We start from the raw sequence: 57671 nt of genomic DNA on the forward strand, positions 1-57671 counted from the left end.
GGAATCGCACTCTTCTTATCAAAAAAATGAGTGTCAATGTTGACTAATACTTCCCAGACAATTCTTTGTTTCTATCTTTTACCTACGTTTTTTCGTTTGTTCTTTATTGTATTTTCTAACTTAACTTCTTTTTCATTTCCCCAAACCTCTGCTATAATAACCAAGATTGTAATTCTTTTGACAATAATGATAAGATGCTTTGTTGACCCTTCACTGGTTGATTCTATTAAACAATCACGGCTTACTTATGGTGAGACGATTTAGTGAAGCATCGTTAATCTATTTACATGACTAAAACCACAAGTATTCACAGCTGTTGATTAAATCTGACACTGCTTGCTCTCCTTTTGACTATGTCGCCTTGCTATCGTATGCCAATGAGAACTCATGAAGGAGCCCGACAAGACTTGTTTTCTCAACTCAAGTATTCGATACTTTGGTGCATTCCAGGAGGAAAAAATGAATTTTCATTATCACCTATTAATCAACCAAGCTGCTGGTAGCGGAAACGGAAAGAAAACAGCGGATAAGATTTTACCAATTTTGGATAAAAAGAAACTTTCCTATACGGTTCACTATAGTGAATACAAAGGGCACGATGCCCTTATAGCGGAACATTTAGCCGAAGATACCCTCATTGAATGGGAAGAGGATATCGATGCTGATACTATCGGATGGTACCCACTTCTCATCGTCATTGGCGGAGATGGTACACTTCATCAGGTTCTGAATACGTTTCATCATTTATGTGTATCTTTTCCTGTCGGCTTCATACCAGCCGGTTCAGGCAATGACTTTGCTCGTGGGATTGGGTTAAGTAGAGATCCAGAAAAAGCTTTAGAAACGATTTTAGCAACCAAAGAACCACAAAAAATAAATGTGTTGCATTATGAAGAAAAAGTAAACGATCGCGAAGGTCTGGCACTCAATAATTTTGGGATTGGTTTAGATGCAGCAATCGTTCATGCTACGAATCATTCCAATGCAAAAAAACGATTGAATAAGTATAATTTAGGCTCGCTTTCTTACATTTTTTCTTTACTGTATGTTCTTTTCTCACAAAAAGGCTTTCCGATTCTTGTAGATATTGGTGGGAAACGTGTGAATTTTAAAAAGGCCTTTCTGTGTACGGCGACTAATCATCCCTATTTCGGTGGAGGAGTATCGATTGTTCCTACTGCAGATGTAACCAAACCAACGATCGACTTCGTGGTTGTCGAACGAGTAAATTTATTTAAAATTGCTTGGTTGCTTCTTTTATTATTACAGAAGAAGCAAATGCACTCGAAGTATTTCCATCACTATACAACAAGCAAACTTCGAATTGTTTCTACTATTCCCCAATATGGTCAAGAAGACGGGGAAGATTTAGAAAAACAATCGTTTGATTTACAACTCACAAATAAAACACAGCTATTGTGGTGTGAAAAAATAGTAATGAGGGATGAAGAGTCAACCTCTTGATCTGTGGAGGTTTTTCAGATGGAGCGTCTACCTTTCCAATGAAAAGACACCCGAAACGTTAGCGTTTCGGGTGTCTTTTCTGGGCTGATACTTCACACTTCCAACTGATGTTGCCTGTTTATGGTCGGATGTTCTCCATACCAATCATTGGATCAATCCATTGCTGTTCCACAGCTTCGGTTGTGAGAATGTAATTATCAGGTGATTTTGGCGTTTCAGCTTCTTTCACTTCATTTTTTTCTTCTTCGATGGCAAAAAGCGAAACTTCCTGCGCTTGGCCGGTTTCCTCTTTCCGGTGCTCTATTTGTTTTGTTGGCGCAGATACTTGTTCAATGGCTGCCGAATACGTTCCTTCTTCAAATGGATCATCACCTGTCAAGGAATCTTCATAGGCGGCTAATTTCGTACGCAGATTAAGAGTCATTTCATTGTCTTCGATCCGCTTCTTCAGTGTCGTCAATCGAACTGCGGATTCGTTTTTTGCACATGTCAAATATGCTTGTTCTTCCCCTAACAAAATCAATAATTCCTTACTACGAGTAACCGCTGTATACAACAGATTCCGTTGGAGCATTCGTTGGTATTGATGGACCATAGGCAAAATCACCATCTTAAACTCGCTACCTTGGGATTTATGGATCGAGCAACAATAAGACAGGGTGATCTTATTCCATTCATTTCGTTTGTAACTCACTTCATTGGCATCAAATTGGATGACGAGTTCGTCCACTTTATCTTCTGAATCTTTTGCTAAAACAATTCCCGTGATTACCCCCATGTCACCATTGAACACATTTAATTCTGGCGTATTGACCAAATGGAGTACTTTATCCCCGATTCGATAAACTGTATCATTCCAGTGAACTTCTTTCCGATTTCCACCGCCTGGATTGAAAATATTTTGCATCATTTTATTCAAGGCATCGATACCAGCGGCACCGCGATACATCGGTGCCAACACCTGAATATCTTGTGCAGTAAATCCTTTGTTTTTCGCCTTTTCCACGATTTTAGAAATCAATGGTTCGATTTGATACGCATCACTTGCAAAGAAAGAGCGATCCTTTTGATTTTTCGTAAAATCTGCTGGCAATCTTCCTTCTTTGATCTCATGAGCCAAAGGAATGATACTTGAGCCATCGCCTTGACGATAGATCTGATTCAATTCGATTTTAGGGATTTGATCGATTTCTAATAGATCATGCAAGACTTGCCCAGGACCTACTGATGGTAGCTGATCCTTGTCCCCTACTAAGATCACTTGCATATTCGTAGGGATCGCCTTAAACAGTGTATTGGCTAACCATGTATCAACCATCGACATTTCATCGACGATCAATAAGCCACCGTCTAATTCCTTCGTACTGATTGAAGGGGTTTTCTCACGACCATTCAAACCTAAAAGTCGGTGGATCGTACTAGCTGGTAAGCCAGTCGTTTCATTCATCCGTTTAGCAGCCCGTCCTGTGGGTGCAGCTAAGAGGATCGGAAAAATCTCTTGTGTATATTTCGTCGGATCAAGATCTAAGCCGTTTAACTCTGCAAACAGATGAACGATGCCATTGATCACTGTAGTTTTTCCAGTTCCTGGACCACCAGTCAAGATAAATAGTGGTGAGCGAATCGCTTCAGAAATCGCTTCTTCTTGTGAATCCCCATACTGGATACCAAACATTTTCTCAATTCGTCGAATATTCTTTTTAATTTCTTTTGGTTCGTACTTGATTTCCTTTTTTCGACTCAACAAGCGTTGGATCGAATTGCCAATCCCCCATTCAGAAAAATACAAACTATTTTCATATAGATTCGTTTCTTCCTGTTGGATCTTTCCCTCTTCCACTAACTGAATAATGACAGTCGCTACTTGATCCGGTTCGATTTCGATTGGACGACTTGATTCCAAGATTTTGATCGTCTGCTGCAATAAAGATTCAGCAGGCACATAGGTATCACCGGTTTGGATCGCCTGTTGGAAAATCTGGTGCAAGATCGCTGCTCTGATGCGTCGTGGCGAGTCAGCAGCAATGCCGATTTGTTCAGCTAAGTTATCTGCACGTTTAAAGCCGATTCCTTCAATCTCTTCGACTAATTGGTAAGGATTTTCTTGAATGATATCCAACGCTTCATTTTTGTAAGCTTGATAGATACTAAAGGCTAATTGACTCCCAAATCCGTAACGGTTCAACCCCATGATCACTTGATCCATTCCATGATTCAAACGGATCGTTTCAGCAATCATTTCTCTTTTTGGCTTCGTTAAACCTGAAATCTGTTGCAATTGCGCAGGATCTTCGATGATTTTTTCAATCGCATCTTCACCAAGCAGTTCCACGATTTTCTCTGCAGTTTTTTTTCCGATACCGGGAAACTTGTCACTTGATAGGTAGTTGACGATCCCGTTGGCTGTCGTCGGCTTTTCCTGTTCGTAACGCTCTACCTTCAACTGTCTGCCATATTTAGGATGATCAACTAGCTCACCATAAAAACGATACACTTCGTTCTCTTGGATATCGCCAAAACTACCAGTTGCGACAATTTCTTTTTCCCGATAATCAACACTTGTTTCACTGACTTGGATGAGCAATACTTTATAAAAATTACTAGGATTTTGAAAAAAGATAGCGGCAACTGTGCCGACAAAATAAGGCATTTCTTCTGGCTCCATCGAGGCCGCCTCCTTTATTTATAGTAAAGGCTCTGGCTGTCCATTACCTAAAAAATCCACCTGATTCCATACTTTAAGGTCATATGGTAACAGATTGTTTGGTTCTCCTGTTTCTAAAATCGTCAAGCTACTATTGAATAAACCGCCCATTTCTCGTAACTGACCTAATTCTTTACCAGTCATCCACTGGATCGCAGCAGTTAAAGAGGCACCATGCCCTACAAATAGAATAGGCCCTTGATGTTGACAGACTGCATCCGCAACAACGGCTTCGATCCGCGTGATTGCTTCGGTGATCGGCTCTCCTTCAAAAGGTGTTGGATCATATTTATCTAAATGATTTCGTAAATTAGGTAAGTTCTCTGGAAATTTTTTGTACATCTCTTCGATCGACTGTCCTTCCAGTTTTCCTAAACCTAATTCTCTTAATTTATCTGTATAAATGATTTCTGTCGGATGGTCCAATTCTTGATTGATCCCTTTTGCTGTATCTCTTGCACGTTTTGCCGTACTGCAATAAATAGCTTCAAAAGGAACAGACTTGACCATTTGGCCGAATGTCTTGATCTCCTCATAGCTTTGAGGTAACAACGGTGAGTCTCCTTGGCTTCCTTGAAAGCGTCTTTCAAGATTCCATTCCGTTTTACCATGTCTTGTAAAGTATAGTTCCATAGATGTTAGACTCCTCACTCCGTACTTGTATATATACTATCATATAGGATTTTCCCGTTGGACCGTGTAGAAAAGCTTGTTTCTAAAAAATAGAGGCTTTCGCCAATTGAATATCGCTAAAAATCGACTGTAAAAAACTGTGCGATCCTTTATGTAGTCTTGTTTTCGATCAGCAATATCCACGTATTTCATCCACACCCTTGATCAAGAGTGTGAAAAAGGAAGCTCCTACTCTATCAAAACGAAGGTTGAGCAACAAGAGAAACTATTTTCTCAACTTCGTCTTCTTAATAGGAGCGAAACCTCTCTTTACAACCTTTAGTCTAGCTTATCATTTTCGTAATGATGTGTTAACTCTAAATTTGGGAAACCTTGTTGACGCAATGCCTCATACACGATCATTGCCGCTGTATTCGATAGATTCAATGAACGGACGTGTGTATCATTCATAGGGATACGTAAGCATTTTTCTTCATGCTCGCGCATAAAGGGTTCCGGTAATCCAGTTGTTTCTTTCCCAAACAAAAAGAAATGCTCTTCGCCATCTGCAAAGTCTTCATCACTGTATACTTTATTCGCAAATTTGGAGATCAAATGTAACTTTCTATCGCCTAAGTAAGCCATAAATGCTGGTAGATCTGCATGATACGTGATATCCACATCATGCCAATAATCAAGCCCCGCTCGTTTCAGCTGTTTATCATCTGTTGAAAATCCTAGTGGTTCGATCAAGTGTAACGGTGTGTTGGTCGCTGCACATGTTCGTGCAATGTTTCCTGTGTTTGCTGGAATCAAAGGTTCAAATAAAACAATGTGGTTCATACTATCCATCCTCTCATGTATATGTGAAATCCATTTTAGTCTAAATCTTGATTTTTGCATAAAAAAAAACGTATCAACTCGGTGTCAGTCACTGCGAGTCGTTACGTTAGTGAAGCTCTTTTCACTATCTTTTATCAGAACAGGAACCTGATAAAAACCAATGAAAAAACAACTTGTTGCTACTATATCACCATTAAACGCTTTTTGCAACCTTAACTCTATAATATTCTTATTGGAATCGTTTTCTCTTATTTCCTTTTAACAATTCTACGTCAATTGTAATTTTTCTAAGGGGTTCTTCCATCAGAGCCTCTTTTATTTCTTTTGCTACTTGCCATTCCAGTGGCGACATTGCCAAGAGATCACGGCGATTTTCTTCAGGAATCGTAAATTCATACGTCACACGTTGACGTTCCACTGACGCCATTGATTCCATGAATTTGTCAACAACACGTTCGTTAGAATAATGATGTTTTTCTGGCTGACCTGGATAAAAAGCTTGGCGTAATTCTTTTAAATAGCCTGATTGTGGAACGACTTTTAATACCATGCCGTCATCTGCAAGTACTCGCTGAAACTCTTGATAGTGAGAAGGCGAGAAAATATTCAATATCGTCGAAAATTGTTGATCCGCAAAAGGCAAATTCGTTAAATCCGCGACACACCAAAATGCTTGCATCGGCTGCTCCGTGGCTGCATAGACGCCTTCTTTCGCGATATCAAAGCCAATTGCTTTTTTTAGTGGTTGTAATTGATCAGTGGCCGCCAAAAAGCTCCCTTCTCCACAACCGACATCTAGGACGGTCGCATCATCTGGTAGATGCTTAGCTAACTGTTCGATCAATGGTTGATACATACCTGATTGGATCATTCGTCTTCTTGGAGCAAACATGCCTTGATCATATTCGGTTTTGATTGCGTGAGATAAAAAATACAACGTTCCCTTTTTAGATAAATCAAAACGATGATTCTTTTGGCAAATAAGCCCATTCGTGGTCGATAAAAAGGGTTCTTGACATAACGGGCAACGGAACATTTGGGCATTCTCTGATAAAAATAGTCGACTCTGGTCTATTTTCTTTAACATAGTGATTATTCATTCCTTTAAAATACGTAGTGAGATAGTCATATAAAGATAAAAAACTTTCTTTAAAAACATTCGTTATCCGATGTTGCCTATCATGCTATCCCCTTCATCTTACCGTTTGAAGAGCGCTTTAGCAACTGTAAAAACTATGGTATAATTTCAACAAAAGTAGACATAATAAAGGAGCAAGAATATGATCAAAGAATTTTGTGCGGAGAATTATACATCGATCCCGTTAGCCATCGCAAATGGAGCCAATCGGATCGAATTATGTGACAACCTAGCAGTAGGTGGCACGACACCAAGTACTGGTGTCATTGAAGAAGTATTAAGCTACGCTAATGAAAAAAGTGTACCTGTCATGACGATCATCCGACCACGTGGTGGCGATTTTGTTTATAATGATATCGAATTGAAAATCATGCACACTGACTTGATTGAAGCCAAAAAACTAGGCACTGACGGTGTAGTGATCGGTTGCTTGACTCCTTCTGGATGGTTAGATGAAGAAGCACTGGAAGTCTTGATCGACTCCGCAGAAGGCTTACAGATCACTTTCCACATGGCGTTTGATGCGATTCCTCAAGAACGTCAATACGAAGCCATCGATTGGTTGGTTGAACATGGCGTTCATCGTATCTTGACACATGGTGGTGTTGCCGGTACAAACATCGAAGATAATTTTGCACACTTAAAACAGTTGATCGCTCATGCAGACGGACGAATCATCATTCTACCTGGCGGCGGTATCACTTCAGAAAATGCACAAGTAGTCGCTGATGCTTTGGATGCCCACGAAGTCCACGGCACCAAAATCGTTCCTTTATCTGAATAAACAAAAAAATAGGCGAAACGATCCTTTTCTAAGATAAGAATCGTTTCGCTTATTTTAGCTCTATTTTCTTACATAAAATACCCCATAAACAACGAAGCGATATTGAAATAGATCAATACACTAGTCAAGTCACTCAAGGTCGTAATAAATGGCCCACTGGCAACAGCAGGGTCAAAGCCCAAGCGATCCATCAACATTGGGATCAAACTTCCCGCAAGATTTGCCACTGTGATTGCAAACAGCATCGCAATACCGATAACAAAGCCTAGAATAAAGTTCTGCTTCCAAAATCCTACGATCAAGAAGATCGTTAGGCCAGTCACAGCGCCGGTCACTAAACCCGTCAATACTTCCGCCACGATCAACCGAACAAAGCCCTGATCTTTTTCATCTGAAATCGCTAGGCGACGTACAGCGACCGCTAACGATTGTGTACCGGCGTTTCCAGCCGTTCCTGTGATCAAAGAAATAAAGACAGCTAAAATACTTGCTTCACTGACTAATTCTTCATAATGACTGATCAAAGAGGCAGTTGACATACCTAAAAATAATAAAGTGATCAACCAAGGTAAGCGGCGAGAAGCTGATTTTACAGGATTCTCATTGATTTCTTCGACGTTGACCCCCGCCAATCCAGAATAGTCACTCGCTGCTTCATCATCGATAACGTCGATGATATCATCGACAGTCACGATCCCTAATAAATGATCATCATAATCCGTGACAGGCAACGCAAGAAAGTCATAGTCACGGAAAGTTTGTGCCACATCTTCTTGGTCATCGCCTACGTGAACAGATAATACCCGTTCACTCATCAAATCAGAGATCATCGCATCATCATCATTGACGATCAAATCACGCAACGAGATAACCCCAACAAGTTGATTGTCTTGATTGACTACATAAATGTAATAGATGGTTTCTGCCACATCTGCTTCATTTTTCAAGACATACATCGCCGAACGAACGGTTTGGTTCGCAACGATCGAGATAAATTCGGTCGTCATGATCGCCCCAGCCGTTTCATCTTCATAATGCAGGAGGTCTTTGATCTCACTCGCATCTTCTGCTGTCATCAAGCTAAGATATTTCGCCACTTGTTTCTTATCTAATGTATTCAACAAATCGACCGCGTTATCGGTATACATCTCTGAGAGCATTTCCGCGGCATAACTAGGACGCATTTCTGCTAAATATTCCTTCATATATTCGTTGTCTTCTTCAATGACATCGAACATGTCCGCCAATTCCTTTGGCGAAAGATAGGTATAAATCTGTTGACGATCTGCTTCCTTAAGGGATTGATAGAATTGCCCCTGTTCATAGATATGCATCTCCAAGAAGTTATTTCTAAAATCCTGAATATTGTTTTCTCTTAGATCTTGAGCTAACTGGGCAAATCTTTCCTCTAATTCTTGATTTTCGTCCAAACCAATCTCACCTCACCTTAATCTTCAAATCGTTTCACTATTGTTGCCATATCTTTTGCTAAAGGCTGTTTGAATTCTAAAAATTTTTCTGTAAACGGATGATAGAACCGTAAGTCATAACAATGCAAAGCCTGTCTAACTATGTCTTGATCCATCCTTCCCCCATACATGTCATCGCCTAAAAGAGGACACCCGATCGCAGAAAAATGCACTCTGATCTGATGCGTGCGCCCCGTATGCAATTGGATATCAACGAGTGCAATCTCTGCTGATCTGTTTTCTAACCAGTATTCCGTTTGCGCACTTTTCCCCGTAGAAGAAACTTTACGTTTTAATAATGATGTCATATCACGAGCAATTGGTAAATCGATCTGCCCATGCGCTTTTAACGTAGCCACATCGCCACTGACCAAGGCTTGATACTTTTTGACGAACTTCTTTTCGCGAAGCTGTACGTCTAATTTTGCATGAGCAAAACCATGCTTTGCAAAAAGCATCAATCCTGAAGTATCTCGATCTAGTCTAGTCACTACGTGGATCACCTGATTTTCATAGCCTTGTTGTTTATAATAAGCTTTCACTCGATTCGCCATCGTACCGTTAGGATGGTATTGTGCCGGTATCGAGGATACTCCAGCTGGTTTATTGACGACTAAGAGATGTTCATCTTCATAAACGATCTCGATCGGTGTTTCGTCTAAAAGAACCGTTTCATGCTCGCCTTCTGCTGGAATCACAATGGTTACCTTATCATTTTGAGCCAAAGAAAACAAGACGTTCTCAACCTGATCATTGACCATGATCGTGCCGCCTTGAAACTTGATTTTCGCTAGTAGCCCTTTGGAGATCCCTTTTTCTTTTAAAAAATATTTTACTTGTTGCGCTTGCTCTTTTTCATAGATCCATGTAAACTCCATTGCTAAACCTCACCAATAAAGGCATCTTTCACACGGTGCCAAAAATGCATATGTCGATAAGAAGCAAAGTGGATTCTTTCTTCTGCAATCCGATAATAAATGGCTCGTATATTATTTTTTGAAACGTCCAATTGATCGATCGTCACCAAATAATCTGCGGTATTCTCTAAACGAATTTCTACCCATTCATCTTGAGCAATGACCATTGGCGCACCTAGCGTACGAAAAACGCGGTTATTCAATGAAGCAATCTCTGCTAATTGAAACGCATTGATACTTGGATGGATCACAGCCCCACCAACACTCTTATTATACGCAGTCGATCCTGTAGGCGTAGACAACGCCAAACCATCACCACGGAAGCTTTCAAATAGTTCGTTCTTGATATATACATCTGCTACCATCGTTCGGTTAGAACGCTTGATTGTTGACTCATTCAAAGCAAAAAAATGTTGATCAGGTTTATCATCTAAATAGCTGATTCGAACATCTAACAACGGGTAGCTGACACTTTGTTCACGATTGGTTTTCAGGCTATCGACTAGTTCTTCTAATTCATAGTCTCGCCAGTCCGTATAAAAGCCTAAATGACCTGTATGGACGCCTAAAAAGCGCACATCGTTCAAAGCATGGCTAAATTGATGGAACGCGGCTAAAAGCGTCCCATCCCCGCCAACTGAAATCACTAACTCTGGTTGTTGATCATCGATCTTGATATTTGCTTGAGCCAAAAGATTTTTCAATCGTTCGGTGACTGCTAATGTTTTTGGTTCCTTGTTATGAACGATCGCTACCTTCATCTTTTGCCTCCTCATGTTTATTCTCTTGATTGATCAATGAGCGATAATAGGCATCTTCAGATTTGCCTCTGCCATGTGAGAATAACCGTTGTGCTTCTTGGATCTCTTCACGGATATTCGACATTTCTTCGTCGAGTTGATACGCGGCTTCTGCTGCACGTTGTAATCGTTCACTCATTTCTTCCGGAAATACACCTTGGTATTTATAATTCAACGAATGTTCGATCGTTGCCCAAAAGTTCATCGCTAACGTTCGAATTTGAATTTCTGCTAAGATCTTCTTTTCACCACTGATCAATTGGACTGGATATTCGATCACTAAATGATACGAGCGATACCCACTCGCTTTTTTATTGGTGATATAATCCCGTTCCTGTAATACTTTCATATCTTTTCGGTTACGGATGATCTCAACCACCTGATGGATATCTTCTACAAATTGACACATGATTCTTAACCCAGCAATATCTGACATTTCTTCCTCTAAACGCGCCATTGGGATATGACGCAATTGAGACTTGGTAACGATGCTTTCTACCGGTTTGACCCGCCCCGTCACAAACTCGATTGGGACATGGCGATTTTGTTCTCTAAATTGTTTACGTATTCCTCTTAGTTTTACTTTTAATTCTGATACTGTTTGTTCGTAAGGTGCTAAAAACTCTTCCCAGTCTCGTTCCATAATCTATACCTCTACTTTGTTAACATTCATAGATATTCTAACATATAAACATAGTTTTTTTGCACCTTCTGTCTTTGAAGTTGACCAAAAACAAAAAATTAGGCAAAATAAAAGAAAAGGGGCGAAGCCAATGACTGAAATGTTAGAGATCGAATTTAAAACATTGCTAGCTAAGGAAGATTACACGCGTTTGCTTTCGCACTATCAACTTACAACGGAATCCTTCCATATCCAAACCAATATTTATTATGACACGCCTGATTTCCAATTAAGACAGCGTGGTTGTGGGTTACGTATCCGCTTATTAGATACCTATGCGGAGTACACATTAAAAACACCAGCTACAGAAGGAAAATTGGAAACAACAGACACCTATACGCTCCAAGAAGCCACTAAAATGATCGAGGAACAGACACTGCCACGAACGGGCGCTGTTTTAAAAAAACTTCATGAGCTATCGATCGATTCCAATCAATTGTTCAAAATCGGAGAACTGACGACTAAGCGTGTTGAATTTCCTATTGATGAAGGCTTGTTAGCCATTGACGAAAGTTGGGGGGAACAACTTCACGACTATGAATTAGAATTAGAAGTCACTGATGCTGCCAGTGGAAAAGTAGCATTTGAGCACTTCCTTCAACGTCAAGGGATTCCTTATCATCCTTCAAAAAATAAAATCCAACGAATGTTTGAGGCCAAAAATTAGAACTCTATCATTTTCATAAGGCTCATGAGTTCATTTTTTCGGGATTTTCTGGTAAGTTATACGTTGTGAATATTATTCATGATTTGCATAGAATCTAATTTGGGGGAGATTCGTATGATCGAAATCTATTTTTTTGTTAATCCATTGGGGAAAAACTGCTTTCATTTAGAGCAACAGCTCGTTCAATTTATTGATGAGGAATATGGAAAGAAGCCGAAAGACAAAGTACAATTTCGTTTTCTACCACTAGTTAACTTGCAGACAATCGGGGATGTCATGCAGACTAACGGGATTTCTCAAACTAATCTTGAAGAGCGCAACAAACTATTTTCCATTACTTATTCAGCCGCATTAGATTGCAAAGCTGCGCATTTTCAAGGAAAGAAAAAAGGAAGACAATTTCTTAGCCGATTACAAGAAGCAGTCAGTTGTAAAAAAATTCCATATTCTCAACAGCTTTCTGAATCGATTTTTTCAGAAATTGGAGATCTAAACATGTTCAAAGAAGATCGCCAATCTGAATTTGTCAAAGAAGCATTTTTCTCAGACCAAAAAATGGCCCGTGAAATGGGAATAAAGAAACATCCATCTGCTGTTGTTTATAATTATAATCGTGAACAAAATTTTGGAGTATTAGTTGAAGGCATGAACAGTGTTCGCCAAATCATGGCGATCTGTCAAGGAAAAGAAGACAGCTATCAGCTGTTTGAAAGCCATCCATTGCAAGCAACGAATCCACAACTTCATTCCGGAAATAGCCATTTATCTTTGCTTTCAAATTAAATAATAGATGTGTGTATCACACAAAATAAAAAGACACAAAACAAGGTAAACTGTTTTATGTCTTTTTTACTATTTTTTCAAATCAAATATATTGTATATGGTTAAACATTTCCTACAATATGAATACGGAACCTTTGACTTGACGTACCACGACCCTCTCCTTCGGTAGCAACTAATTTCTGACCTTGTGAAGGAGTGCCATTTTCAATATCCAGTACTTTACCTGTTTCAGTATTTTGTAATACAAAAAGTCCATCACCTAAAAGATCATCTACACCTACTTTATACAATCGCCAATTTGAATTTAGACCTGTCGTTGCAATTCTTGGATTTCCTTTGCTATCAAAAGATTTTTCAGATACAGATAAGGATGCTGATTTGATAAATCCGTTGAACTGATGAGCATCAGTTGAGAGAGTGTACGTCTCAGTAGCAAAATTATAAAACATATTCCATTTTTGATTCCATGAGGTAGCATTACTGTACATAATCACTTGGTCTAAATTACTTTGATCCCAATCCAATACCCTCCCTCTATTCATTTCACTTTGAATCGTTACAACTTTGTTGTTAAAGTAGTTAGCAACATTAGATCCTGGTATATTTTCTTCTATGCCTGCCGAGACAGTCTGACTTCTTCCTACTACTCCTAATGTCGTTACTACAAACGCTCCTACCATTAATTTTGTGAACACTTTCATTTTTTATTCCCCTTTTTGTTTTTTGTCTTTTTTCGTTTTTCTTCGATTTAAATGAAATACAGCTAGCTAAGGATCAAAGATTGCCCACTACTCTAAGAACAAATCGTTGACTAGCAGTTCCAGTACCTTGTCCTTCACGTGCGACTAGGCCTTTCGTGTCGTATGGGCTGCCATTTTCCAGATCTAATACTTTACCCGATTCAACATTTTTTAAAACATAAACACCAGCACCCACAGCATCGCCTACTCTGTAAAGTTTCCAATTTACTTTTAATCCAGTCGTAGCAATCTTTGGATTTCCTTTACTGTCAAAAACTTTGTCAGATACAGCCAATTCTGCTGATCTGATATGGCCATTGATCTGGTGAGGATCAGTTGAGATAGTATATGTATCTGCACTAGCATCATAAAACATATTCCATTTTTGATTCCATGAGCCAGTATTATTGTACATGATCACTTGGTCAAGATTGGATTGATCCCAATCTAACGTCCTTCCCAAATCCATTGCACTTTCAATTCTCACCACTTTATTTTTAAAGGCGTCCGCAACATTAGAACCTGGTATGTTTTGATCCAAATCTGCCGAGACTGTTTGACTTCCTCCGACTACTCCTAACGTTGTTGCTACAAATGCTCCTACCAATAATTTTGTGAACACTTTCATTTTTTGTTCCCCTTTTTGTTTTTTTATTTGATACAAATCGATTTGTTGAACACAGTATGCCATGTTTTTATTTAGTAAATTTATTTTGAGTGGTAATACAACACTATTTATTTTTTATTTAATAAGTGCGTTAATTATAATAAAAAGCGCTTGTTTTATAGGCTTTATTGCTCTTTCATGCACAATAAAAAGTAAATTTACTATGAATTTTTTCATGTTTTTTTATTTTTATTATTAAACATAAAAATATATTGTTTGCCAACTGTATAAAAAAGAGAATCGTCGGCTACTTGAAACACCTACAATTCTCTAATTACTTCTATTAAGTTATAAATGATACACACTGCTGGACTAACTTCCTTAAACAGCAGAATGATCCTTCTTTCTTTTTTTATTGACAACAACTAGTAAAAGCAAGCAGATAAGAAGACTAATGATTCTCAGTGCAGGAGTAAATAATAGGAAGATCATCAAATTGGCAAAGCTTTGAATAATGGTAGAATCGGATTGATACATTTGATCCAAAGGCTCTGCAAACATGTTCACATGGCGATAAACCTACGCAGTAAATAAATACATAACCACACCTACTCCTACTATAAGGATATTTTTTATTGATTTCGACAATTTCTGTTCCTCCATCTAATATTTATTGATCGAGTTTCTCTTTTGTTTCCATAATCGGTCAATAAAATTTTTTATGCTCCAGCCAGAAATTCATTTTACCTCTAAATAACAAATCCTAAAGAATATATGTACATGTTTCGTTCTAATTAGAAAAGCTGTAGCTGTTCATAGATCATCTCCTTATTCGTTAATCAACACGCTTCATCTACTCACATTTATAACATAAGACAACATATTTATCCTATCCAAATCCATTGTACTACTAATAGATCATCAACTCAAAAAAGGAGTAAAAAAGGGTTGCCCTTCATTACTCCTTTTCGCTATCAAATAATTGTATTCAACACGCTGACTTATTCCATTATTTGCTTTTTAATACTCTCAATATCCAATCCAAATTCTTGTTGCAAGAAATCTGGTGTGCCAACTTGACCAAAACGTTCATTGACACCGATTCGTTTCAGCGGAACGCCAATCCCTTCTTCTGCAAGAACTTCAGCGACTGAACTACCTAATCCGCCAGTGATCGAGTGATTCTCAATGGTGATGATTTTTTTCTTACCAATTACTTCACTGAGGATCAACTCTCGATCAATCGGTTTGATGGTAAACATATCGATCACTTCACAGCTGATTCCTTCTTCCATCAATTGTTCAGCGACTTGTAATGTTTCAGAAACGAGTTGCCCTGCTGCAATCAGCAGATAATCCGTTCCTTTACGCAAAACATTTCCTTTGCCTAATACAAATGTTGAACCTTTCTCATAAACAGGCGTGACGCCTTTACGATTTCCTCGTACATAATGGATTCCTGACATTTGATGAAATTCTTTGATGATCCATGCCATTTGTACGTCATCTGCCGCATCACATACTACGGAATGAGGGATGGCTTTCATTAAGGCTACATCCTCCCAAGTCGTATGAGTTCCCCCGTTATGCCCTGCGGCAAATCCTGGGTCCGAACCATAAATATTGATGGTATTCCCGCCGTAGCCTCCTGAAATAAACAGTTGATCAAATACCCGGCGTGTCGCAAATGGACCAAAAGTATGGATAAATGGCGTGTACCCCGTCAAACTTAATCCTGCTGCGACGCCCACCATATTTGCTTCGGCAATCCCCATATTGATAAAGCGGTCAGGGCGTTCCTTTCCAATCGCTGTCCAACCACTTGCAGAACCTAGATCAGCATCTAACGCAATGACTTTCTCGTCTTTTTCCATCAATTCATTGATGGTTTCCACGACACAAGTTCGTAATTCTTTTTCGATCGCTGTCGATTTAGTTAAATGGAACATCCCTTATCACATCCTCTCGATTTTTTCTTCTAATGTTCGGATTGCTTGATCTGCTGCTTGGTTGACTTGTTCCGTATTGAATTTCACGGAATGATTGGCAGCTAAAGTTTCAAAATACGGAACTCCTTGCCCCTTCACGCTATCAAGTACAATACAAACTGCTTGATCAGTTACTTCTTTACATTTGTTGATTGCAGCATCAATGGCTTGTATATCGGAACCTTTTACTTTTAAGGTATAGAAACCGAATGCTTCCATTTTTTTCTGTAAATCGAACGGGTCAAGGATGTCCTTTGTGGCTCCATCTAATTGCTTTTTATTATCATCGATGATCACGATACAATGATTTAATTTAAAATGGGCGATATATTGGAATGCTTCCCAACACTGGCCCTCATTCAACTCTCCATCTCCCACGATCAAGTACACATAGTTGTCTTTGTTAGAGTGCTTAAAACCTGTAGCGATCCCCGCAGCTATTGAAGTCCCTTGACCTAAAGAACCCGTAGTTGCATCAACACCAGGTGTTTTTTGGCGATCCGGATGAGAAGGCAGTCTTGTTCCACCTTCATTGATCGTCAGTAACCATTCTTTGTCAAAATAACCAACATTTGCTAAAGCACTGTATAATCCAGCTCCTGCGTGTCCTTTAGATAAAACCAACCGATCTCGTTCTTCCCATTGTGGATTTTTAGGATCGATCTTCATCTGCTTACCGTATAAGACGGCTAACAACTCAACGATCGAAAATGAACCACCTAAATGCCCTTGCCCCATATGTTTGATACTGATCAATGTATCTAATCGTATTTTAGTTGCTAATAATTCCAGTTCTTTTAGTTGCTCTTCTTTGATGGTCAAAATGATACCCCCTTACTCTGCGACTGTATCTGATTTTTTACTTTTCTTTAAAAGTGTCAAACCGATCAAAACAGCAAGTACAGCGACCACACCAGAAATAACTGCAATTTGTCCGCCCATATTTGCTAAGTTTCCTAAAAAGATCCCTGAAACACCATAATCTGTATCTGAGAAAGTCGAACCTTGGAACCCAAGATCGCCCATTACTGGCATCAACAAGATCGGCATGAAGCTAATGATGATCCCGTGGACAAAGGAACCGATGACCGCGCCACGTACGCCCCCAGTGGCATTTCCATAAACACCGGCTGTCGCGCCACAGAAGAAATGAGGAACTACGCCAGGAATGATCACTGTTGTCCCGGTAAAGACCATGATCACTAAACTAACTAATCCACCAACAAAACTTGTTAAAAAGCCAATCAATACGGCATTTGGTGCATAAGGGAACACGATTGGACAATCCAACGCTGGAATCGAATTCGGTACTAATTTTTCAGATATTCCTTTAAATGCAGGAACGATTTCAGCTAAAATCAAACGTACACCGGCTAAGATCACAAAAACACCTGCGGCAAATGAACCCGCTTGTTGTAAAGCATAAATAATATAATTCGTGCCATCGCTCAATGTGGTAGTAATATAGTCACTTCCGGCAAACAACGCAACGATCACATAGACGATTGCCATCGTAATCGTGATACTCACTGTTGAGTCACGTAAAAAAGCTAACCCTTTAGGAAAATTGATGTCTTCTGTTGATTTTTCTTTATTTCCAACATACTTACCGATCAAACCACTCAATGCGTAGCCAAAGTTCCCTGTATGACCTAAAGCTACAGAGTCATTTTTTGTGATTTGACGTGTAAACGGTTGTGCGATTGCTGGAAAAATCGTATTACAGATGCCTAGCGCTAACCCACCGAATAAAACCAGACTAAACGTACTCATGCCTGTTACACTTAAAATGACTGCAATCATACATGCCATGTATAACGTTGCATGCCCTGTCAAATAAATGTATTTGTACCGAGTGATTCTCGCAATCAAAATATTGAATGCCATTCCCGCTAACATAATAAGTGCTGTATATGTTCCATAGGTAGTTAGAGCTAACGCTACGATCGCTTCGTTATTAGGAACAACTCCTTGCATATTGAATGCGACTTGGAACATTTCTCCAAATGGCGCCAACGAACTTTCTATGACTCCTGCACCAGCTGTCACAACCAGAAATCCTACAAAAGTCTTGATTCCGCCTTTAACAGTCGTTGCCACATCTTTTTTCTGCAACATATTCCCCAATACAGCAATCAATGCCACTAAGATTGCTGGTGTACTCGCAATATCGATCAATAGATCTAAAATACTATTCATTTATTTTTCCTCCCCCAAAAAATTTTTTATAGTAATCCTTTTTGTCTACATGTCTCCGCTACTTTTTCTTTCAATTCATCTAGATCGATGATACTCTCCAATACGACGATCTCACCTAAATGTTGTGCGCTATCTGCTAAATCTCTACCAATAAAAAAGACATCTGCTAATTCTGGTGCTGCACTTCCTAGATCGTAATGAGCAACTTCCACTCCACTTACCCCTAGATCACTTAATACTGAATTGATATTCATCTCCACCATAAAACTTGATCCTAATCCTGAACCACATACTGCTGCAAATTTCATTTTTCATCTTCTCCTTCTTTGATCACATGGATGATTTCTTCTACATCTTTCGCTTCGAGTAATGACGCTAAACGTTCTTTATTCGACAAAATTTTCGTCAAGCTAGCTAAAGCTTTCAAGTGCATCTCGTTGTCCACCGCGGCTAGGCAGATAAATAACTGGATAGGATGCTTTTCATCATCGCTCAACAAGACTGGATCAGTTACCTTCAGTAAAGACATCCCAATTTCTTTTACGCCATCTTCTGGTCGTGCATGAGGTAAAGCAATTCCTTTTCCAATATGGATAAAGGGCCCATGTTCAATGACCTTTTCGATCATCGCCCCCACATACTTTTCTTCGATTTTATTGGTCGTTAACAAAGGCTGAGCTGCCTCGGTGATGGCTTCTTGCCATGTCAGTTGTTTGTCCGTAAATTGTATGGTTTCTTTTGTTAATAATTCTGATAACATCGGCCGTTGATCTTCCCTTCTGTTCAATTCTTTGTTTATTTTTCTCTCGACAATCTGTCGCAGTTTCCTCTTCGTCATGCCTTCTTTCAAATCAATATATGGAAAAATCACTTCCAAAATTTCTTCGATCGAATGCACACCTCTTCCTGAAACATAAAATGCTTGTTGGACCTTTTTGACTAATTCATTTTTTTCTAAAGGAGTCATGATGGGTTTCACAACATAACTGGTCACCGGTGTTTTTAGTGGGACACTGGAAAACACCATATCAATGTCTTCCGAAAAACGAAGCATCTGATATTCTTCTGTTGATCGTGCCGGCAAAAATTCGATTTGTGGAAATAGCTCTTGTAATTCCGATTCCATGATCAAGCCAGAGCTGATGCCACTAGGACAGACGATCATCGCCTTTAATCTTTGGTAATCATGTCGCTCCTTTTGTTTTCTGATCTCTCCACCAAATAAAATCGTAAAATAACCAATTTCTGTATCAGGAATCTCGCCAACTAATTGTTTGAGCGGATAAAGCGCTAAACGAGTCAATTCAAATAATTCTCGATATTGGGTTTTGATTTCATCGATCAACACATTATTCAATGTGAATCGATAGCGGATACGAAAATAAGCGGGAACAAGATGATAAAAGAAATTCATCAATAATTTCCGATAGTCCACAAAACGGACAGCGGATAAACGTTCCATCTCATGGATGACCTCTCTTGCACATTCCAATAAAAATTCTACAGAATGATCCTCGATATCGCCTTGTAAGACAGTCTTTAACAGCACAGTCAAATAACATTCTTCTTCTACTTGATTTTTGATTTGACCAAAATCTATTAAAAATTTTTTGCTTGCTTGATAGACATTCAAAGAGGTCAGCATCTCTTTGTCTTTTTCAGTTAGAAAAACTGCTTTTTTTGTGATCCGTGACAATAAAAAACTAATAAAATACAACATTTCCTCAAAACGACTAGGAACGATGATTAAATCAAATTCCTCTAAAATACGAAGCAGGCGGTCTCTCACCACAACATAATTCGTTCTAGAAATGCCATAGATCCCTTCAAAAAGTAACCAGTGGCCGTTCTTGGTGTCTGTTAGTACTCCCACAGTTGAATAAGCTACGCGGCGAACATCAAGTTCAGCGCCATCTATGTAGAAGCCTTTTTTTCTCGAATAAATCAGGCGAATGTCTTCCTCTTGGAGTTTCATTCTTAAATTTCTGACATCTTTTAAAACTGTATTCTTACTTACATTGAATAATTCTTGAAAATAATAAACAGATAAGTCATCAACCATCGAAAAAGCAAGAAGATAAATCATGGCTTGTCTTTCCTCTTCCGAAAAATACAGTTCCTGTTTTGACACTTCAAAGAGGACTTCAGACCATCGTCGTCGAATCACCTCCGGAACCCGTACCTCCTCTCCAGAAATGTTTATTTTTTGCCCTAACTTTTTTTCACAAAAATGATTGATTTTTGTTAATTCTATTTTTAGAGTCTCTTCCTCCAAGTTCGTCAGTTTTATCAATTTTTGTCTGTTCGTTTCCTCAAACAGATAACTCAAGCGGTAATTGATCATTCCTGTCCCCCCATTTCAACTATAATGACTTTTCCTTGGAAACGCTATCACACTTCAGCCCAATTTGACTCGTGCTTTTTCCCTTTTGATGGACCGAACAGATTCAACGATGCACGCATGTATTAAAATGAAAATAAAAAAGGGATGTCACCAGAAACAAATCTTGCAAAAATAAGCAGTGAAATCCCAAAATAGGAAAAACGATTTCCGGATTTCACTGCTTATTTCAGTTGCCTATTTTTTGCACTCCCTTTGACTCACACTTAGCAACAATAACAAGCTCGTTTTACGCTGATTCAATCTCGTCGAATCAGTTTTTGATCCTTTATTTCATAGACTTGATCTGCCACTTGTTGAACAAAATAGGGATCATGCGAGGTAAACAAAACAGTCCCATGATATTGTTTCAAAAAATACTCTAGCGCATTCATTGTCTGCAGATCAATGAAATTAGTCGGTTCATCTAGAATCAATACGTTGGAAGGCTTAGCAAACAAGGTTGCTAGTGACAGCCGTGTAGCTTCTCCACCACTTAACGAACAAACTGATTGTTGGATTGCCTCCGGTGAAAAGCTTAAATGGTGAAGCATACTTCGGATCAAACTTTCTGGATATTCGGTCTGACGCATCAGGTACTGTAGGACAGTCATATCTTCAACATAGTGATAATCCATTTGCTCATAGACAGCAAAAGTAATTTTTGGACTAAGCTTTATTCCATTGTTTTGCTGCAAGATATGACTGAGTAAACTAGACTTCCCACTCCCATTAGGACCAATAATCGCAATGTTTTTTCCTAGAGCAAAGGCAAAGTTAACTTCATCAAGCAGGATTTTTTCACCGTAATGGATCGTCACTGATTCACCTGCGATTGGGAACTTATTGTGTAAAACAGTTGTTTTTGTCTGCGGGAAATCAATCGGATACTTTTTCTGTACTCTTGCGACTGCCGTTAATTTTTCTAAACGTTTCTCCATTGACTTCGCCGCTTTCATTATGCCTTTTTGACCACTTTCTTTTTGTTTTGTTCCTGCCAAACGGTCAGGTTTCCGACTATTTTTATTGCTTCTGCTTTTTTGATTGGAAGATTGTGCCATTTTTTTTGCTTGCTGCTCTTTTTTGATCATGCTGTTTTCTAATTTTTTACGTTCTCTCAAATAGTCATCATGCGCTCTTTCTTGAGCAATTACTTCTTGCTCTTTTTGCTTTAGATAGTCATCATAGTTCCCTTGATACTCATTTATCGTATGTTCCGATACTTCCCATATTTTGTCAGCTAATTCATTGAGAAATAAGCGATCATGGCTAACAAAAATTAAGGTTCCATAATAATACCGAAGTTCTTTAATCAACAATTGCACGCTTCGTTGATCTAAATGAGTCGTTGGTTCATCTAACAACAAACCTGGTGTGTACGTAGATAATACTTGCGCCAAACGATATTTCGCTTCTTCACCACCACTAAAGTGAGCCAGTTGATTGGGTACTCGGAAACGGCTGAGTAACTCAAAATCGATTTCTTCGACTGGATGCTGATCAAGGGTATCGATCTGTGCAAAATATTTAAAATCAACCCTTCGATCTATTCTTCCTTTTTCTGGTAGGATTTCTCCAGCTAATAATTTAAGTAACGTCGATTTCCCGCTACCATTATCTCCGACGATACCGATCCGCGCATTCTCATAAATCGCTTGCTCATTGATTGTTAAGACTTCTTTTCCGTTGTACGTAATCTCAATCTCTTTTAATTCCATTGCTAATGCTTCCATTGTTTGCACTCCTTTTGTGCAAATGAACATCCTTCTAACGGAAACACAAAAAAGAAGCAGCCTGTGAAAGACTGCTTCTTCAAGAATTTTGTCCATGCTAAAAAAGCATAGAAAAACAGCAAAGTTCCCGTGAATTGTCATTTACAAGTTGTTTTTAAACGATTCAATTAATTGTTTAAAAATACTTGATCCAAATAAAACAACCACATGTCACATCGCTCCTTTTCTCTAATTACATTTATTTTATCATGATTGAAACCGTTTGACAAACGATTTTAAAAGCGTGACAGACATCAAATTTCTGAAAAACCATCCTTCAATTCTTGAAGGATGGAGAAAAGAATGATTTCCTCTCACTTGACGAACGGAGGAACCATCACATAACTAATAATGATTTGATTGCTTTTCGTTCATCCATTGCCTCATAAGCAGCTTGAACTTGATCTAACTCGAATTGTTGCGTAAATACTTTACCTGGTTCGATTTTATTTGATAAGACTGCTTCTAATAGTGAAGCTCGGTCGTGAGTCGTCACAGCCGCAATCCCTCCACGTAAGCCGATATTACGATAAAACAAAGCGTTCGTATCCAACTCATCTACGTGAGGAACCCCTACACGCCCAACAACTGCACCTGGTCGACCAACTTTTACTGCCGTTTCAACCGCTTGTTGCGTTCCTACACACTCTAACACTGCATCTGCGCCAGCACCTGTTAATTTCATGACCTCAGCGATTGCTTCTTCTCCACGAGCCGCAATGATATCCGTTGCTCCAAATGTCAAAGCTAGCTGTTGACGGTCTTCATGTCGACTCATCGCAATGATTTTTGATGCGCCTAACAATTTTGCTCCAATGACTCCGCATAACCCTACAGCACCATCTCCGATCACAACGACTGTATCTCCTTCTTTCACCTCAGCACTCACTGCTGCATGATAGCCAGTCGCCATCACATCCGCCAACGTAACAAAGGAATTTAACATATCATCGGAATAATCTTCTGGTTTACCAGGGATTTTTACTAATCCCCAATTTGCGTTGCGATAACGAATATACTCTGCCTGATAGCCTGTTGAACCTGAAGTATCTGATAAACAATCGCCATCAAACCCAGCTAAACAAGCCTCACATTCCCCGCAACCATGGGTAAAAGGCACAATCACAAAATCACCCGGTTGAACATTTTTAACACCTTCTGCTACCTCTTCTACGATACCAATCGCTTCATGTCCCGCAGCAGACCCTGGTTCTTTTTTAGAGATGCCACGATACCACCATAAATCAGAACCACATACACTTGCGCGTACCACACGAATGATTGCTTCATTCTCTTGGTTCAATTCTGGCTTAGGCATTTCTTTGATAGCCATCTTTCCTGGTTCTAAAAATACTGTTGCTTTCATCGCTTCCACTCCTTAGATTGATTGCTTCTAGTATATCCCCTTGAGCCAACTCCAAGTCAAATAAAAACAATTATAACCAATCTTTTACCAATAAGACGGAAGAAAATGAACTCGCTTTTATGTACTTACTATGGTATCATGACTTTGAAAAGAGAGCGTTGCATCAACAACTCTCTCTCCAGATAGCACCGTTTGACTGGTGGCTAGCTTGGTTAGTTACAGAAAATAACCGTTAAACTCGCCAAAGTTTAAGGAGCGGTTATTTTTTGTTGTCCTTGTCGCTGACGATCAAGACCAATGTTGCAAATGACAATGCAAACATCAATGCCTCAAACACAGACATGCTTATTCCTTTCTAGGAGAAAGCCACAGATCAACATAGGCATCACCTCTTTTCTTAAGGCTAGCCACCGCATCAACTTTACTATCTCTGTCAGTATACTATAAACCCAAAATACAAACCTTAATTTTTAGATTTTTTTGTTATTTATTGTATTGCTATTTTAACCTCTTTTGTTTCTCTATCAGAACAAAAGAAATTGAACTCGCTTTTATGTACTCGCTATGGTATCATAGTTTTGAAAAGAGGAGCTGTATCACAGCTCCCCTTCAGATAGTATCGTTCAAAACAATGGCTAGCTTAATATTGATTCAAAAAATAACCGTTAAACCATCCAAAGTTTAAGTGGCGGTTATTTTTTGTTGTCTTTGTCGCTGACGATCAAGACCAATGTTGCAAATGACAATGCAAACATCAATGCCTCAAACACAGACATGCTTATTCCTTTCTAGGAGAAAGCCACAGATCAACATAGGCATCACCTCTTTTCTTAAGGCTAGCCACCGCATCAACTTTACTATCTCTGTCAGTATACTATAAACCGAAAATCCAAACCTTAATTTTTAGATTTTTTTGTTATTTTTTGTATTGCTATTTCCACCTTTTTTGTTTTTCTATCAGAACAAAAGAAATTGAACTCGCTTTTATATACTCGCTATGGTATCATAACTTTGAAAAGAGAGCGTTGCATCAACAACTCTCTCTCCAGATAGCACCGTTTGACTGGTGGCTAGTTTATTTCAGTTACAAAAAATAACCGTTAAACCTTCCAAAGTTTAAGTGGCGGTTATTTTTTTTTGTCTTTGTCGCTGACGATCAAGACCAATGTTGCAAATGACAATGCAAACATCAATGTCTCAAACACAGACATGCTTATTCCTTTCTAGGAGAAAGCCACAGATCAACATGGGCATTACCTCTTTTCTTAAGTCTAGCCACCGCATCAACTTTACTATCCTTGTCAGTATACTATAAACCCAAAATACAAACCTTAATTTTTAGATTTTTTTGTTATTTATTGTATTGCTATTTTCACCTTTTTTGTTTTTCTATCAGAACAAAAGAAATTGAACTCGCTTTTATATACTCGCTATGGTATCATAGTTTTGAAAAGAGGAGCTGTATCACAGCTCCCCTTCAGATAGTATCGTTCAAAACAATGGCTAGCTTAATATCGATTCAAAAAATAACCGTTAAACTGGTCAGAGTTTAAGGAGCGGTTATTTTTTGTTGTCTTTGTCGCTGACGATCAAGACCAATGTTGCAAATGACAATGCAAACATCAATGCCTCAAACACAGACATGCTTATTCCTTTCTAGGAGAAAGCCACAGATCAACATAGGCATCACCTCTTTTCTTAAGGCTAGCCACCGCACAAACTATACTATCCCTGTCAGTATACTATAAACCGAAAATCTAAACCTTAATTTTTGAATTTTCATGTTATTTTTAACAGTAAAAACCGGAAAAGCGTTGAGTGAGAAACTCACACACTTTTCCGGTTTTTGGTAGTATCAGAACGAATCTAAAAAGATTCGATCAATAGATCACTCAACACACGATTTCTATAATTCTTCCACTAATGCTTCTAATTCATTTAATCGTTGTTCAAACACGGCCATTGCATCTTCAATATAAGCTGCTTGAGTCATGTCCACACCAGCTTTCTTCATTACTTCTACTGGATAATCGCTGTTTCCTGCTTTTAGATACGTTAGGTAAGCATCTAATGCGCCTGGTTCTTTCTCCCAGATTTTCTTCGCTAAAGCCGATGCAGCAGAAAATCCTGTTGAGTATTGATAGACATAATAATTATAGTAGAAATGTGGGATACGTGCCCATTCATCTTTGATTTCTGGATCTTTTTCAACAGCCGGACCATAATACTTAGCATTTAATTCGCCATAACTTTCACTTAGGTACTCACTCGTCAAAGGTGTTCCTTTTGCATCTTCTTGGTGCATGAAGTGTTCAAACTCTGCAAATTGTGTTTGACGGAAGATTGTTCCTTTAAAACCATCTAAATAATGATTCAAGACATAGGCACGAACCCGAGGATCTTCTTCGGTCGCTAATAAATGTTCGGTCAAAATATTTTCATTTGTTGTTGACGCAATCTCGGCTAAGAAGATTGAGTAATCGCCGTAGACGAAAGGTTGATTCGAACGTGTGAAATAGCTGTGGACACTATGTCCCATTTCATGGACCAAAGTGAATAGTTGATCCAACGTATCATGCCAGTTCATCAGAATGTAAGGGTTGGTATCATAACTACCAGAAGAATAAGCGCCACTACGTTTTCCTTTATTCTCGACTACATCAATCCAACGGTTTGAAAATGCTTCTTTTACGACAGCAAGATATTCTTCTCCCATTGGCGCAAGTGATTCGATCGCTTTTTCTACTGCTTCTTCATACGTAAATTTGATTGGTGCTTCACCTAATACCGGCGTATACAGATCATACATGTGTAATGTATCTACGTTTAATAGTCGTTTACGTAGTTCCATATATCGATGCAATAACGGCAAATGTTTGTTCACGACAGTAACTAAAGTATCATACACACTTTCAGGAATATGGTTATTGCTCAATGCGGCTTCTCTGGCAGAAGCATATTGACGTGCTTTTGCTTTGAAGTTGTGCCCTTTGATATGTGTTCCAAGTGTGGAAGCAAAGGTGTTTCTAAATTGTGCATATACGCTGTATAGCCCTTTGAAGGCCGCTTCACGTACTTCGCGATTGGTGCTTTCTAATAATTGACCATATACACCATGCGATAATTGGATCTTTTCACCATTCTCACCAGTGATTGTTGGGAACTCTAAATCAGCATTATTCAACACTGCAAAAGTACCACTTGAAGCACCAAAGATTTCTCCGGCTCCAGCAAGTAATGCCTCTTGATCTGCTGATAAAATGTGCGAGCGGTTATCAACCATTTGTTTGACATAATGACGATAAACTTCTAATTTTGGTTCTTCTTCAAAATATTGCCAAATTTGCTCATCAGAAAGTTGCAATACTTCTGGCTCATACCAAGCAATTGCTTCACTCACTTTTGAAAGTAAACTTCCAGCGCGAGCATACAATGCTTGATACGTCGTATTTGTCGTATCTTGGTCATTTTTTAAATGGGAATAGACATAAATAAGCTCAACTTTACGATACATTGTTAAGACAAATTCAAGCGCCTCCAAAAATGCTGTTGCTCCATTACCTAATGTTCCTTTATAATGCTCAGAATTTTTTAATTCTTCAGTCAATTCTTCGTACTTTTTATCAAATTCTTGATCGCTTGAAAAGATTGGTGTTAGGTCCCATGTCAATTTCTCAGGCAAATCTTCTCTATTTGGTAACTTCGTTGTTTCGCTCATCTGTTCCACTCCTTTTGTTCATCTTTGCAACTATGCTTTTCTGAATAAAAAATAATAGTTACTTTTTTACTTACTCTTTTGAGTTTATCATAACTCTTTCATGTTTTGTATATGGAATTCTTCACTGATTATTATTTTTGTACTAAACGTTTACACTCTTCATAAAATAAGCGATATATTTTTTCCTCATCAATCAAAGGAAATAACCACTCATTTTTATATTCCTTGATTTCCTGATACCACTTATCGAAAGAACTTGTTTTCTTATCACTCTCTTGGCATTTCATCTGTGAAAACAGCAAGCGATAAAAGAATACTTGTTCAGAAAAAAAGCAAAAGAAATCACTGTTTTCATAGATCCATGACTCAAGATAAAGCACATGCTTCTTTCTTAGGTAGCACTGTTCTTGTACTCCTAATACCTTTTTATTTTTTCGAATGATTTGTTTTGCTAACCAGTCTTTTGTTTTCACGGAAGGAGAGCTTGGCATTTTTCGTAATGTGCCACTTTCGACTTCTAATATCGTCAATAGTTCCTTTTCAAAAAAAGACCAAGAAAATCGTTCAAAGCTGATTTTCCCCGATAAATCTGTGAGGATCTGACTATATAAGTAAACCTTTTGCGTGGACCAGTCGATTTGCCAAAAGTGGAGCTGTCGTAAATCGTCGTAGTAGCAAAACTTTTTTTCTAAACTTAACCGATCGTTCTTTTTGAAAAATTTCATTCCTAATAGCCACCAAACAATGTACTCATTTGCTTTGTAATTGATCGTTCTTTCAATCATTCGCTCATAAGACAATGGAGAGCATTGGATCTCAAACGCATGATGACCAACCAAAATATCCGGACGTTGCATCAGTTGCGATAAATAACCTTCCATTTCTACTCTTGGATAACTCTTCTTCAGCCATTGAAAACATTGTGTTTTTAAATAAAGATGTTCTTTAGATTCCGCCTCACTAAACACTTGGCAGTCTGGAGTATCGCGATGAGAAAAATGGGCGACCCTCTTCATTCCTCTTTTTAAAAATACTTGATTCCCACATTTTGGACAATAGTAATCGCACTCTTTTGTTGCATCAGTTGCTAAAAAAACAGACCCTTCTTTGTCTTTGGCGAGCAGCATCGACTCACTCCCTTTCACTGGGTAAATACGCCAACAAAAAAAGTCTCAACGAATGTTGAGACCCTCGACAAAACATACCTAGCGATTTCGACTATCGCTAGGTATTTTTATCCTACGCTTTATTCAAAATAAAATTTTACTCGTTCCAGAGCATTACGTTCCATCAATTGCTGTCCGTATTCGTTCAATGCTTCAGGGGTTCGTGCACTTTTTTCAGCAAATTCTAAAATACGTGCATATTGATTTTCAACATCTGTTTGATTTAGATTTTCCATCCAAAAGTGAACAACTAAATAATAACGTTCTTCTAATTGGTATAGATCTGTCCAAGCAGATTCTAATTGAACATCATTCGCAAGCTGGATCACTTGCTCAAAATCACTGAATACAAAGATTGCTCGTTGTTCACTTGCAGTAGTTGATTCTGTTAAGTCGCTTTCCTCTTCATTCGCAAGCATTTGGCCTTGAAGAAACTCACTAACATCTGCGCTATTCAACGTCGATTCATTGTTTTGACCTATCTCTTCGTCTGGCATATTCTTACTGATAAACAGTTCTAGGCCATCCCCTTTTGGCAAAACTTGGAAAGTGACAGCTTCGCTACTTTGGAACTCCTCTTCAATATCCACTTCTTCTAAAATACTATAAAAAAAGTTTTCTATTTCTCTGTGGTTACCTAATAAATCTAAAAATGAGACCCCACGTTCTTCTAGATCCTCATGACCGATCATTACACGAATCGTATTCTCATTGATATGTTCCATTTCCATTTGCTACACCTCACTTTATCCCAACTATCCATATAGGTTAATTGTAGCGAAATAAGAATAAATGTAAAGAAAAAATCATTAAGTCCTCAAAAAACACAATCTATTTTAATAAAAAAAACTCAGGAAGACATCACATCCTCCTAAGTTTCATTCTGCGTTTTCTATAAACCAGCCATTAGCTGGGCTTGACGTAATTCTAATTGACGAACATCTCGTGGTAAGAAACGACGGATTTCATCTTCATTAAAGCCGACTTGTAGACGTTTGTTATCGATCATAATTGGTCTACGTAACAAACCAGGATTGTTTTGTACAAGCTCTAAAAGTTCTTGTAATGGTAACTCATCAAGATCCATATTTAATTTTTGGAAAACTTTTGAACGGGTAGAAATAATTTCTTCTGTTCCGTCTTCCGTCATTTGTAAAATTGCTTTTAATTCAGAACTATTAAGAGGTTCTGAAAAAATATTTCGCTCTACAAATGGAATCTGATGCTCTTGCAACCACGCACGAGCCTTTCTGCAGGAAGTACAACTTGGGGAAGTATATAGTGTTAACAACGTGCATCACTCCTTTTTGTGATTATAGCCACATTTTTGTAACAGAAGATCCTGAATATCTTCCATCTGTTTCTATTATACCTAATCAACATTTAAATAGCTAGCTTTTTTTTAAATTATTTTTTAAAAAAATGAAAGTTATCTAAGATAGATATACAGTTAAACCAAGGTTTCTACTTTATTATCAGTTAAAAAATTAGAGTTTTCAAATACTTTTACAATATTACAAACACATAACACAGCATCTAAAACTGTACTAATCTTTTCCGAAAGTAAAAAAATGAGAACGCTTTTTTCGCATTTAATGTTTTTTATTTATTTTAATAACAGACAATTTAAAAAACTCAGAAAATATGTAAAACTAATAAAATGTTGATTTTAGAGCCACAATAAAATTGATCTTACCCACAACCTCTTTGAAGAAGTGAAAAACCACTCGTTATCTTACACACTGACGTTATTTTATATTTTACTAATTTTATTTTTTCTGTATTAAAAAAACAAATTATCTTTTGTTCTATTTATTTTTACTATTATAATTCATTTGACAAAGTCGAAATAGATTTGTAGATTTCTTTATAATAAAATTAATTATTTTTAGTTAAAAAAACTAAAATACACAAACCTTATTCTGTCAAGTAATTAGAAATATAGTAATAAAAACCTTTAAATTCCAACGTTTTTCTTGGCTTTTTTTTGATACAATAAGCGAGGATTTGTGAAAAGATAGAATTTTGAAAGGCGTGTAATAATTTGATTAAATCAGTTGTATTTGATGTTGACGATACAATGTATGATCAGCAACAACCATTTAAGAATTCAGTTAAAAGTGTGGTACCTCAAGTAACAGAAGAAGATATGCATGGATTATATATCCGTTTCCGCCATCACAGCGATGAGAATTTTCCAAAAGTTATGGCTGGAGAATGGACACTTGAGTATATGCGTGCACACCGCATTAGTCAGTCCTTGATCGATCTAGGTTATTCACCTATCTCTGATGAAAAATGCTTAGTTTTCCAAGAAGTCTACGAAGAGGAACTAGCAAATATCTCTCTTCATCCTGAAGTAAAAAAAACACTTGATTTTCTTAAAGAAAAAAATATTCCATTAGGGATCATCACCAATGGACCAACTGATCATCAAACAAAAAAATTAAATCAACTTCAATTAACAAATTGGATTCCTGCTGATTGTATGCTAGTTTCTCAAGCAACTGGCTTTCAAAAACCAGAAAAGGAAATCTTCCAATTAGCCGAGAAAACTTTCAATATGTCACCTAATGAAACACTATACGTTGGCGATAATTACGAAAACGATGTGTTAGGTGCTAAGAGTGCCAATTGGCAGACGTTATGGTTCAATCACCGCAAGCGTTCCATCAACGAGCGTCCGGTGTGTGATGTAGAGATCAACGAATTCGATCAACTACTATCCGCTATAAAAACTGCTGTAGGAGAGGCTCAGCTTGTCTGATCAAATAAGCATCTGCGAATAAATAAACAAGAAAAAACAAGGAAGATAACTGCGCAGATTTGCGAGGCTATCTTCCTTGGCTTATTTACTGTTTCCTGTATAGGAGAGTAATTACTCAATAAATGATCTTTACACTTTATTCGTCATTTTCACCAATACTTAGAATCAAACGAATATCGTCTTCTGTTAATTTCGTCAATTGTTCTTCGTTTCCTTGAATCACTTTTTGGAATAATTCCCGTTTTTCTTGCTGTAAAGAATCCATTCGTTCTTCGATTGTTCCTTCAGCAATCATTCGCCATACTTCAACAACATTTTTTTGTCCAATACGATGGGCTCTTCCAGCAGCTTGTTCTTCGATCGCTGGATTCCACCATAAATCATAAAGGATGACTGTATCTGCGCCAGTTAGATTTAATCCAGTCCCTCCTGCTTTAAGTGAAATAAGAAAGACATCTTTTTCACCCGCGTTGAAAGCATCGACCATGGTTAAACGATCTTGTGCCTTTGTACTTCCTCGTAAATAAAAGGTACTTAGCCCTAATTCAGCTAATTCCTCTTGAAGGATCGTCAACATACCCGTAAATTGGGAGAACAACAGGACACGACGGTTATTTTCTTTTGCAGCTAGTAATAAATCTTTTACTTGTTCTAACTTACCTGATCCACCTTGGTAGTCTTCTACAAACAAACGAGGATCACAACAAATTTGACGTAAACGTGTCAGTCCTGCCAAGATGCCGATCCGATTCTTTTTGAATGACTCTGAATCCATAGCTGATACTTCTTCACGCATTTGTCTCAAATAAGCAAGGTACACTGTTTTTTGTTCTTCCGTCAACGCAGAATAAAGATTCATTTCAGTTTTTTCTGGTAAATCTTTGAGAACTGTTTGCTTATCTCGTCTTAAGACAAAAGGTCGGATCATTTGCGCGATTTCATCTGTCGTCAATTCTCTAAAACGTGTCCGATTCGGAAAGAACCCTGGCATGATCGTAGCAAATAGTGACCATAGTTCTTCAAGGCTATTTTCGATTGGTGTCCCACTCAAAGCAAACCGCTGTGGAATATGCAACTCTCGTAAAGCTTGAGCAGTCTTTGTGCTGCTATTTTTCACCATTTGCGCTTCATCTAAGACTAAATAATTAATCGTCGATGATTGATATTCTGAAAGATCCTGACGTAAGCTCGCATAAGAAGTAACACGAATATCTACTTTTTCAGCTAACAAAGTTTCTCGCTCTTTCTTATTGCCATTGATCACTTGGACACTCAATGAGGGAGCAAATTTTTTCACTTCGGCTTGCCAGTTATAGATCAAACTCGCCGGTGCTACGATCAAGGCGTCCAATGAACCTTTTTCTTCTTTCTCCGAAAGCAGAAAAGCAATGGTCTGCAGCGTTTTCCCTAGACCCATTTCATCAGCTAAAATGCCACCAAACTGATAATGACCTAACATTTTCAACCATTGGAAGCCTTGCTTCTGATAGTCTCTAAGCTCTGCTTGCAAATTCTTTGGTAAAGCGGCTTCGTAATTCGTAGGATCGATCAAGTCTTGAGTCATTTGTTGGAAAGAATCGCCAAAACTAGCATTACTTCCTGTAAATTGTTCTTTGATCATCAACCCTTGATTTTTTGGCACTTGGATAACGCCATCGTCTGAACGGATCGTATCTCTGAACTGTTGTAGGATTTTGCTTGTTTGTTGGAATTCTTCTGAATCAAACGATAATACCTGTCCACTTTCTAAGGTATAAAATGAATCATTTCTTAACAAACTCTGCAAAACATTGTCGATTTCATGCTCGTTGATTCCTGTGACATCAAAGCGGATATCTAGCCATGATCCTGTTTCTTCTACTTCGATCTGTGGTTGGTGTTTTTGTGCGTCTAGATATAATTCCCGTAATTTTTTTCCTATACGGACTTCTCCAAATTGACGAAAAACAGCTAATTCTGTCCGGAAAAACTGATACAATGCTTCACCTTCTGGTAATGGACGTTCGTAGCCCGTTTTATTTTTCCGGTAACGGTACATACGAAACAAATCAAGGACCCGCTGTTCTTGCGCCGTATCTCTCAATATTTCGGTAGTTTGCTCAGCAAGCGTTTCATGTCGTTCATCTGTGGAGAACACAACATCTCCATATACAAAATCGATTCTTGCTTGGATTTGCCCTTTCATTTTTTTAAAAACAAAGACAAACTCTACTGGAATATCTGCGACTTCTGCCGTCACTTCATCGTCAATAGCAACGGTTCCTATTTGATCTAAAAGCGGTAAAATTTCTTTAAATAAAGAAGACAATTCTTTTTTTTGAAAGGCAACTTCTGGCTCTTCAAAACGTTTCATCAGTTGTTTCCAAGTCAAATAGATCGTCTGTTGCTGCTTAGTCAAATGATAGATAGTACCTTGTCTGATCCCCCACTGGTAGTGAGACAAAAACAAATCAAAGTCACTTACGGCAGTCAGTTGATACTGTGTTTCTTTCTTCTTGACTTGAAAACTTAGCGGTTTCGCATCGTCTGAAAATTGGATGCCATGATAAGTTTGATCATTGATCTGTAGTTTCAAACGTGTCGATTGATTCATACGCTCTAACAAAGATTTCGACTGATCGATTGGCAAAAGTAAGTAACGCTTGTCTAATTTCCCTTTTACCAAGACACCGTTTGCGCCTAACAATGTTTGCGTCTGTGCAATACCTGCGAATAGATCCAGTAGTTGTTGATCTTCTTGTTGGAAAACTCGATGCTCTAAACGGAATTGATACTGCTTATTGACCGTATAGTTTTCCTCGTCCGTGTACGCCTGTAGAAACTCATAAATATTTTTTACGATGTATGTTTTCTTAGGTGTTTCTAAAAAGCCCACACGTAGATACACCGCCAAAATAGAAAGTTCTGGATGGTATTGATTGGTTTCGATCTGTTCGACATGATAATCGATCACTAAGGGTTGCAAGGATTTAGTAGAAGTCTTCCCTTTTAATCGGGCAAATCCTTTTGTCAATAGTTCTCCTTCACTGGTCTTTTTCGTCGGTTCGATCATTTTTTGATCTTTCTGCATGATACGAGAAAGTTGTTTCGATCGTAAATAAAGTTCTACTGCAACAGTGTGCTTGCAATAATGATGTTCTTCCCAGTATGGGCATTGACAGTAGTCGATTTCTTTTGCTGTACCATCTAAATCAACTAAATACAGCTCACTACCTAAAACCTCTGCATGCCACACATTTTCTTCTTGATCTGGGACAACCGATAACACACGGTCTTCTTGCAAATATTGACGCCCTCTTGCAATGACTTTTTCCGGAATACTCCATTTCATTGTTATCAATCTCCCTTCTTAACCAAAATGGTAGCGTATTTCACTCTGTCCACTACCTTTTGTATCAATTCGTATTTGTTGCAAGACACGTTCTTTCAACTCACGTACATGGCTGATGATCCCGATCATCCTGCCTTCGCTTTCAACTGTTTCTAATGCTTCCATCGCCATTTCTAAGGCTTCTTCATCCAGTGAACCAAACCCTTCGTCAATAAACAATGCTTCGATCGTGACCCCACCAGCTTGCGCTTGAATCACTTCTGCCAAGGCTAAAGCTAATGATAATGCAGCAATAAAGCTTTCGCCTCCGGATAAAGTATGCGATCCTCTGGTCGTTCCTGCTTCATCATCGTACACGTTGATCTCCAGACCAGTCTTTCCGCGGTAGCTACCGACTTCTTCATCTAATTCAAACTGATAGCGGCTTTTTGTCAATCGTATCAGATGTTCATTAGCGACTTGCAAGACTTCTTGTAAATAAACTTGCAAGACATAACGTTCAATGCTTGTTTTTTTAGGATTCTCGCCATTCATCGTCTGTGATAATTGTTGCAACTGGATCAATTCATCTAGTTGTTCCTGACTATTTTGATAACTTGTAGTAAATGCCATGATCACTTTCTGATTGGTTTTATACTCTTGTTGCAAGTGGTAGATCAATTGTTGTTGCTCTTCAATGTGTTGTTTGTTTTTTTCGATTCGTTCACTCAACACTGTCAAATCTTGGGATTTTTCATCATAGGTGACATGTTCCAATTGTTCTAAGCGAGTGGAAAGAACCAACTGTTTCGTTTGATACTCCTTGATCGTTGTTTTTCTATTTTCGTATGTGACTGTTTCTTTTAACAACGCTGCTATTGCTTCTTGCGAAGAAAAGTCAGTGTGTTGCTCCAAGAAACTAGAGATTTTACGTTGTTCTTTTTCAAATTGAGCAGTTGTCTTTTCGATTTGTTCAGACAACGTTTCGATTTTAGTCGTCAAAACAGCTGATTCTTGCTGGAGTTTCTCACCTTGGGCCATTTGCTCTTCTAATTCTTGCTTGCTCTTGCTCGACTGTTCGGCTAATTGATCAGCTTCTTTTGCTAAAGCATCAATGTCTTCTGTTCCTAATTGTTGACTCAATCCTGCCATCTCACCTTGGAGTCGTTGGATTTTTTCATTATGGAGCATTTGTTGAGCTTTGATCTGTTCACTTTGTTCTTTGTTGCTGGCTAGTTCTTCCATGACCCTGGCATGTGCTTCTTCTGCTTTTTTGATTTCCTTTAAACGAGCATTGAGGGTCTTTTCTATTTCCGCCAACCCTTGAACAATATCTTCTTGCACATCTATTTGGAAAATGGCTTTTAACTCTGTGTTCAAATAAATTGCTTGTTTCTCCAACTGTTGACTCGTTTCCATTTGTTGCTGGCTTAAACGATCAAGCTGTTGTTTGATTTCTTCGATTTCTGCTTCTTTTCGACCAATTTCTTGATGCGTTTTTTCGATCGATTGTTCTGCTTGGACCATTTTTTCTTCAAGCACAGCTAAGTTTTCCTGCACTGATTCACGATTATCCGGTGTCAAGGGATGCTCCGTTGCACCACACACTGGACAAGGTTCACCAGGTATCAATAGGGTTTGTAAATAAGTAATTTGTTGCTTTGCCCAGTCGCTTTTCCATTGATTGAACTCGTGTGTTTGTTGTTCAAGTAATTGTTGTTTTTCTACCAATTGCTCTGTTGTTTGTTCAAAGTACTGATGATTTTTCACTAGTTCTTTGTCAAGGTGAGCAAGGTGTTGCTGTTGTTCACAGTAACGTTCCCCTTCTAAACGTAACCGTTCATAAACCAACTGTTTTTCTTGTAGTTCCCCTTGTGTTGCTAAAACGGTTTGACTCGTTTGTTGTCTTTCTTGAAGGATCAATTGCTGATCTGCCAGTTGTTGGATTTCTTGCTGTAATTCACTGACTTTTTTTTCCATTACGGAAAGTTCCGATTGTTTTTCTCTAAAGGTATCAGCCACTGGGATCAATCGTTGCTTTTCTTGGAGCGTTTGACTCATTTTTGCTATTTTTTGTTCGAGATTTTCTCGTACGTCCGCCTGTTCTTGCCATTTCTGTAAATCACTTGCCACCTTATTGAACGTAATAATTAGTTGCTGTTTTTCACTTTTCTGTGTGGTAAGTGATTCTTGGTATTCTTGGCTACGTTCAAGCGGGGTGCGCAATTGCTGAGCGACTTCATAATGAGAAACCCATCTTTGGTGCTCCTCGATCACTTGCTGTTGCTCATTGAGCGCTTGTTGTTCTGCCAATAATTGTTGCTTTTCTTCATAAGCAGATTTTTGATTTTTCCCGTGATAGTAATCTGTCTCGCTGATTTTTTGTTCTTCTTTCAGTTGCTCTAATACTTCTTGCTCTGATACGAGCCTTGTTGAAATTTGATTTTGATACTCTTGCCACTCATTGATCACTGTCTCAAAAGATTGTAGACCAGCCGGTTGCTTCTCCTCATAGGAACTAAATTGTCTTTGCAACAAGACTAATTCTTGCTCCAAATGATCCAGTTCTTTTTGCTTGTTCTTGGCTTTTTCTTTCAATTGTTCGGTGAATCGTTGAAAGAATTGTGTGCCGAATAAGTTACGTAAAACTGTTTCTTTTTCACTACTAGAGGAAATCAAGAAATTCCGAAATTCTCCTTGCGGCAGTAAGACGATCTGTGAAAATTGCTTCGAATCTAAATTCAATAGTTCTTTGATTTCTTGATCGACTTCACTCCGTTTTGTTAATTGTCGAATTTCTTTTCCTTTTTCATCAAAGATCGTTAAACTTACTTTTGCCGTCTGTTTTCTCATGCCCTCACCCTTGCGTTTAGCTAACAATTGTTCAGGCTTACGTTCGACTTCATACCGCAACTGTTGATGTTCAAACGAAAAAAGGACACTCGTTTCGTCTTCAGGTGTCGCAAATAATGACCGCATCTCTTTGCCAGACCGCAACCTTCCAGATGTTTCTCCAAAAAGCGCATAGGTCATCCCATCAAAAATCGTTGTTTTGCCAGCCCCTGTTTTTCCTGTAATCAAAAACAAGGCCGCTTGGGTCAATTTTGAGAAATCAATCGTTTCATCGATAAATGGGCCAAAATTTTTCAATCGTAATGTCTGTGGTTTCATACTTGATCATTCCGTTTCTGTGAGTTCTTGCAACGTTTCTTCTAACCAGCTCATTTGTTGTTCTGTCATTGGCTCATCCACCATTTCAGTAAAGAACGTTTCCGCGAGTTTTTTTGGTTGCTTGATTTCAAGTGTCTGTCGTTTGCTTGTGGAACGATGCCGTCCATTGACACGTTCGACACCAAGTATTCGAGGATAGATTGCTCGTAATTGGTTCATCATGTTAGGAATAACTGCGCGATCTTTTAAATAAATCTGCAAATAATTTTCTCGGTTGATCGTATGGTAAAAACTTGGGTCTAATAATTCTTTAAAACTAGCAGTTACTTCAGCAATATCATACAAAGGTGTGATTTCTTGAAAATCCAACACCAAGGTGTCAGTTAGATCAACGATCCAAACACCTTTTTTCTGATTGATCTCTGAAAGTGAGAATTTAAGTGGCGAACCACTGTATCTAGCATTTTCTTGCTGCAAGGCTGCTTGATTATGAAGATGTCCTAAAGCGACATAATCAAATGGCTCCAATAGACCGCCTGGAATCGCATCTAGTCCACCCACTTCGATTTTTGTTTCTGAATCTGATTTCTTACTACCTGTCACAAAAAAGTGACTGACTAGCACCTGTTTTTTTGCAGGATCAAAAGCGAGTTGCATCTGGTCAACCACTTTTTCCATTGCTTGTTGGACCGTACGGATCGTATCATCTTCAAAATAACTTCTAGCGGAGATTGGTTCAAAATAAGGCAATAAGAAAAATTGAGTATTTTGATAGTCGATAGGTTGGAAAGATTCAGCAAATCGTGTATGTAAAAAGAATTTTGTTTGGCTGAACCATTCCGTGCCAGCAGATAATCGAACACTACTATCATGGTTTCCTGAGATAGCGAAAATCGGGAATTTTTCGTTCAGGTTCCAGTCGATCATCAACCGATTGAACATCTCTACGGCTTCTACGGCTGGGATACTTCGATCATAGAGATCACCTGCAATAACGATTGCATCCACTTTTTCCTTTTTCGCAATCGTTAGAATCTCAGATAGTACATGTTCTTGCTCTTTAAGTAAATCATAGCCCTGCAATTTTTTTCCTATATGCCAATCTGCTGTATGTAAAAAACGCATCTCATCACCTCAAAAAAATATCCTTCTTACTATTATAACACTTCCATCAAGGACATGACAGCTAGAATCACTTGCAAAAAGGCGGTTTTATAACAAAAAAAGCGATAAAGAAGCGGTGTCTTAGACAATCCGTTTCTTTTATCGCTCATCGAATAAAGAACAATTATTCTGTTTCATTCTTTTTTATGATCTCATATTTAAAATCAGGATTTACTTCCTTGTCTAGTTTATCAAACGCGGCTTGTGTGCGTCGCTCGATTTCTGCCATTCCTTCCTTGTCAGTTTTTTTGATATCTGACAAGTCGATCGGTTCACCAAAGCGAACAATCACTCGTTTGCGTTTGAATAGATCACCTAGCGTGAGAGGACCTTGATACACAGCTGGAACGATTTTTACTTTGGCCATTTTGGCTATTAACGCCATTCCACCTTTCAACTCGGTCGCATGTCTTGTCCCACTTGGAAACATGATCAATCCTAGATCGGTTGATTTTAGAATCTTGACAGGTGTCTTGATCACACTTGGTCCCGGATTGTCTCTTTTGACTGGGAAAGCATTCGAACGTGTTAAGATGAATCGTAAAACAGGGTTTTTGAACAATTCTTCTTTCGCCATAAAACTAAACGATTTAGGTGATGCAGCAACAGCGAGATACAACGGGTCCCACCAAGTGCGGTGTGGTGCAACAAGTATGTAATTCTCGTCTTTTGGTAAGACTTCTTTATTTTCATAACGGGCATTGCCATTGATAACAGCTAAAATCACTTTAACGAGCCCGCGCATAAATCGATAGAACATATCCTCTTCCTTTCTTTGCTTCTCGTTCCTATAGTATGCCTAAAAAAGACCGATTTGACAAGTTCTCTTGGTTCTTTTGAACAAAAATAGTATACTACATACGATTAGTTTTTTCATTTGGAGGGAATTAGATGCTTCACGAACATGAACGTATTGACCAATTATATGCAAAAGATATTAAGATTATCCAAAGTTCCCAAGTTTTTTCCTTTTCTTTAGACGCCGTATTGCTCGCTCATTTTGCTCGTGCGCCAAAAACCGGCCAAATCGTTGACCTTTGTTCGGGGAATGGTGCTGTCGGACTATTTTTAAGTAAACAAACACAGGCAAAGATCGATGCGATCGAACTACAGCCACGCTTAGCTGACATGGCCCGTCGGAGCATTTCATTGAATCATTTAGAACAACAAATGACCGTGCATACGATTGACTTAAAAGAAAGTTTAACGGTTGTCAGACACAACTCTTGTGACTTAGTCGTCTGTAACCCCCCTTACTTCAAAGGCTTACCTACAAATAAAAAAAATCCAAATGAGCATCTAGCAATTGCCCGACATGAAATCCATACAACGTTGGAAGAAGTGATCCAAATCTCCGGCAAGTTATTAAAAACAAATGGTCGCTTGGCTCTGGTACATCGTCCAGAACGCTTCTTAGAGATTTTGACTCTTATGCAAACCTATCAGATTGCACCGAAACGTGTTCAGTTTGTTTATCCTAAAGTAGGCAAGGAAGCAAATATTTTATTGATTGAAGGAATCAAGCAGGGAAAAGCCGATGGTTTCAAAGTTTCTCCACCTTTATTCACCTATGATACGCAAGGTGAGTATACCCCCGAACTTCGTGAGATTCTTTATGGAGAATAACCATTACTTTTATGTGTTGCACTGCCGAGATAATACGTTCTATGGAGGATATACCACCGATTTGGCTCGTCGTTTACAAGAACATAATAATGGTACAGGCGCTAAATACACACGTTTGCAAAAGAGACGTCCTGTAAAAATGATCCATGCAGAAGGATACGCTACAAGAAGTGAAGCCACAAAAGCCGAAGCCGCGTTCAAAAAACAAACACGCCGGCAAAAAGAAACCTATTTGAAGACACATCCTTCTCTTTCTTTACCTGATCAAACGGAGTAAAAGGAATTTTTAGAGAAAAAGAGTGCCTCAACGAAAGATCGGAAAACGATTTTCGTTGAGGCACTTTTTTTGTGAAAATTATCCCACTGCTCAGGTCAAAACATTGCTGTCACAACTTCAGTTTTTATTCACTTGCTTGAGTACTGTCAGATAAAGTATCGCTCGTACTAGTTGAAGAAGTCTCACTTGTTTGACTTGTCTCAGATTCTTTTGTTCCACCTAATAGTGCTTCACTGACTAGATGGATATAATTCAACATACCATCTGGATTTGGATGGACTTGATCATCATAGAACCATTCACTATGGTCATTACTATAACCATACCAATCGATCACTGTCATATTGTCATATTTCTTTTCCATTTCTGCGAGCATGGCATTGACTTCATTTTGCCAGCGCTTCGTTGGCACGCGGACATTGACCCAATAAACTTTTCGATCCCCGATTGCGCTCATCAAGCTATCAAATTGCGCCTCAGAAAAAGAGCCATTTGTTCCTAGCCCAATTAATACCGTATCCTTCAATAGATCTCTATTTTTCAGTTCTTCGATATAAGGAAGGCTTGTGTAGAGTTGACGACCGACATCACCATCTACAACTACTTGCGGATATAGTTCTTTTAAATCTGCCGCAGCATCTAACATGACCGAATCACCAAATGCAGTCAGCTCTAGTTGTTGGGCTTTTTCCCCTTGCGCTTTGGTCAAATCATATTTATCCAAAATCGCTTGGTCGATAGGTGCTACATTATTGCCTTGATTATTCTGACTTTTTTCAGCTAGTTTTTTACTTTCAGCAATATTCTTTTGTAATTGCTCTTGGTCCGCTGTCACAGCATTTTTAGGTGCAGTGACGAACCCGACTAAGGCAATCGCTACGACTAAGGTTCCAGGGACCACCCATGGCTTTTTCCAACTGAAAATAGGTTTGGTGAACCAGCCTTTGACGACGCGAACCGTTTGGCTATAATCAAAGCGTGCCAACGGACGTTCGATAAAGCGATATGACAGTTCACTGATCAATAAAATCAACGTGATCTCAATGACCGTGTGTAATAACACATGATCAGCGATACCTGATACTTTCGCTTCGTAAAAAATCATTACCGGAAATTGGTACAAATAGATCCCATAACTTCGTTTACCGATCCAACTAAAGACCGGATTCGTCAACCAGCGATTCAAGCTCGCACCGGGATGCGCGGTGACTGCCACAAGAACCATACATAAAAGACTGACTAAAAAGAACCCGCCATAATAGATAAAGCTCAAATGGTCATCTAAGAAAAAGAAAAAGAGGATCAAAATGATCAACGAAGTAAAACCCGCTAAATTCAATACTTTCTTTGCTTGTTTAGGGATATTTTTCTTCAATCGCGTACTTGGCCAAACAAAAGCCAATGCACTCCCCATCCAAATCGAGAACAAGCGAGTATCTGTCCCATAATACACACGGGTAGGATCGCCATTTGGCGAGTACAACACCATCATCAAAATCGCTGAAGCAATGGCTGTGCCCATAATGACATAAAAAATATTTTTTTTCTTACGGACAAATACCATGAGTAATACAAAGATGATCGGCCAGATCAGATAGTTCTGCGCCTCTACTGCTAAGGACCAAATATGGGTAAATGGCGACTCATTTGCAAAACGATCAAAATAGGATAATCCATTATTGATCTGCCACCAGTTATTGACATAGAATAAACTGCTGAGTACAACGCCCCGAAGATTATTTAATAATCCTCGCTGGAATAGCGTAATATATGCTGATGCAGTAATAAGCAAGAAAACGAGCCCAGGATATAGTCGTTTCATTCGCCGAACGTAAAATTGCCAAATATTGATTTTTCCATTTTGTTCCCACTCTTGTCGTAAGAGATCGGTAATAAGATAACCTGAAACGACAAAAAATATCGGAACTCCGAGGTAACCACCCTTCATACTTGTTGGCAACAAGTGGTATAAAATAACCCCGATGACCGCTAATGAACGAATCCCATCGAAGCCCGTGATATACCGGCTATTTTTTAATCTTTTTTGTTTTTCCATTCAATATTCCAACTTTTCATAAACTTTTTTCATTCGTAATATACGTGCATTACCAAAAAATAGCAAGCAAAAACTTCATAAAAGTTGCCACTTTATACTATAATCCCATAGTTCATCAAAAAAGAACACATTTTTAAGCAACTTTAACAAAATTTCAAATATAACAAGTTGGCTAATTGTTGCTTGGATAGGGTTTCATTATTTTCTATTATTTTTCGTTGATGGGAGAAAGTAAGAATGAATGATTTCTACTCTTATCATGGATAGACATCTGGAATAGCCATTTAAAAATTTGGTCTCCCCCAAAAAAAGAATCAATAAAAGCTATTCTGCTTTACTTGATTTTTATCGGAACATTGTAAATAATCCAAACATCTATGTTCCCTAATTGTAAGCACTCTGTCACTCCTTTCCTAGGATCACTTCAATAACTCATTCATACTTATTACGAAAAAAAATCACCTGTCCTTTAGCAGACAGATGATCGTTCTCTTTCGTATCATATATTTAATTTTTGAACCAAAGCTTCAGACATTGTTTTCGAAAAATTTATCCCTTCATTTGTTGCGCGCACATTTAACCAATGAGGAATTTTTATTGTTTTTTTATCTAGTTGGACATCTTTTAAGTAATCATTTAGATTCACAGAAATCAAAGTAGCAAATTCACGCTCAGAATCAATCGAAAGATCATTGATATTAGTTGGCTTTGGCAAAGGTTTATTATTCTCAACTAAATCTCCGAGCATGATCCCTAAAGCATCCGATGCAACTTCTAACCCCTCGATAATATCTTTTGATTGTGTCACTGCTCCTTCGATATCAGGAAAATAAATTCCATATCCAACAGGATCCTTTTCAAAAATAGCTGGATAAACTTTTTTCATTCATCTCCCCTTCTTTCGTAAAAGCACAGCGGGCTTAAATGCCCACTGCTTTTCGAACAGAATCTTCTACTCTTCTAGATAACTCTTTTGAATGGCTAGTAAGGATAACGGGTCTAGGATGATCCTTTTTAGTGAATTTCCTATGTGAGCCCTTCCCACCTTTCACTTCAACAAAGCCAGCATCTTTCAGTAGCTTTTCTGCTTCTCTGATTGTCATGGGCATTGCACATACCTCCTGACTATTATATAGTAGCACGTACTGGGCGTACTGTAAAGTTACAAACTGTACCTTCAACGAAAATTCAAAAATGCTCTTAAACTACATTTTTTAAGTGACAACATCATAATATGTAATATAAGTCAGTTTCTATACATCCAAATCATTATTTTTCTTGGCATCTTCTTCAGAGATGCGAAAATCAATAGAAAGTTATCGAAACATCATTCTTATAGCTTTCTGTATTGCTAATCGCACCATACTAATAAAAATACTTTCTGCTTTACTTGTATAGAAAGACTCATCTTTCTATATCATTCAACACATGAAAATAAGTGAATTAAGTAATTCTATATTTAAAATAAGAGGGGACCGAGAATCAGCAATGTTTAAATAACAAATAAACTAGATTTCACAGTCCCCCATGGGGGCTCGTTTTTAAAGGTAATCGGAGTAAGAGAAAGCAACTACACTTTATAATTTTTTTAAACAAGTGTTGCCATTTCAATTTTAAAAATCAATTAGTTCGCCGAATACTTTTGTAGTGTGGTCGCAAATTGTTGATTTACACTATCTTGGATATTTTCTTTATCTTTGATTAGTTCAGATAGTTTATCATGAATACTCTTGTAAATTATTTTATGAACTCCATGTTGTAGCTTTTCCTCTGAAAATTCATCCATTTCAAATGTAGTACCGTCTTTCGATAAAACGGCTAGAGAAATTAATTCGAAGATATCCTCTTTAATGATTTGATCAATTTCAATCCAAGTTTCTTCTCTTAAAAAGTAACCTTTATTTCCATCAATTTTCAAGTATTTCATAAGTATCTCTCCTTGTTTTGTAGGTTCGTTCGCCGGCTTCAAGACAATTCAATTGCACAGACAGATTGCTAACAGAACTGCCGTTAGATGCGCACAATTTTTTATCCGTAGGATAGCCGAAATAGATATTAAATATGGGTTCGTCATGTACTAAAGTTCTTTGAGTATGCAAAATAAAATCAGGTTTTATAGATGCGCCTATTGTATTATTATGTGTTGAGACAAAAACAGGAATATGTTTAGAAATATCTTGTAGGACAGTATTTATTTTGGTGTTTAAAAACATATTATCAAAAGAAGATTCAGGCTCATCAATAAGAAGTAGATCGTATTTGAGTGAATCTTCTATTTTTCTGAGAAAATTATATTCTGCTCGTTGCCCCCCAGAAACGGGATTCAGATCTGTGTTTAGTATCTCAATTTGCATTTTAACAAAGTATTTCACAAAGTCAGCATGTTCTAAAATATCTTTGTTTTTTAAAGCTTGCAGGTAGTCAAATGGGTGATCATAAAATTTAAAGACTTCAATAAAGGAAGTTTGCTTTTTTATGATGTTCAGAACTTCTTGAGCGCCTTTAAAAGGTCTTTTTGATTTTCTAATTGTAAAATCGTAAACTTCGGTTTCGTCCAATATCTTATCTTTTTGTAGTTCTTTGGTTATGTTATTGAACTCATTTATCATTAGAATTTCCTTTGCAATATCGGAAAAATCTAAATCATAAACTCGTTGAATCCTAGTTTTTAGTTGTAAATTGCCTTGTATATCTGCAATTAATGAATTGGTCCTCTCCTTAATAAAATTGCTCAGGAAGATTTTTCTATATTCATCCACTAATCGATTTAGGAGGTTTATCAATGATTCCTGAGGCAATTCTTCAAAAATGATACTCGAATATTCTTGATTATCAATAAGAATTTGGACAGATCTTATTAATTCGTCCAGCGTGTCCAAAGATTTTGGTTTATAAGGTGTCTCTGAGAATAATTTCGCTTTAGCAAAGGAATCCTTTTTTTCAGTGCTCTCGGCATTCTTAATTAGTGACCGCAGATATTTATTCACGTTGGATTCTGATTGTTTTGGATCAATAGGAAGAACAAGTGTTAAAATGTCTTTGAATTCTTTTAGGAAGTTTTCTGTAAATAGACTCTCATCCCTTAAAAGTTGTCGATTAAAGTTCTCTTTTGATTCATCGTCACTTCGTTCAACTAATTCAAATTGTCTGATATACTTTGTATTACTTGTTGAATAAGCTATCTCATTTAACAAATGGGTCTTTCCTGATGAACGTTCACCTATCAAAACGTTTAAACCCGTAGATGCTACGACTTTTTCGGTTAAGTTAAAAAGATCTTTTCCCTCTTTCAAAGACAAGGCAACCTTTGATTTATCAGATAAAGTGTACTTTAAAGCGGCAAAATTTATTTCAGAAACATTGATATATGTCTGCTGCATACTAAGATTCACGAGATCTTCAGACATACGCTGATCACTAAAAAAAACTGGTACAAGGTCATCTTCTTTGTTTAAGAGTTCCACAAATTTTCGTACAGAACTTGTTTCTCCTGTAGTAATTTTAGAATGTTGAGATAGATCCATAATCACAGAGTCAGAGATTTCTGGTGATTTCATATAATGAGGAATCAATAAATATTTTTTTAGTTCTTGTTTTGGAAAAATGCTATAAAATTCTTCCAATGTTAAGGTTGAGTTTTGATCTTTAATATAGGAACCTAAATTTTTACATTTTTCTGAAAAATCTTGAATATTGGACATCGAATTATCTGATATGACTAAAATATGACCATTTTCAAGATCAACCTCAACACCAGGAAAAACGGGAATGGTTAACTCTTGTTGAATTTGATCAAACTGATCGCTATCAAAAATATTATGATTTGTGATAGCTATGGCATTAAGTTTCCTGATGAATACATATTCCTTTAATTTTTCAATAGAAAATAAAAATTTTTTTGAATCACTGACAGTGCTAATCGTATGGATATGCAAATCTATTTTTTTCAACTGTTTTTCTCCTTTCATATAGTAGATATATCTACTACTATCATAGCCTTATAGCTTAAAAAGTTCTTCGATCTTTCTTTTTGTAAAGTATCGAAGAACTTTTTAGTGTATAAATTAAATGCTATCAAATTCTATAATAAGAATTGTAAAGAACAGATACTGCCCTCGTGAGTTTTTCTTTTTGATACTTCCATAGAAAGTTAGATAATAGGGGTAGATTGGTTCAAGCAAGATGAAGTGTCCAGAAAATAAGAAATTATTAAACCTTTTTTTATATTTAATTTTTTCTGCTATATAATCCAATTAAATAATAAAATATAAGACTATAAATTCCACTAGGTCTGAAATCTCGATTAACGATATATTCAACAGTAATCCAAAATTCACTTCCAATTAATCCCGAATAGATTACGGTTACATATGGGTGGTCTTCAGTAAATTTTTTAAATTTCATATATTAAATTATACTATACCTAGTAGCCACTTCTTTGCCAGTAGCATCGCAACCTCTTTGGAAATAGAACCCACTCCACCCATTTTTATTCTTATACCAAAGTTTAGCAACCGACTCACTCGGTTTAATCCCAGGTTAGACCAACCAACCTCATTTAATAGTAATTATAATGCCCACAGAGGTACTACCCCAAAATTCCCAATACTGAACCAATTCCTGAATAAAATGCTGTATTACTTGCATTAGTTGCTACACCAGTAGAAACTTCAACGTTCGTGTAGATTGAACTACCCCATCGAGATACATTAGCTTTGAGCATAGATTCTATCTTTACAACAGAAATACTTCTACCTTCATGAACTTCAGCGTAAACCTTAGGGGGCATCTCTGGACTATGTACAGTCTCCACTACATTTGACTCATCAATAAATTCTTCTTCACATGCAACACTACTTGTAAACAACGTGGATAATAACACACAGAACCAAGTACTAAAATAGTAATTTTCTTTTTCATTTTTTTCTCTCCTCAAATTATATTTGTTACAATCGTTACAATAACATACATATAGATTAAAAAAATATGTGGATCAAAATATATTGTTTTAAAGTCATAATCGTTTGATAAACTTTTGCTAATCCATTACCCTCATAAAACAACTAAAAAAACGATTAAAATAACCCGAAAAACAAACGTTATCTGTCGAGTTAGTTTAACTGTAATATTAAAAGTATCTATCGTCTTTATATCGATCAATTATTGTCACTTGTTTTAAGATATCTTCTTGCATATGTTTAGCAACCAAGCTAGGAGGAATTTTTTCTAACCCGTCTTGAACAGGTACATAGTCAAGGAAATTACCAATCGTCGTTAGGCCTACATCATCACTAGCCAATTCTACTAATCCAATTTGAATTGCATTGTGGCTATCTAAGATCAGGTAAGTGCTTCATATGATCATACTTCATAAATCTTATGAAAGAAGACGCCTTTTGTCTGTTGAAATATCGATAGCATAAATAATTATTTTCAATTCCTTAATCGCAACAATCATTTCTGGTATTTTAGTGACAAGAAGATCAAAAAAACACAGCGATAACCATTCAGTTATCCACTGTGTTTTATCTAACTAGTTTACTAAAATCTAAATCCCATCTTCATAAAAACGTCCGAGGATTTGGACATTTTCCGCAATACTGACAAATGCTTGCGGGTCAGAAGATTTCATTGCTTCACGTAACAAAGGAAGCTCGTAGCGAGTAACGATCGTCATTAAGACTGTTTGTTTATCGTGCTTGTACGCACCTTCTGCTTCATTGATGATCGTGATCCCACGACGCATACATTTTTGGATCGCTTCAATCACTGCTTCAGGATGCTTAGTCACGATCATGACTTGCATCTTTTTTTGTTTCGTATAGACGACATCCGTCACTTTGCCACTCACAAAAATCGACAAGGCACTATAAAACATATACTGCCAACCGAAGAGCAAGCCCGCTACGAAAACAATCAGTGCATTGAAATAAATGGAAATCGAACCAATGGATCGTCCTGTTTTTTTACGGATCGTAATACTCACGATATCTAATCCGCCAGAAGATAAGCCATTTTTTAATGCTAAACCAATACCAACCCCATTGACGGCACCACCGAATATCGCACAAATGATCGGATCGGTCGAAAGAATCGTTTGTGGCAAGAGATGGATACTAAGCGAGGTTAATGTCACAGTGATAAATGTAAAAATCGTAAATTTCTTTCCAAGTTTAAACCATGCTAAAAAGAATAATGGGATATTCAGCAAATACAACGTGGTTGAGACTGGAATCTCAAAACCAATCACTGATTTTGAAAGCGTCGTTAAGATTTGCGCAAGACCGGTTATCCCACTTGAATAGATGTTTCCTGGTTGATAAAAAAAGTTCAATGCAACTGAAGCAATCAGTGCATAGACGATCGACACCGAAAGTTTGGTCGTATAATCATGATACGCCCAATTTTCGAAAGTTTTTTTCATGAAAAAAGCCTCGCTTTATCTGGTATGCCCTTATTATATGATCTTTTAGGATTTAATCAAGAGACTTCTTTGAAAAAAAGATTGGAAATTCCAATATCATACAAAAAAGGTTGTGTCAGCGTCACAAGTCCGAATCAATCGCGACTTATCTGTGACCCTTTCACAACCTTGGTGTTTCTATGAAAATAATTTATCTCTAGTCGTTGTTATTCAACATCTGTTACATCGATGTTCAACTCAAATAATTGAAGATCAGAAACAGTGCTTGGCGCATCACTCATAACATCAGCTGCTTTACCATTTTTAGGGAAAGCAATGACTTCACGAATGTTTTCTTCACCTGCAAGCAACATCACAAAGCGGTCAAGCCCTAAAGCAATCCCTCCATGTGGTGGGAAGCCATAATCTAATGCACTTAACAAGAAACCGAATTGTTCTTCCATTTCTTCTTCAGAAAAGCCTAGTGTTTTTAATACTTTTTCTTGTAATTCTCTTGTATGGATACGTAATGATCCCCCACCTAATTCATAGCCGTTCAAGACGATGTCATACGCTTCTGCATAGACTTTTGCCGGATCAGTTGCCAATAACTCGACGTCGGATGCTTTAGGCATCGTAAACGGATGGTGAGCAGAAACATAGCGGCCTTCTTCTGCTGAATATTCAAATTGTGGCCATTCTGTCACCCATAAGAAATTGAATTTTGATTCGTCGATCAAATCTAATTCTTTTCCTAAGCGAGAACGAATCGCTCCAAGAGTGGCTGCAACGATTTCTTCTTTATCTGCACCAAATAATAAAATATCCCCAACTTCAGCGTTTGTTGCTTGGATCAATGCTTCAGATGCCTCGCCCATAAATTTCGCAATAGGACCTTTCAAGCCATCTTCTTCTACTTTTAACCAAGCTAGTCCTTTTGCGCCAAACTGAGTGGCATATTGTCCAAGATTATCTAAATCTTTACGTGAATACTTGCTTGCTGCATTTTTCGCATTCAGCGCTTTGACCACTCCACCATTTTCAAGCGCCATTTGGAAGACTTTAAATTCAACGTCTTTCACAACCGTGCTCAAATCGATCAATTCCATGTCAAAACGTGTATCTGGCTTGTCACTTCCATAACGGCTCATCGCTTCATCATATGTCATACGTGGGAATGGCAAAGTGACTTCGATACCACGTACCTCTTTCATCACTTTAGCAATCAAACCTTCTGTATAGGTTTGGATTTCTTCAGCGGTCAAGAACGTCGTTTCGATATCGACCTGTGTAAATTCTGGTTGACGGTCGCCACGTAGATCCTCATCGCGGAAACAACGAACGATTTGATAGTAACGATCAAAGCCAGCATTCATCAACAATTGTTTGAACAACTGTGGTGATTGTGGTAAAGCATAGAAATGCCCTGCATGGATACGAGAAGGTACTAAGTAATCTCGCGCGCCTTCTGGTGTTGATTTTCCTAAATAAGGTGTTTCTATATCCAAGAAATCATGGTCATCCAAGTAATGACGGATCGCTTTCGTTGTATCGTTGCGCAATTTGATATTTTTTGTCATTTTTGGACGACGTAAATCAAGATAACGATACTTCAAACGAATCTCATCACTGATCGTTTGTTCATCCTCAATCAAGAAAGGTGGTGTTTTGGCTTGATTCAAGATAATGATTTCATCCGCGATGATCTCAAATTCACCCGTTGCCATTTTAGGATTGATTGCCAATTCATCCCGTTTTTTTACTGTACCTGTCACTTCAATGACATATTCACTACGGCATTTATCAGCGATTTCCCACGCTTCTTTATTGATTTCTGGATTAAAAACAAGTTGGACGATTCCTTCACGATCACGTAAATCAATAAAGATCACGCCACCTAAGTCACGTCTTTTTTGTACCCAACCTTTTAATGTAACTGTTTGTCCTAACTGCTTTTCTGAAACCAGTCCACAGTATACTGTTCGTTGTGCCATCATTTTTCCTCCTGTTCAGTAGATAATGTCATTTCATCATAGACTTTATCAAAGTGGTCATAAATATCTTCTAATGCAAAGCTTTTCTCTGTACGATTAGCCATTGATTTGACGTTGATCGTTTGATTGGCTAATTCATCCGCACCAATCACTAAGACCAACTTCGCATCGGCTTTGTCTGCTGTCTTAAATTGTGCTTTCGCTTTACGGCCCATAAAATCACGATCGGCGGAAAAACCAAAATCACGGATCGCTTGAACGATTTTTAACGCTTCGATATTTGTTTCTTCGCCTAGTGCTACTACATAGGCATCTAATGTATTCATTACAGGGACAGCTACTTCTTCTGCTTCCATCGTTAATAAAATACGTTCGATCCCCATCGCAAAACCAAATCCTGGTGTTGCTGGCCCACCTAGTTCTTCGACCAAGTTGTCATAACGGCCACCCGCACAAATCGTTGCTTGTGCGCCCATTTTAGGCGCGTCACTCATCACTTCAAAAATCGTATGCGTATAATAATCTAACCCACGAACCATATTACTGTCGATTTCATAAGGCACATCTAACGCATCCAACATGGCAATCACTGTTTCAAAATGTGCTTTTGCTGTTTCACTTAAATAATCTAAGATCGAAGGTGCTTCTGCTACGAATTTTTGATCACGTTTGTCTTTACTATCCAATACACGTAATGGATTTTCATGTAAACGACGTTGTGAATCTTCGCTTAATTCTGCTTCAAACGGTACAAGGTAATCGATCAACGCTTGACGATACGCTTGTCGCGTTTCTTGATCGCCTAAAGAGTTGATCACTAAACGGATTTGACTGATTCCTAATTGCTTGAAGAAGTCTAATGCCATCACCATACTTTCAACATCCGTCGCGGGATTGTCTGAGCCAAATGCTTCGACACCGATTTGATGGAATTGACGTAAACGACCTTTTTGAGGACGCTCATAACGAAACATTGGTCCCATATAAAATGTTTTGTAAGGTTTTGTATATTCTGGTCCAAATAATTTATTCTCAACAAATGAACGAACGATTGGTGCAGTTCCTTCTGGACGAAGCGTAACATGACGCTCGCCTTTATCATAAAAATCATACATTTCTTTTGAAACGATATCAGTCGTATCCCCTACACTACGAGCAATCACTTCATAATGCTCAAAAATCGGTGTGCGGATCTCATTATATTGGTAATCTTTAAATAATAAACGGGCAGTTTCTTCAACAAATTGCCATTTTTCAGATTCTCCAGGTAAAATATCATTTGTTCCTTTTGGTCTTTGGAAGCTCATATTTTTCTCTCCTTTTCTTCACGCTATGTAATCAATGCAAACAAAAAACACCCTTGTTCGCCATGAACAAGGGTGAATGATTAATTCATACACGGTACCACCTATATTTGAAAGATTGCTCTTTCCTCTCACGATTAACGCTCGTTTACGGGACGGCTTTGCACGCGTCCATCTCCAGAGTGTCTTTCAGAAACTACTTGTTTTAGATCGCTCTCAGCCACGACGATCCTCTCTTATAAAGCATTTAGTTACTTACTCGCTCTTTCATCGATATTTAGATATTAATTATAACCTACTAAAAACACAGCGCAAAGTCAAGTAGATTCTTATTGATTTCTTTTTCAAAGTCATTTTGATTTAGCTTTTTTTCTTTTTGATTTAGACTAAATAAAAAAGGAGGTAAAAAAATGTCAGAAGTAAAAATTGGTCATTCTCAAGTATATGCCGAAGCAATCGGCTTAGGTGCAAATGCCGTCGGCGGGCACAATCTTTTTTCAGGATTAGCTGATGAAACTGGAAAAGAAGTCGTCAGAGCAGCCTTAGATAATGGCTTGAACCTTATTGATACTGCTTATATTTATGGAGAAGGTCGTTCGGAACAATTGATTGGAGAAGTCTTGCAAGAACCGGCTTATGATCGTTCCCGTATTATTATTGCCACCAAAGCAGCACATCTTCCAGATCAACCGAAAAAATTTGATAACTCTCCTGAATTTTTGAAGAAATCAGTCGATGAAGCGTTAGAACGTCTGCAAACAGATTATATCGATATTTTTTATATCCATTTTCCAGATGAAGCAACACCTAAAAATGAAGCAGTTGCCGCTTTACACGAACTGAAAGAAACTGGGAAAATCCGTGCCATTGGTGTGTCTAATTTCACTTTAGAGCAATTGAAAGAAGCCAACCAAGACGGCTATGTCGATATCGTACAGGATCAATTTAGTTTGATCCATCGCACAGCGGAAAAAGAATTATTCCCTTACCTCGAAGCTAACGAGATTGGTTTTGTGCCTTATTTCCCACTTGCTTCAGGTTTATTGACTGGCAAGTATGATCTAGAAAGTCCGAAACATTTTTCTGAAGACGATCCTAGAAAGAACAAACCAAACTTTCAAGGTGAACGTTATGAACGAATCATCACAGCGGTCGATCAACTCAAACCGCTTGCTGAAAAGTACCAAGCAACCACTGCTCAATTAGTCTTAGCTTGGTATATCGCACACCCGCGGATTTCATTTGTCATTCCTGGCGCAAAGAAACCAGAACAAGTCGCAGACAATGCCAAAGCTTTGGATATTCATTTGTCTTTAGAAGATGCCCAAACAATCGATCAGTTATTCCGAGAGTTTAAATAGTACTCAAAAACAACCATCGCGAGAAAATGCGGTGGTTGTTTTTTTATTATGTACAAGATGTTTCAGCATAACCTTAGCTTTTTTTTCATTTCGTCATGCGAGAGACTTTCATCAAGTTTCTGATGATCCTTCATCGCTTCATTATAGATAGCCAAGTCAATTTGCATTTCCAACGTACCTAATATCATCGTTCTAGCTAATTCCGATATTGTCAGTCCTTTCAAATCAGCCATTGCCAAAATAAATGATTTTTCTTCCTCTTATACATGAATTGTAATTTCGCTTATTCCTTCATACCTCCTGTATATTTTTATAGAAGGATGTCGGGAGAGAAGGACTCTAATTACCTAAGAGACTACTTCTCTGCCCACTACCTAATCAATTCTAACGTAAGAGATAAAAGCGAATGTTACTTTTGTCTCTCCCTCACTGAGCAACCCAAGCTCAAAACCCACGTTACTCTTTGTATAACAATCCTCGGCTATTCGGGTAGGTCGGAAATTGATTGAATGGAATCGTCCAATCTTGTTCTGGCACAGCAAAGGCAAAACGATTCACTAATTGATCGGAAAAAACTCGTAAACTATGCAACGTGATCCATTCACCTGCGCATCGGTGCATTCTTCGGAAATCACCGCCACCTTGTGCAATCATCTCATATTCTTCTTCATAAGAGATTTTTTTCGCTTTATCAATATATCGTTTGATCAAAAATGCCTCTGGTGAATCCACTGTCCGTTCATCATGGTTTGTTCCATACAAATCTAAAATCACCCAACTGTCTTTAGGGATGCGATAGCCATCTACTTCAACATCTTGTAAAGCAAATGCCGGTAACATTGGGAAAAATGGGTAATACCGACGCATCTCCTGAATAAAAGGATCTTGTAGTTCCTTAAAATCGTTTTTTAATTGTTGATAGATATCTGGTCGGCTGAAAAGAGCATGCCCCATCAATGCCGCCCATACGGTCAATGCCACGGTCGGCCGAATGATATTCAATAATTCTACCGCCGCAATATCCAAAGGCAAAAGATTACCTTTAAGGTCAGTCGCATTCGCAAAAGCATAGAGCGCTACATTTTCTTTTCCGGCTACTGGATTTTCTCGTGCTTCTTCCAACAACTCTTGTGCCCATTTTTCTGATTTTTTCCGATTGTCTACACCTTTAAAATGATCGATCGGTGAAGTCACTGTTCCACTGATCATGGAGATTTGATAATCTGCCAGTTGGTTGATCTCTTCTTCTGAATAATCCGCTAAGTTGATTCCAGACCATTCACAAATAGCAGTAAAAAGTACTTTTTTACTCAGGTCAAATAACTCAAAGGTACCATGCTGTTGTTCCAATTCATGTGCCAATACTCGATCCAATATTTGATGATAGTCTTCCATTCGCTCTGGTGTCATCAAATCCATAAAAATTGCTTTACGGTGATGATGTTCCGCGCCATCTAAAGACTGCACACCGTCCTTTCCAAATAATGTTTTTTGGATCATTTTAGGCATCGCGCCTTCTCGTTTGAAATTTCTCGGATCATAAAAACGTTTCGCTGCCTCTTCTCCATAGATAATCACAGCTTCCTTATTGAATACCTTTGCTTTCACAACAGGTGATTGGGCTTCTTCTCTTAGCTTTCCAAGCATTTTGTAGCCCTCATTATAGTATTTTTTGATTTCGGTCATTTTGATATCGACCACTGGAATTTCTTGCATATTTTTTGCTCCTCCTAATAAATAACTTTAGATATTATTAGGATACTCCTTGTACAATAAAACTGACAAAAGAAGTGTTTGAGCCCAAGCTATATCAATTATTTTTCTTGTGCTACTTATACCCGAATAAACAACTTCTTTATAAATCATTTAAATTAAATAAGATTTCATTATAACGTTCTGTGGCTCTTTCACTCACTCGTCCTTTTTCACAAAAAGATAATTTTCTTAACTTAGGTACCACTCTTTCCACTCGAATCATTCCTTCGTCTAGCTTTGAAGTCAGCGCATGAAATGCCTCTTTGAAGCGCACGTCTTTTCTAGCGTATTTGTAAAAAGACAAAACATAGACATAATAAAATAAATTATAGCTTCTAAAGGGATATTCTACTTGCATGAATAATGTTCCGATCCCGTGATGGCAAGGTCCAATCGGTTGTTTGATCGTCCAATGGGACAATAAAAATTCCACCGCTCGATCCAACCGCTCATCGTTGTTGATCCATTCGGAGAAACGAAAGGCATCCAAAACTGTTAAGGTCGTCATCGGTGTAGAAAATTCGGTTTCAGGGCCTTTGCCAAAACTATACTTATTGCACTTCCATCCGCCATCTTCTTCTTGGGTAGCGAGAAAATACTCAAATGTTTTTTTTAGTCTCTTGTCTGTTGCATGATCTAAATAACACAATGTTCGAAGTGCAGCAGCCGTATGGCATGGGTAGATCGCACCTTTTGGCGAAACTTTGAATCGTCCGTCTTCCCGCCATGCTTCAAGTATCAAATTGGCCGTTTCTTGTAGGTAAGCTTCTTTAGGTAACACACCTGCATCTAAAAGATACAATGGGCATTCTAAAGTACTGAATGGGGCTCCTTTGATCAATTGTTTATCTGGCGTTGCCCAATAATCAAAGCCATTATCATAACGATGTGACAGTATTTCATCTATAGTTGCTTGATTTCCATTAGCCATTGGCAAGCACCTCCTATGTTCAATTTTATCGCATCTCAGTACTTATGACGAACGAAAACCGAAAGCGCATTCTAAAATTAGGAATAAAGTAAACAAAAAAAGGCTGATTTTGAGAAACTCCATCAAAATCAGACTAATCTTTTTATTTTTCATTTGTTTTGAGAATCAATAATGATCGTCACTGGGCCATCATTCACAAGAGAAACCGCCATATCTGCACCAAATTCTCCTGTTTCAACGGTTATTCCTCGTTGTCTTAGCCCTTCGTTAAAGGCTTCGTATAAAGGAATCGCTGTTTCCGGACGTGCTGCTGCGATAAAACTTGGTCGATTGCCTTTTTTTGTGTCTGCAAAAAGAGTGAACTGAGAAATACTCAACAGCGCTCCTTTGACATCTTCAATACTTAAATTCATTTTTCCTTGTTCATCTTCAAAGATACGCATCTGGGCAATTTTTTTGATCAAATAATCGACGTCTGTTTGCGTATCTGTCTCATGAACACCTAGCAAAATCAACAAGCCATGATCGATACGACCCACTTCTCGTTCGTTGATCGACACAGCTGCTTGACTCACTCGTTGGATCACTGCGCGCAAGGTACTACCTCCTAGCCATTCATCCGGCGTACGCTATATACATCCGGTACGGTCTTGATTTTATCGACAATACTTTTCAAGTGTGACAAGTTGCGTATCCCTACTGTCAAATGGATCGTCGCCATTTTGTCTTTATTCGTTCGTGCTTCGACACTGT

Annotated in this window: 45 protein-coding genes, 1 pseudogene and 1 other annotated feature (1 of these 47 running past the window's edge); of the genes and pseudogenes, 8 read left to right on the forward strand and 38 right to left on the reverse strand. The window is 38.0% G+C overall.

Annotation, left to right across the window (positions count from 1 at the left end; all coding sequences use genetic code 11):
• The first annotated feature begins 459 nt into the window (after positions 1–459).
• Positions 460–1464, forward strand: coding sequence for a diacylglycerol/lipid kinase family protein (locus IGJ00_RS13410; protein ID WP_375148267.1), 1005 nt, complete (start codon positions 460–462; stop codon positions 1462–1464).
• 118 nt (positions 1465–1582) lie between these two features.
• Here IGJ00_RS13410 and recD2 read toward each other — a convergent pair whose 3' ends face one another.
• The 4 genes from recD2 to IGJ00_RS13430 all read right to left on the reverse strand — a co-directional run bounded on the left by recD2 (position 1583) and on the right by IGJ00_RS13430 (position 6710).
• Entirely contained in the window at positions 1583–4129 is a 2547-nt protein-coding gene (recD2, locus tag IGJ00_RS13415; RefSeq protein ID WP_071866463.1) for an SF1B family DNA helicase RecD2, read from the reverse strand.
• A gap of 18 nt (positions 4130–4147) precedes the next feature.
• Positions 4148–4801: a histidine phosphatase family protein gene (locus IGJ00_RS13420; protein WP_010734264.1), complete on the reverse strand. Its 654-nt coding sequence runs from the start codon at positions 4799–4801 to the stop codon at positions 4148–4150.
• 318 nt (positions 4802–5119) lie between these two features.
• Positions 5120–5623: a tRNA (cytidine(34)-2'-O)-methyltransferase gene (locus IGJ00_RS13425; RefSeq protein ID WP_019722320.1), complete on the reverse strand. Its 504-nt coding sequence runs from the start codon at positions 5621–5623 to the stop codon at positions 5120–5122.
• Positions 5624–5852: 229 nt separating this feature from the next.
• Complete coding sequence (locus IGJ00_RS13430) at positions 5853–6710, reverse strand: putative RNA methyltransferase (RefSeq protein ID WP_074799349.1); 858 nt, start codon at positions 6708–6710, stop codon at positions 5853–5855.
• 193 nt (positions 6711–6903) lie between these two features.
• Between IGJ00_RS13430 and IGJ00_RS13435 the strand changes: the two genes are divergently transcribed.
• Entirely contained in the window at positions 6904–7545 is a 642-nt protein-coding gene (locus IGJ00_RS13435) for a copper homeostasis protein CutC (protein ID WP_438844528.1), read from the forward strand.
• A gap of 68 nt (positions 7546–7613) precedes the next feature.
• Here IGJ00_RS13435 and mgtE read toward each other — a convergent pair whose 3' ends face one another.
• From mgtE to IGJ00_RS13455, 4 genes are read right to left on the reverse strand one after another with little or no spacing between them, the layout of a single operon-like run.
• The gene (gene mgtE, locus IGJ00_RS13440) at positions 7614–8975 is read right to left on the reverse strand and encodes a magnesium transporter (RefSeq protein ID WP_071866467.1); all 1362 of its coding nucleotides are present in this window, start codon (positions 8973–8975) and stop codon (positions 7614–7616) included.
• A gap of 17 nt (positions 8976–8992) precedes the next feature.
• A complete protein-coding gene (locus IGJ00_RS13445; RefSeq protein WP_086335179.1) occupies positions 8993–9892 on the reverse strand; it encodes an RluA family pseudouridine synthase in 900 nt (299 codons plus the stop codon).
• A gap of 2 nt (positions 9893–9894) precedes the next feature.
• Positions 9895–10692, reverse strand: a complete 798-nt coding sequence (locus tag IGJ00_RS13450; RefSeq protein ID WP_010734258.1) for an NAD kinase — start codon at positions 10690–10692, stop codon at positions 9895–9897.
• Entirely contained in the window at positions 10670–11374 is a 705-nt protein-coding gene (locus tag IGJ00_RS13455) for a GTP pyrophosphokinase (RefSeq protein ID WP_019722324.1), read from the reverse strand. The genes IGJ00_RS13450 and IGJ00_RS13455 overlap by 23 nt, the downstream gene beginning before the upstream one ends.
• 130 nt (positions 11375–11504) lie before the next feature.
• Here IGJ00_RS13455 and IGJ00_RS13460 point away from each other — a divergent pair, with 130 nt between their 5' ends.
• The gene (locus IGJ00_RS13460) at positions 11505–12080 is read left to right on the forward strand and encodes a CYTH domain-containing protein (RefSeq protein ID WP_086335180.1); all 576 of its coding nucleotides are present in this window, start codon (positions 11505–11507) and stop codon (positions 12078–12080) included.
• Between the two features lie 114 nt (positions 12081–12194).
• Positions 12195–12863 (forward strand): DsbA family protein, encoded by a 669-nt coding sequence (locus IGJ00_RS13465; protein ID WP_023520411.1) that lies wholly within the window; start codon positions 12195–12197, stop codon positions 12861–12863.
• Positions 12864–12964: 101 nt separating this feature from the next.
• Here IGJ00_RS13465 and IGJ00_RS13470 read toward each other — a convergent pair whose 3' ends face one another.
• The 13 genes from IGJ00_RS13470 to spxA form a co-directional block, all read right to left on the reverse strand.
• Positions 12965–13564 (reverse strand): RICIN domain-containing protein, encoded by a 600-nt coding sequence (locus tag IGJ00_RS13470; RefSeq protein ID WP_142433516.1) that lies wholly within the window; start codon positions 13562–13564, stop codon positions 12965–12967.
• Positions 13565–13637: 73 nt separating this feature from the next.
• Positions 13638–14231 (reverse strand): RICIN domain-containing protein, encoded by a 594-nt coding sequence (locus tag IGJ00_RS13475; protein ID WP_142433517.1) that lies wholly within the window; start codon positions 14229–14231, stop codon positions 13638–13640.
• A 980-nt stretch (positions 14232–15211) separates the two neighbouring features.
• Entirely contained in the window at positions 15212–16159 is a 948-nt protein-coding gene (locus IGJ00_RS13480) for a transketolase family protein (protein WP_142433518.1), read from the reverse strand.
• A 6-nt stretch (positions 16160–16165) separates the two neighbouring features.
• Complete coding sequence (locus tag IGJ00_RS13485) at positions 16166–17020, reverse strand: transketolase (RefSeq protein ID WP_142433519.1); 855 nt, start codon at positions 17018–17020, stop codon at positions 16166–16168.
• Positions 17021–17032: 12 nt separating this feature from the next.
• Entirely contained in the window at positions 17033–18397 is a 1365-nt protein-coding gene (locus IGJ00_RS13490) for a PTS ascorbate transporter subunit IIC (RefSeq protein ID WP_071866474.1), read from the reverse strand.
• A gap of 26 nt (positions 18398–18423) precedes the next feature.
• The gene (locus IGJ00_RS13495) at positions 18424–18705 is read right to left on the reverse strand and encodes a PTS sugar transporter subunit IIB (RefSeq protein WP_071866475.1); all 282 of its coding nucleotides are present in this window, start codon (positions 18703–18705) and stop codon (positions 18424–18426) included.
• Positions 18702–20741: a BglG family transcription antiterminator gene (locus IGJ00_RS13500; RefSeq protein ID WP_142433520.1), complete on the reverse strand. Its 2040-nt coding sequence runs from the start codon at positions 20739–20741 to the stop codon at positions 18702–18704. The genes IGJ00_RS13495 and IGJ00_RS13500 overlap by 4 nt, the downstream gene beginning before the upstream one ends.
• Before the next feature lie 296 nt (positions 20742–21037).
• Positions 21038–22510, reverse strand: a complete 1473-nt coding sequence (gene abc-f / locus IGJ00_RS13505; protein ID WP_142433521.1) for a ribosomal protection-like ABC-F family protein — start codon at positions 22508–22510, stop codon at positions 21038–21040.
• A 376-nt stretch (positions 22511–22886) separates the two neighbouring features.
• The gene (locus tag IGJ00_RS13510; protein WP_142433522.1) at positions 22887–23915 is read right to left on the reverse strand and encodes a zinc-dependent alcohol dehydrogenase family protein; all 1029 of its coding nucleotides are present in this window, start codon (positions 23913–23915) and stop codon (positions 22887–22889) included.
• 1906 nt (positions 23916–25821) lie between these two features.
• The gene (pepF, locus tag IGJ00_RS13515; RefSeq protein ID WP_071866479.1) at positions 25822–27633 is read right to left on the reverse strand and encodes an oligoendopeptidase F; all 1812 of its coding nucleotides are present in this window, start codon (positions 27631–27633) and stop codon (positions 25822–25824) included.
• Positions 27634–27764: 131 nt separating this feature from the next.
• A complete protein-coding gene (locus tag IGJ00_RS13520; protein ID WP_071866480.1) occupies positions 27765–28760 on the reverse strand; it encodes a competence protein CoiA in 996 nt (331 codons plus the stop codon).
• 119 nt (positions 28761–28879) lie between these two features.
• Positions 28880–29530, reverse strand: a complete 651-nt coding sequence (locus IGJ00_RS13525; RefSeq protein ID WP_071866481.1) for an adaptor protein MecA — start codon at positions 29528–29530, stop codon at positions 28880–28882.
• A gap of 161 nt (positions 29531–29691) precedes the next feature.
• A complete protein-coding gene (gene spxA / locus IGJ00_RS13530; RefSeq protein WP_019723016.1) occupies positions 29692–30090 on the reverse strand; it encodes a transcriptional regulator SpxA in 399 nt (132 codons plus the stop codon).
• Between the two features lie 753 nt (positions 30091–30843).
• Here spxA and IGJ00_RS13535 point away from each other — a divergent pair.
• A complete protein-coding gene (locus IGJ00_RS13535; RefSeq protein ID WP_086335182.1) occupies positions 30844–31566 on the forward strand; it encodes an HAD family hydrolase in 723 nt (240 codons plus the stop codon).
• Positions 31567–31702: 136 nt separating this feature from the next.
• Here the strand turns inward: IGJ00_RS13535 and IGJ00_RS13540 are convergent, their stop codons facing one another.
• From IGJ00_RS13540 to IGJ00_RS13555, 4 genes are all read right to left on the reverse strand, one after another.
• Positions 31703–34897: a DEAD/DEAH box helicase gene (locus tag IGJ00_RS13540; RefSeq protein WP_142433524.1), complete on the reverse strand. Its 3195-nt coding sequence runs from the start codon at positions 34895–34897 to the stop codon at positions 31703–31705.
• Positions 34898–34915: 18 nt separating this feature from the next.
• Positions 34916–38047, reverse strand: coding sequence for an AAA family ATPase (locus IGJ00_RS13545; protein ID WP_375148269.1), 3132 nt, complete (start codon positions 38045–38047; stop codon positions 34916–34918).
• Between the two features lie 6 nt (positions 38048–38053).
• Positions 38054–39172, reverse strand: a complete 1119-nt coding sequence (locus IGJ00_RS13550; protein ID WP_074801302.1) for an exonuclease SbcCD subunit D — start codon at positions 39170–39172, stop codon at positions 38054–38056.
• Between the two features lie 163 nt (positions 39173–39335).
• On the reverse strand, positions 39336–39971 hold the full coding sequence (locus IGJ00_RS13555) for a lysophospholipid acyltransferase family protein (protein WP_010734236.1): 636 nt from the start codon (positions 39969–39971) through the stop codon (positions 39336–39338).
• 131 nt (positions 39972–40102) lie between these two features.
• On the opposite strand from IGJ00_RS13555, the gene IGJ00_RS13560 reads away from it, so the two are divergent.
• Both IGJ00_RS13560 and IGJ00_RS13565 read left to right on the forward strand, forming a co-directional pair.
• A complete protein-coding gene (locus tag IGJ00_RS13560; RefSeq protein ID WP_142433526.1) occupies positions 40103–40837 on the forward strand; it encodes a tRNA1(Val) (adenine(37)-N6)-methyltransferase in 735 nt (244 codons plus the stop codon).
• Positions 40827–41114 carry a GIY-YIG nuclease family protein gene (locus tag IGJ00_RS13565; protein WP_065096641.1) on the forward strand — a complete coding sequence of 96 codons (288 nt, stop codon included), beginning with the start codon at positions 40827–40829 and terminating at the stop codon, positions 41112–41114. Before IGJ00_RS13560 ends, IGJ00_RS13565 begins: the two co-directional genes overlap by 11 nt.
• Before the next feature lie 124 nt (positions 41115–41238).
• Here the strand turns inward: IGJ00_RS13565 and IGJ00_RS13570 are convergent, their stop codons facing one another.
• The 8 genes from IGJ00_RS13570 to hisS form a co-directional block, all read right to left on the reverse strand.
• Complete coding sequence (locus tag IGJ00_RS13570; protein WP_142433527.1) at positions 41239–43170, reverse strand: acyltransferase family protein; 1932 nt, start codon at positions 43168–43170, stop codon at positions 41239–41241.
• A gap of 499 nt (positions 43171–43669) precedes the next feature.
• A complete protein-coding gene (locus IGJ00_RS13575; protein WP_142433528.1) occupies positions 43670–44056 on the reverse strand; it encodes a type II toxin-antitoxin system HicB family antitoxin in 387 nt (128 codons plus the stop codon).
• Between the two features lie 34 nt (positions 44057–44090).
• On the reverse strand, positions 44091–44279 hold the full coding sequence (locus tag IGJ00_RS13580; protein WP_010734231.1) for a type II toxin-antitoxin system HicA family toxin: 189 nt from the start codon (positions 44277–44279) through the stop codon (positions 44091–44093).
• A 515-nt stretch (positions 44280–44794) separates the two neighbouring features.
• Positions 44795–45097 (reverse strand): hypothetical protein, encoded by a 303-nt coding sequence (locus IGJ00_RS13585; RefSeq protein ID WP_142433529.1) that lies wholly within the window; start codon positions 45095–45097, stop codon positions 44795–44797.
• A complete protein-coding gene (locus tag IGJ00_RS13590) occupies positions 45078–47120 on the reverse strand; it encodes a histidinol-phosphatase (protein ID WP_142433530.1) in 2043 nt (680 codons plus the stop codon). Before IGJ00_RS13590 ends, IGJ00_RS13585 begins: the two co-directional genes overlap by 20 nt.
• Positions 47121–48718: 1598 nt before the next feature.
• Complete coding sequence (locus IGJ00_RS13595) at positions 48719–49594, reverse strand: YitT family protein (RefSeq protein ID WP_010734230.1); 876 nt, start codon at positions 49592–49594, stop codon at positions 48719–48721.
• 206 nt (positions 49595–49800) lie between these two features.
• A complete protein-coding gene (aspS, locus tag IGJ00_RS13600) occupies positions 49801–51567 on the reverse strand; it encodes an aspartate--tRNA ligase (RefSeq protein WP_074801284.1) in 1767 nt (588 codons plus the stop codon).
• The gene (gene hisS, locus IGJ00_RS13605) at positions 51567–52874 is read right to left on the reverse strand and encodes a histidine--tRNA ligase (RefSeq protein WP_034687180.1); all 1308 of its coding nucleotides are present in this window, start codon (positions 52872–52874) and stop codon (positions 51567–51569) included. The genes aspS and hisS overlap by 1 nt, the downstream gene beginning before the upstream one ends.
• A 65-nt stretch (positions 52875–52939) precedes the next feature.
• Positions 52940–53151 (reverse strand) — a binding site (T-box leader).
• 130 nt (positions 53152–53281) lie between these two features.
• Here hisS and IGJ00_RS13610 point away from each other — a divergent pair.
• Entirely contained in the window at positions 53282–54232 is a 951-nt protein-coding gene (locus tag IGJ00_RS13610; protein WP_115358298.1) for an aldo/keto reductase, read from the forward strand.
• A gap of 62 nt (positions 54233–54294) precedes the next feature.
• On the opposite strand, the pseudogene relB reads toward IGJ00_RS13610, so the two are convergent.
• From relB to IGJ00_RS13635, 5 genes and pseudogenes are all read right to left on the reverse strand, one after another.
• Positions 54295–54480: pseudogene (gene relB / locus IGJ00_RS13615) on the reverse strand (type II toxin-antitoxin system RelB family antitoxin); the annotation flags it as partial.
• 208 nt (positions 54481–54688) lie between these two features.
• Positions 54689–55948 carry a cytochrome P450 gene (locus IGJ00_RS13620; RefSeq protein ID WP_142433533.1) on the reverse strand — a complete coding sequence of 420 codons (1260 nt, stop codon included), beginning with the start codon at positions 55946–55948 and terminating at the stop codon, positions 54689–54691.
• A 139-nt stretch (positions 55949–56087) separates the two neighbouring features.
• Positions 56088–56918: a prenyltransferase gene (locus IGJ00_RS13625; RefSeq protein WP_071867726.1), complete on the reverse strand. Its 831-nt coding sequence runs from the start codon at positions 56916–56918 to the stop codon at positions 56088–56090.
• Between the two features lie 149 nt (positions 56919–57067).
• Positions 57068–57514: a D-aminoacyl-tRNA deacylase gene (dtd, locus tag IGJ00_RS13630; RefSeq protein WP_071867725.1), complete on the reverse strand. Its 447-nt coding sequence runs from the start codon at positions 57512–57514 to the stop codon at positions 57068–57070.
• Positions 57515–57525: 11 nt separating this feature from the next.
• On the reverse strand, positions 57526–57671 hold the end of the coding sequence (locus IGJ00_RS13635; protein WP_071867724.1) for a RelA/SpoT family protein. The gene runs 2068 nt beyond the window's last position; 146 of the gene's 2214 nt are visible here — the last part of the coding sequence; its start codon lies off the right edge, out of view — the gene reads right to left on this strand; it ends in the stop codon at positions 57526–57528.

The sequence above is a fragment of the Enterococcus sp. AZ062 genome, from assembly GCF_051715065.1.
Taxonomy (GTDB): domain Bacteria; phylum Bacillota; class Bacilli; order Lactobacillales; family Enterococcaceae; genus Enterococcus_B; species Enterococcus_B mundtii.

Excerpts from the sequence above, each read along its gene's own strand:
- IGJ00_RS13555 (WP_010734236.1), bottom strand. The coding sequence starts at position 39,971 with ATGTTCTATCGATTTATGCGCGGGCTCGTTAAAGTGATTTTAGCTGTT.
- pepF (WP_071866479.1), bottom strand. The coding sequence starts at position 27,633 with ATGAGCGAAACAACGAAGTTACCAAATAGAGAAGATTTGCCTGAGAAA.
- IGJ00_RS13470 (WP_142433516.1), bottom strand. The coding sequence starts at position 13,564 with ATGAAAGTGTTCACAAAATTAATGGTAGGAGCGTTTGTAGTAACGACA.
- IGJ00_RS13585 (WP_142433529.1), bottom strand. The coding sequence starts at position 45,097 with ATGAAATACTTGAAAATTGATGGAAATAAAGGTTACTTTTTAAGAGAA.
- IGJ00_RS13480 (WP_142433518.1), bottom strand. The coding sequence starts at position 16,159 with ATGTTCCATTTAACTAAATCGACAGCGATCGAAAAAGAATTACGAACT.
- IGJ00_RS13445 (WP_086335179.1), bottom strand. The coding sequence starts at position 9,892 with ATGGAGTTTACATGGATCTATGAAAAAGAGCAAGCGCAACAAGTAAAA.
- IGJ00_RS13465 (WP_023520411.1), top strand. The coding sequence starts at position 12,195 with ATGATCGAAATCTATTTTTTTGTTAATCCATTGGGGAAAAACTGCTTT.
- IGJ00_RS13550 (WP_074801302.1), bottom strand. The coding sequence starts at position 39,172 with ATGCGTTTTTTACATACAGCAGATTGGCATATAGGAAAAAAATTGCAG.
- IGJ00_RS13495 (WP_071866475.1), bottom strand. The coding sequence starts at position 18,705 with ATGAAATTTGCAGCAGTATGTGGTTCAGGATTAGGATCAAGTTTTATG.
- IGJ00_RS13455 (WP_019722324.1), bottom strand. The coding sequence starts at position 11,374 with ATGGAACGAGACTGGGAAGAGTTTTTAGCACCTTACGAACAAACAGTA.
- IGJ00_RS13420 (WP_010734264.1), bottom strand. The coding sequence starts at position 4,801 with ATGGAACTATACTTTACAAGACATGGTAAAACGGAATGGAATCTTGAA.
- IGJ00_RS13560 (WP_142433526.1), top strand. The coding sequence starts at position 40,103 with ATGCTTCACGAACATGAACGTATTGACCAATTATATGCAAAAGATATT.
- IGJ00_RS13595 (WP_010734230.1), bottom strand. The coding sequence starts at position 49,594 with ATGAAAAAAACTTTCGAAAATTGGGCGTATCATGATTATACGACCAAA.
- recD2 (WP_071866463.1), bottom strand. The coding sequence starts at position 4,129 with ATGGAGCCAGAAGAAATGCCTTATTTTGTCGGCACAGTTGCCGCTATC.
- IGJ00_RS13525 (WP_071866481.1), bottom strand. The coding sequence starts at position 29,530 with ATGGAAATGGAACATATCAATGAGAATACGATTCGTGTAATGATCGGT.
- IGJ00_RS13620 (WP_142433533.1), bottom strand. The coding sequence starts at position 55,948 with ATGCAAGAAATTCCAGTGGTCGATATCAAAATGACCGAAATCAAAAAA.
- IGJ00_RS13565 (WP_065096641.1), top strand. The coding sequence starts at position 40,827 with ATGGAGAATAACCATTACTTTTATGTGTTGCACTGCCGAGATAATACG.
- IGJ00_RS13570 (WP_142433527.1), bottom strand. The coding sequence starts at position 43,170 with ATGGAAAAACAAAAAAGATTAAAAAATAGCCGGTATATCACGGGCTTC.
- IGJ00_RS13580 (WP_010734231.1), bottom strand. The coding sequence starts at position 44,279 with ATGCCCATGACAATCAGAGAAGCAGAAAAGCTACTGAAAGATGCTGGC.
- IGJ00_RS13430 (WP_074799349.1), bottom strand. The coding sequence starts at position 6,710 with ATGTTAAAGAAAATAGACCAGAGTCGACTATTTTTATCAGAGAATGCC.
- IGJ00_RS13540 (WP_142433524.1), bottom strand. The coding sequence starts at position 34,897 with ATGAAATGGAGTATTCCGGAAAAAGTCATTGCAAGAGGGCGTCAATAT.
- IGJ00_RS13475 (WP_142433517.1), bottom strand. The coding sequence starts at position 14,231 with ATGAAAGTGTTCACAAAATTATTGGTAGGAGCATTTGTAGCAACAACG.
- IGJ00_RS13500 (WP_142433520.1), bottom strand. The coding sequence starts at position 20,741 with ATGATCAATTACCGCTTGAGTTATCTGTTTGAGGAAACGAACAGACAA.
- IGJ00_RS13410 (WP_375148267.1), top strand. The coding sequence starts at position 460 with ATGAATTTTCATTATCACCTATTAATCAACCAAGCTGCTGGTAGCGGA.
- IGJ00_RS13625 (WP_071867726.1), bottom strand. The coding sequence starts at position 56,918 with ATGGCTAATGGAAATCAAGCAACTATAGATGAAATACTGTCACATCGT.
- IGJ00_RS13610 (WP_115358298.1), top strand. The coding sequence starts at position 53,282 with ATGTCAGAAGTAAAAATTGGTCATTCTCAAGTATATGCCGAAGCAATC.
- IGJ00_RS13435 (WP_438844528.1), top strand. The coding sequence starts at position 6,904 with ATGATCAAAGAATTTTGTGCGGAGAATTATACATCGATCCCGTTAGCC.
- IGJ00_RS13425 (WP_019722320.1), bottom strand. The coding sequence starts at position 5,623 with ATGAACCACATTGTTTTATTTGAACCTTTGATTCCAGCAAACACAGGA.
- IGJ00_RS13575 (WP_142433528.1), bottom strand. The coding sequence starts at position 44,056 with ATGAAAAAAGTTTATCCAGCTATTTTTGAAAAGGATCCTGTTGGATAT.
- IGJ00_RS13460 (WP_086335180.1), top strand. The coding sequence starts at position 11,505 with ATGACTGAAATGTTAGAGATCGAATTTAAAACATTGCTAGCTAAGGAA.
- IGJ00_RS13545 (WP_375148269.1), bottom strand. The coding sequence starts at position 38,047 with ATGAAACCACAGACATTACGATTGAAAAATTTTGGCCCATTTATCGAT.
- IGJ00_RS13490 (WP_071866474.1), bottom strand. The coding sequence starts at position 18,397 with ATGAATAGTATTTTAGATCTATTGATCGATATTGCGAGTACACCAGCA.
- hisS (WP_034687180.1), bottom strand. The coding sequence starts at position 52,874 with ATGAGCTTCCAAAGACCAAAAGGAACAAATGATATTTTACCTGGAGAA.
- aspS (WP_074801284.1), bottom strand. The coding sequence starts at position 51,567 with ATGGCACAACGAACAGTATACTGTGGACTGGTTTCAGAAAAGCAGTTA.
- IGJ00_RS13520 (WP_071866480.1), bottom strand. The coding sequence starts at position 28,760 with ATGCTGCTCGCCAAAGACAAAGAAGGGTCTGTTTTTTTAGCAACTGAT.
- abc-f (WP_142433521.1), bottom strand. The coding sequence starts at position 22,510 with ATGGAAGCATTAGCAATGGAATTAAAAGAGATTGAGATTACGTACAAC.
- IGJ00_RS13510 (WP_142433522.1), bottom strand. The coding sequence starts at position 23,915 with ATGAAAGCAACAGTATTTTTAGAACCAGGAAAGATGGCTATCAAAGAA.
- IGJ00_RS13450 (WP_010734258.1), bottom strand. The coding sequence starts at position 10,692 with ATGAAGGTAGCGATCGTTCATAACAAGGAACCAAAAACATTAGCAGTC.